The sequence below is a fragment of the Nonomuraea sp. SYSU D8015 genome, assembly GCF_008065375.1.
Classification (GTDB): domain Bacteria; phylum Actinomycetota; class Actinomycetes; order Streptosporangiales; family Streptosporangiaceae; genus Nonomuraea.
In genome coordinates this window covers 1,412,743-1,458,879 of record NZ_VJYI01000001.1, presented here as the reverse complement: position 1 = coordinate 1,458,879, position 46,137 = coordinate 1,412,743, and the positions used below count along the sequence as shown (strand labels likewise).

General features: G+C 72.3%; 36 protein-coding genes and 1 pseudogene (1 of these 37 only partly in view). 16 read left to right on the top strand and 21 right to left on the bottom strand.

What is annotated here, in order from left to right; translation table 11 throughout:
- Positions 1-608 precede the first annotated feature (608 nt).
- A complete protein-coding gene (locus ID574_RS09060; RefSeq protein ID WP_188188220.1) occupies positions 609-1,217 on the top strand; it encodes a hypothetical protein in 609 nt (202 codons plus the stop codon).
- A gap of 263 nt (positions 1,218-1,480) precedes the next feature.
- Here the strand turns inward: ID574_RS09060 and ID574_RS09055 are convergent, their stop codons facing one another.
- Entirely contained in the window at positions 1,481-2,086 is a 606-nt protein-coding gene (locus ID574_RS09055; protein ID WP_188188219.1) for an HAD family hydrolase, read from the bottom strand.
- Positions 2,087-2,118: 32 nt separating this feature from the next.
- Here ID574_RS09055 and ID574_RS09050 point away from each other — a divergent pair, with 32 nt between their 5' ends.
- Complete coding sequence (locus ID574_RS09050) at positions 2,119-3,645, top strand: glycosyltransferase family 39 protein (RefSeq protein WP_223166492.1); 1,527 nt, start codon at positions 2,119-2,121, stop codon at positions 3,643-3,645.
- A gap of 40 nt (positions 3,646-3,685) precedes the next feature.
- On the opposite strand, the gene tyrS is transcribed toward ID574_RS09050, so the two are convergent.
- A complete protein-coding gene (tyrS, locus tag ID574_RS09045; RefSeq protein WP_223166491.1) occupies positions 3,686-4,951 on the bottom strand; it encodes a tyrosine--tRNA ligase in 1,266 nt (421 codons plus the stop codon).
- A 91-nt stretch (positions 4,952-5,042) separates the two neighbouring features.
- On the opposite strand from tyrS, the gene ID574_RS09040 reads away from it, so the two are divergent.
- Positions 5,043-5,444: a PH domain-containing protein gene (locus tag ID574_RS09040; protein ID WP_188188217.1), complete on the top strand. Its 402-nt coding sequence runs from the start codon at positions 5,043-5,045 to the stop codon at positions 5,442-5,444.
- Here the strand turns inward: ID574_RS09040 and ID574_RS09035 are convergent.
- The 9 genes from ID574_RS09035 to argC all read right to left on the bottom strand — a co-directional run bounded on the left by ID574_RS09035 (position 5,384) and on the right by argC (position 14,644).
- Positions 5,384-6,127, bottom strand: coding sequence for a DNA-3-methyladenine glycosylase (locus ID574_RS09035; RefSeq protein ID WP_188188216.1), 744 nt, complete (start codon positions 6,125-6,127; stop codon positions 5,384-5,386). The genes ID574_RS09040 and ID574_RS09035 overlap by 61 nt on opposite strands.
- Complete coding sequence (gene argH / locus ID574_RS09030; protein ID WP_188188215.1) at positions 6,109-7,530, bottom strand: argininosuccinate lyase; 1,422 nt, start codon at positions 7,528-7,530, stop codon at positions 6,109-6,111. The genes ID574_RS09035 and argH overlap by 19 nt, the downstream gene beginning before the upstream one ends.
- 35 nt (positions 7,531-7,565) lie before the next feature.
- Positions 7,566-8,765, bottom strand: a complete 1,200-nt coding sequence (locus ID574_RS09025) for an argininosuccinate synthase (protein WP_188188214.1) — start codon at positions 8,763-8,765, stop codon at positions 7,566-7,568.
- 24 nt (positions 8,766-8,789) lie between these two features.
- Complete coding sequence (locus ID574_RS09020; RefSeq protein WP_188188380.1) at positions 8,790-9,284, bottom strand: arginine repressor; 495 nt, start codon at positions 9,282-9,284, stop codon at positions 8,790-8,792.
- Between the two features lie 8 nt (positions 9,285-9,292).
- Positions 9,293-10,306, bottom strand: coding sequence for an ornithine carbamoyltransferase (argF, locus tag ID574_RS09015; RefSeq protein WP_188188213.1), 1,014 nt, complete (start codon positions 10,304-10,306; stop codon positions 9,293-9,295).
- On the bottom strand, positions 10,303-11,469 hold the full coding sequence (locus tag ID574_RS09010) for an acetylornithine transaminase (protein ID WP_188188212.1): 1,167 nt from the start codon (positions 11,467-11,469) through the stop codon (positions 10,303-10,305). The genes argF and ID574_RS09010 overlap by 4 nt, the downstream gene beginning before the upstream one ends.
- Entirely contained in the window at positions 11,469-12,341 is an 873-nt protein-coding gene (gene argB, locus ID574_RS09005; RefSeq protein WP_188188211.1) for an acetylglutamate kinase, read from the bottom strand. Before argB ends, ID574_RS09010 begins: the two co-directional genes overlap by 1 nt.
- The gene (gene argJ, locus ID574_RS09000; RefSeq protein WP_188188210.1) at positions 12,338-13,489 is read right to left on the bottom strand and encodes a bifunctional glutamate N-acetyltransferase/amino-acid acetyltransferase ArgJ; all 1,152 of its coding nucleotides are present in this window, start codon (positions 13,487-13,489) and stop codon (positions 12,338-12,340) included. Before argJ ends, argB begins: the two co-directional genes overlap by 4 nt.
- Positions 13,490-13,621: 132 nt before the next feature.
- The gene (gene argC / locus ID574_RS08995) at positions 13,622-14,644 is read right to left on the bottom strand and encodes an N-acetyl-gamma-glutamyl-phosphate reductase (protein WP_188188209.1); all 1,023 of its coding nucleotides are present in this window, start codon (positions 14,642-14,644) and stop codon (positions 13,622-13,624) included.
- 138 nt (positions 14,645-14,782) lie between these two features.
- Between argC and ID574_RS08990 the strand changes: the two genes are divergently transcribed.
- A complete protein-coding gene (locus tag ID574_RS08990; protein ID WP_223166490.1) occupies positions 14,783-15,319 on the top strand; it encodes a hypothetical protein in 537 nt (178 codons plus the stop codon).
- A 67-nt stretch (positions 15,320-15,386) separates the two neighbouring features.
- On the opposite strand, the gene ID574_RS08985 is transcribed toward ID574_RS08990, so the two are convergent.
- The 6 genes from ID574_RS08985 to ID574_RS08960 form a co-directional block, all read right to left on the bottom strand.
- On the bottom strand, positions 15,387-17,426 hold the full coding sequence (locus tag ID574_RS08985; protein ID WP_188188208.1) for a bifunctional aldolase/short-chain dehydrogenase: 2,040 nt from the start codon (positions 17,424-17,426) through the stop codon (positions 15,387-15,389).
- 5 nt (positions 17,427-17,431) lie between these two features.
- Positions 17,432-18,589: an L-rhamnose isomerase gene (gene rhaI / locus ID574_RS08980; RefSeq protein ID WP_188188207.1), complete on the bottom strand. Its 1,158-nt coding sequence runs from the start codon at positions 18,587-18,589 to the stop codon at positions 17,432-17,434.
- A 10-nt stretch (positions 18,590-18,599) separates the two neighbouring features.
- Positions 18,600-18,917: an L-rhamnose mutarotase gene (locus tag ID574_RS08975; RefSeq protein WP_188188206.1), complete on the bottom strand. Its 318-nt coding sequence runs from the start codon at positions 18,915-18,917 to the stop codon at positions 18,600-18,602.
- 205 nt (positions 18,918-19,122) lie between these two features.
- Positions 19,123-21,819, bottom strand: a complete 2,697-nt coding sequence (locus ID574_RS08970; RefSeq protein ID WP_188188205.1) for an exo-rhamnogalacturonan lyase family protein — start codon at positions 21,817-21,819, stop codon at positions 19,123-19,125.
- A gap of 447 nt (positions 21,820-22,266) precedes the next feature.
- Positions 22,267-24,195 (bottom strand): beta-galactosidase, encoded by a 1,929-nt coding sequence (locus ID574_RS08965; protein WP_188188204.1) that lies wholly within the window; start codon positions 24,193-24,195, stop codon positions 22,267-22,269.
- Between the two features lie 176 nt (positions 24,196-24,371).
- On the bottom strand, positions 24,372-25,430 hold the full coding sequence (locus ID574_RS08960; protein ID WP_442939254.1) for a Gfo/Idh/MocA family protein: 1,059 nt from the start codon (positions 25,428-25,430) through the stop codon (positions 24,372-24,374).
- A 118-nt stretch (positions 25,431-25,548) separates the two neighbouring features.
- Here ID574_RS08960 and ID574_RS08955 point away from each other — a divergent pair, with 118 nt between their 5' ends.
- The 7 genes and pseudogenes from ID574_RS08955 (at position 25,549) to ID574_RS08925 (ending at position 34,117) form a co-directional block, all read left to right on the top strand.
- Positions 25,549-26,550, top strand: a complete 1,002-nt coding sequence (locus ID574_RS08955) for a LacI family DNA-binding transcriptional regulator (protein WP_188188202.1) — start codon at positions 25,549-25,551, stop codon at positions 26,548-26,550.
- Complete coding sequence (locus ID574_RS08950) at positions 26,547-27,959, top strand: rhamnulokinase (protein WP_188188201.1); 1,413 nt, start codon at positions 26,547-26,549, stop codon at positions 27,957-27,959. The genes ID574_RS08955 and ID574_RS08950 overlap by 4 nt, the downstream gene beginning before the upstream one ends.
- 308 nt (positions 27,960-28,267) lie before the next feature.
- A complete protein-coding gene (fdh, locus tag ID574_RS08945; protein WP_223166489.1) occupies positions 28,268-31,474 on the top strand; it encodes a formate dehydrogenase in 3,207 nt (1,068 codons plus the stop codon).
- Between the two features lie 3 nt (positions 31,475-31,477).
- Positions 31,478-32,278 (top strand): annotated as a pseudogene (locus ID574_RS08940) (4Fe-4S dicluster domain-containing protein); the annotation flags it as partial.
- Between the two features lie 182 nt (positions 32,279-32,460).
- Complete coding sequence (gene nrfD, locus ID574_RS08935) at positions 32,461-33,450, top strand: NrfD/PsrC family molybdoenzyme membrane anchor subunit (protein ID WP_442939250.1); 990 nt, start codon at positions 32,461-32,463, stop codon at positions 33,448-33,450.
- On the top strand, positions 33,447-33,584 hold the full coding sequence (locus tag ID574_RS08930; RefSeq protein ID WP_188188199.1) for a hypothetical protein: 138 nt from the start codon (positions 33,447-33,449) through the stop codon (positions 33,582-33,584). Before nrfD ends, ID574_RS08930 begins: the two co-directional genes overlap by 4 nt.
- The gene (locus tag ID574_RS08925) at positions 33,581-34,117 is read left to right on the top strand and encodes an NUDIX hydrolase family protein (protein ID WP_188188198.1); all 537 of its coding nucleotides are present in this window, start codon (positions 33,581-33,583) and stop codon (positions 34,115-34,117) included. Before ID574_RS08930 ends, ID574_RS08925 begins: the two co-directional genes overlap by 4 nt.
- A gap of 20 nt (positions 34,118-34,137) precedes the next feature.
- Here the strand turns inward: ID574_RS08925 and ID574_RS08920 are convergent, their stop codons facing one another.
- Positions 34,138-35,715 (bottom strand): arylsulfatase, encoded by a 1,578-nt coding sequence (locus tag ID574_RS08920; RefSeq protein ID WP_223166488.1) that lies wholly within the window; start codon positions 35,713-35,715, stop codon positions 34,138-34,140.
- A gap of 153 nt (positions 35,716-35,868) precedes the next feature.
- Entirely contained in the window at positions 35,869-36,762 is an 894-nt protein-coding gene (locus tag ID574_RS08915) for a sulfotransferase family protein (RefSeq protein ID WP_188188196.1), read from the bottom strand.
- Positions 36,763-36,878: 116 nt separating this feature from the next.
- Between ID574_RS08915 and ID574_RS08910 the strand changes: the two genes are divergently transcribed.
- The 4 genes from ID574_RS08910 to ID574_RS08895 all read left to right on the top strand — a co-directional run bounded on the left by ID574_RS08910 (position 36,879) and on the right by ID574_RS08895 (position 40,733).
- A complete protein-coding gene (locus tag ID574_RS08910; protein ID WP_188188195.1) occupies positions 36,879-38,042 on the top strand; it encodes an anhydro-N-acetylmuramic acid kinase in 1,164 nt (387 codons plus the stop codon).
- The gene (locus ID574_RS08905; protein WP_188188194.1) at positions 38,039-39,103 is read left to right on the top strand and encodes a serine hydrolase domain-containing protein; all 1,065 of its coding nucleotides are present in this window, start codon (positions 38,039-38,041) and stop codon (positions 39,101-39,103) included. Before ID574_RS08910 ends, ID574_RS08905 begins: the two co-directional genes overlap by 4 nt.
- A 34-nt stretch (positions 39,104-39,137) precedes the next feature.
- Complete coding sequence (locus tag ID574_RS08900; RefSeq protein WP_188188193.1) at positions 39,138-39,902, top strand: carbon-nitrogen hydrolase family protein; 765 nt, start codon at positions 39,138-39,140, stop codon at positions 39,900-39,902.
- A gap of 165 nt (positions 39,903-40,067) precedes the next feature.
- A complete protein-coding gene (locus ID574_RS08895) occupies positions 40,068-40,733 on the top strand; it encodes a sensor domain-containing protein (protein WP_188188192.1) in 666 nt (221 codons plus the stop codon).
- A gap of 7 nt (positions 40,734-40,740) precedes the next feature.
- Here ID574_RS08895 and ID574_RS08890 read toward each other — a convergent pair whose 3' ends face one another.
- Positions 40,741-44,475 (bottom strand): S8 family peptidase, encoded by a 3,735-nt coding sequence (locus ID574_RS08890; protein WP_188188191.1) that lies wholly within the window; start codon positions 44,473-44,475, stop codon positions 40,741-40,743.
- 177 nt (positions 44,476-44,652) lie between these two features.
- Between ID574_RS08890 and ID574_RS08885 the strand changes: the two genes are divergently transcribed.
- A complete protein-coding gene (locus tag ID574_RS08885; protein WP_188188190.1) occupies positions 44,653-45,462 on the top strand; it encodes an alpha/beta fold hydrolase in 810 nt (269 codons plus the stop codon).
- On the opposite strand, the gene ID574_RS08880 is transcribed toward ID574_RS08885, so the two are convergent.
- Positions 45,443-46,137 carry the 3' portion of an ROK family transcriptional regulator gene (locus ID574_RS08880; RefSeq protein ID WP_188188189.1) on the bottom strand. The gene runs 475 nt beyond the window's last position, so only the last 695 of its 1,170 coding nucleotides appear in the window; the start codon falls outside the window, past its right edge; the stop codon is at positions 45,443-45,445. The genes ID574_RS08885 and ID574_RS08880 overlap by 20 nt on opposite strands.

The following is a 46,137-nucleotide window of genomic DNA, read 5'->3' as shown; positions in this document are numbered from 1 at the left end:
CTCCAAACAATGCCTGTTCGGACAGACTGTCCAAGCAAAACCGTCAATCCAATGACGGGGTGTTACATGTGTGATGCACATGCACTGGCTTTTAACACACTGTTGAGTTCTCAAGAAACGGACGCGTGCATCCTGGTGCAAAATCCTGGTGTGGATCTCGCCCTGGAGGCGCTACTCTCGTCCTGGTTACCCTATCAGATTGACCGATTCTTAGTCAAATCCAGGGATTTGGCATCAGCCGGTCAAACCTGCCTAGGATGGTGCACCCCGCTTCCGGGGCAACCCTCACAACTTACCGTTTCATCCGGGGCTTGTCGAATCAACCGATTTTCCGGTGAGTCGGCGTGCCCAGGAACGACTCGGACACAAGCACGCCGAAGCGGCTCTGCCGAGTGGCTCGTCATTTCAAGGGGCTTGCCCGGGGGCCCGTCCGCCTGATCGGTGTCCGGCTCACTCCCGGGGCGAAGTGAAAGATTAGGTCGCGATCCGCGACACGTCAAATCGCCAGGCCCCAGCCGGTCGAGGTTCCCGCTGCCGGGGACTCGATCAAGGGCCGCAGCGGCCGTACCGTTATGAAGCCGACATGTATCGCGTGGAGGTGAGGCGGCTTGGGTGCGGCGGTGCTCGGGGTCAAGGATCACTGCGGGTGGGCGGTGCTGGTGGCGGTGGGCGGCACACCTGAGACACCTCGGGTGCTGCTGCGCGAACGGGTGACGCTGCTCGCCGATCCCTCGCTGCCTGACCAGCCCTATCACGCCGCGGCCGGGCTCGAGCTCCCGGAGGCGGCTGAGCTGATCGCCGCCGTGGAGCGGGCCGAGCGTACGGCCGCCCGCGACGCGCTCGGCGCGGCGGCGCGGGAACTGGGCGGGGACGGGCATGAGGTGCTCGGCGTCGCGCTCGACCTGGGCGCGGTCGGCGCCGGCCGGATGGCGCTGCCCGACGACCTGGCCACGGTGCTGAGCAAGCACCACTTCCTGCACGGTGCCGAGGGGGAGCTTTACCACGACGCGCTGATGGACGGGGCTCGGAGCGCGGGGCTCGCGGTGAGCCGGTACGACTTCAAGCAGCTGCGCGACACCTCGGCACATGTGCTCGGCCCGGGTGCGACGGGCCGGGTCGACGGGTTGCGAGCGCAGGTCGGCACGCCCTGGACGCGCGACCACAAGGACGCCGCCCTGGCCGCCTTACTCACACTCGAAGCCGCCGCCCATCGCTGATCGTGAATCGAGCTCGATCGCCGAGCAGGCGGGGCCGTTCGGGCGGCGGAGCGGCCTCCGAACGGCGAGGGCGACACCGGCGGCGATGGCGGGGGCGCGATGGTGAGAACCCCCGTCGACATTGGTGTGCGGGCGGCCGGCTCGGGACGGGCACCGGGGCGGGACTTGCGACAGCGGGAGTGAAGGCCGCGGCGAGGATGTCGGCGGAGGCGCAGGCGCAGGCGCAGGCGGAGGCGCAGGCGGTGTGGCGGAAGCGCGGGAGGTCAGCGGCCGAGCTCCATCGTCTGTGCCAGGGCGCGTACCTGCTCCGGCGACGCGAACACCTCCGCCCGCATCCCCGCCTCTCTCGCCGCCACCACATTGACCTCGTTGTCGTCGAAGAACAGGATGTCCTGCGGCGCCGCCCCCACCGCCTCCGCGCAGATCTCGTACGCCCGCCGCTCCGGCTTGGCCACCCCGATCCGGCACGAGTACGTGAGCGCCGCGAACCGCCCCAGCCAGTCCCCGTGCCGCGACTCCCACATCGGCACCAGCTCCTCGATGATGTTCGACAGCAGCCCCAGCCGATGCCCCTGGTCCGCCAGTTCGTGCACGACCGCCACCATGTCCCCGTCCACGTGGCACCAACTTTCCAGATCGGCCGCGATGAGGGCGGGCACGTCGGCGAAGCGCGTCCCGAGCCGCTCCGCCACCGCGCCCCAGTACGCGACACTGTCCTGGCCCGCGTCGTAGGGCGGCCGGCACGCCCAGTACGCCTCCCAGAACCGCTCCTCCGGCACCCCCGCCAGCTCGACGATCTGCTGCCGAGCCGCGGCACTCTGGGTACGGGCGATCACGCCATAAAGGTCAAATACGATCACGTTGGCCATACGACCGACCCTACGGCGCGTATCCTGCCCCGGTGACCACTGCCGCCACTCTCGCACCCCCCGTCCGCCCCGCCGAACGCCGCCGCACCTCGACCCCGTGGTGGATGGCGCTGCTCGCCGGGGCAGCGGCGTTCTCGGGAACGGGCGCCGCCACCTTGAACGGCGACGAGCTGGCCACCGTCAGCGCCGCCCGGCGGTCCCTGGCCGGCATGTGGGAGCTGGCGCAGCACATCGACGGCCATTTCCTGCCGTACTACCTGTTCATGCATGTCTGGGTGAAGGCGGGCATGGCGGAGTTGTGGCTGCGGCTGCCGTCGGCGCTGGCGATCGGCGTGGCGGCCTGGCTGCTGGCCGACCTGGGGCGGCGCCTGCACTCCACCCGTGCGGGCGTCATCGCGGCCGGCGTCTTCGCGATCCTTCCATCGGTGTCCTATTTCGGAGCTTTCGCCAGGTCGTACGCCTTCGCCGCCGCCGCGGTCGTCCTGTCCTTCTGGGCTCTGCACCGTGCCGTCGAGCGTCCCGGCGCCGCCGGGCGGTGGGTGCTCTATGGGGTGGCGGTCGCGCTGGTGTGCTCCACGCACCTGTTCGCGGTGCTGGTCCTGCCCGCCCACCTGGCGCTGGCCCGCCGTGGGGCGCTGCCGCGCGTGTTCGCCGCGTTGGCCGTCGGGTGCGTCCCGGCCGCCGTGCTGGGCCTGATCGGGTACGGCGAGCGGCACGCGATCAGCTGGATCCCGCAGCGGGGTCCGGAGGTGTGGCTGAAGTTCCCGAAGATGGCGGCGGGCACGACCGCGTTCGGCGTGGTGTTGTTCACGCTGGCGCTGGCCGGCGCGGTCTTGCTCTGGAGGGTGGCCGGCGCGGCGGCGGCTCGGAGCGCGGCCGCTGAGGCGGCTGCGGTCCATGAGGCGACGGATCGAAGCGCCGTCCGTGAGGCGGCGGGGAGGCCCTGGGTGTTCGCGCTGCTGGGGTGGCTGGTGTTGCCGCCGCTGCTGCTGCTCGCGGTCTCCCACCTGGTGACGCCGGTCTACGTGGACCGCTACCTGTTCGTGACGGCCCCGGCGCTGGCGCTGCTGGCGGGCCTGGCCGTGGCGGCGCTCCCCCGGTTCCACGTGGTGGCGGGGACGGCGCTCGTGGTGCTCGGGTGCGTGTTGTCCTTCCCGGACCACGTGGACATCCGGGAGGAGAACGGCCGGTTCGAGAACATCCCGTGGGCCCTGCGTGTGATCAAGGCCGAGCCGGAGGACGCGATCGTCTACGGCCAGAGCCAGCTGCGCACGGGATTCGACTACTACGCGGACTCTCTCATGCCCGTCGACGTGCTGAGGTCCGGCGACGAGCCCTCCCCCGACGGCTTCGGCCACCCCGAGCGGTCCGATGTCTCGGCGGCGTTGGAGGGGCGCGAGCGGGTCTGGGTGGTCTGGCGCGGGAGCAAGAAGTCGGGCCTGGAGGGCGACGGGATCCCGAGGGTGGGGGAGGTGGAGCGGGCCGGGTTCGAACTGAGCCTGGCCAAGCACTCCGCCGACCTGCCGGGACTGACCGTGGCGTTGTTCACCCGCAAGTGACCGGGCCCCCTCCGCCGAGCGGAGGGGCCCTGGACGGACGTCAGCCGACCTCGACGCCGCCGATCGACTTCTTGCCGCGCCGCAGCACCATGAACCGGCCGCGCAGCAGGTCGTCGGCGGTCGGCACGTACGCCTCGTCGGTGATCTTGACGTTGTTGAGGTACGCCCCGCCCTCCTTGACGGCCCGCCGGGCCGCCGACTTGGACTCCACCAGGCCGCTGTCGGCCATCAGGTCGACGAACGGCGTCCCCAGGGCGGCGACTTTGGCCTTCGGCACCTCGGCCAGGGCGGCCTCCAGGGTCGCCTCCGACAGCTCCTCCAGCGAACCCTGCCCGAACAGGGCCTTGGACGCGGCGACCACGGCGGCCAGCTCGTCGGCGCCGTGCACCATCGTCGTCAGGTCCTCGGCCAGCGTGCGCTGCGCCTCGCGGGCGAACGGGCGGTCGGCGACGGCCTTCTCCAGCTCGTCGATCTCCTCGCGCGAGCGGAACGTGAACACCTTCAGGAAGCGGATCACGTCGCGGTCGTCGGCGTTGAGCCAGTACTGGTAGAACGCGTACGGCGAGGTCAGCGCGGGGTCGAGCCACACGGCGCCGCCCGCGGTCTTGCCGAACTTGGTGCCGTCGGCCTTCGTGATCAGCTTGCCGGTCAGGGCGTGGACGTGGGCGCCCTCGACGCGCCTGATCAGGTCGACGCCGGCGGTGATGTTGCCCCACTGGTCGCTGCCGCCCAGCTGGAGCGTGCAGCCGTGCCGCCGGTAGAGCTCCAGGTAGTCGTTGGCCTGCAGGATCTGGTAGCTGAACTCGGTGTAGCTGAGCCCCTCGCCGGCCAGGCGCGCGGAGACGGATTCGCGGGCCAGCATGCGGTTGACCGGGAAGTGCTTGCCCACGTCGCGCAGGAAGTCGATGGCCGACAGCTCGGCGGTCCAGTCGAGGTTGCTGACCAGCGTGGCGGCGTTCGGCCCCGACTCGAAGGACAGGAACTTCTCCACCTGGACCCGGATGCGCTGCACCCACTCGGCCACGACGTCGGCGGTGTTGAGCGCCCGCTCGGTGCTGCGGCCGCTGGGGTCGCCGATCAGGCCGGTCGCCCCGCCCACCAGGCCGATGGGTTTGTGCCCGGCGCGCTGGAAGCGGGTGAGGATCAGCAGCGTGGCGAGGTTGCCGACGTGGAGCGAGGGAGCGGTCGGGTCGAAACCGGCATAGACGGTGATCGGACCTTTCGACAGCGCCTCACGCAGGGCGTCGATGTCGGTGGTCTGCGCGAGGACGTCGCGCCATTCGAGCTCATCGAGAATGTCGGTCACGGTGCCGGCTTTCCAGTCAATGGGACATGTGGATGGATACAGGGTGCCTGATCGCGTCGGTGGCCCGCCACTTGGAATACGCTCAGTCTCCATGTGGAGGGTCCGTCGCGAGCTGGCCGTTTTCAAGATCTTAGGGGCTCTGGCGTGTGCCGGGCTCGCCGTCTACTGGTGGATCGACGGCGACGTCCGCGGCGTGATCCTGGCCGTTCCCGCGGCCGTGCTGATCGGCGCGATGGGGCTGCGTGACGTGCTGGTCCCGGTGCGGCTGGCGGCCGACGAGAGCGGGATCACGGTAGTGCACGGGTTCGCGGGCAGGCGGCACGTGCCCTGGGAGGCGATCTGGGACATCAAGGTGGACGTGCGCACGCGGTGGGGGCTCCGCACCGAGATGCTGGAGATCGACACCGGCGACCACCTGCACATCTTCAGTCCTCACGAACTGGGCGCCTCCCCCACGGAGGTGGCCGCGGCGCTGCGACGGCGCGGCACGTGAGCGCGGTACGGCGACACGGTCGGGTCGCCGTCGATCCAGAAGCGCCAGGGGGTCTCCCTGGCCGTCGAGACGCCGGTGCGCGGCCCTGACCTGATCAGGGCCGGATCGGCCGGCAGCCCTTCGAACACGGTGACGGCGTCACGCGGACGTCCGGTCAGCCGCCGTGTGCCGTCGTCGCCGATGACCGGGGCCGGCGGCGCGCCCTCCCAGATGGCGTCGAGGCCGTTGTGCTCACGGAGCAGGCCGAGGGCCACCGCGAGCCGGGCGGGGCCGCGGGCGAGATCGCGGTCCGCGATGAGCGGGCGCGCGCCCGCGCGGCCGCCGTTGCGTCGCCGGCGCGCCTCGTCGAGACCCGCCACAACCTCACCCGCCCGCAACAGCACGGCCGAGCCGTGGCCGTCGGGCAGGCAGACGAGGTTCGCGCAGAAGTGCATGCCGTAGGTGAAGTACACGTACAGGTGTCCCGGCGGGCCGAACATGACCGCGTTGCGGGGTGTCTTGCCGCGGTAGGTGTGGGCCGCCGGGTCCTCGCCCGGGCCGCCGTACGCCTCCACCTCGGTCAGGCGCACGGCCACGGGGCCGTGCACGAGCACGCGCCCGAGCAGGTCGGGCGCCACCTCGTGCGACGGCCGCTCGAAGAAGCTCCGCCGGAGCGGGGCGGAGCTCAGCTTCCCGCCGCCCATGCCGCCTGCGCGTCGACCGCCTCGCGGAGGGCGGTGAGCTGGTCGCGGACGCGGTCGGGCGCGGTGCCGCCGTATGCCTTGCGCGCGGCCAGCGCGCCGGGCACGTTGAGCACGTCGCGCACGTCGGGCGTCAGGTGCGGCGACACCTTCGCCAGCTCGTCGTCGGTGAGCCCGCCGAGGTCCTTGTCGTGGACCTGGCACCACACCACCAGGTGGCCGACCGCCTCGTGCGCCTCGCGGAACGGCACGCCACGCCGCACCAGCAGCTCGGCCAGGTCGGTCGCCAGCGCGAACCCGTCGGGGGCCGAGGACTCCAGCCGGGCGGTGTTGACCCGCATGGTGGCGACCAGGCCGGCCATCGCGGGCAGGACCAGCAGCAGCGTGTCGACCGCGTCGAACACCGGCTCCTTGTCCTCCTGCAGGTCGCGGTTGTAGGTCAGCGGCAGGCCCTTGAGGGTCGTCAGCAGCGACATCAGGTTGCCGATGAGCCGCCCCGACTTGCCGCGGGCCAGCTCGGCCACGTCCGGGTTCTTCTTCTGCGGCATGATCGACGAGCCGGTGGAGTAGGCGTCGTCCATCTCGATCCAGCGGAACTCCTGCGAGGCCCACAGGACGATCTCCTCGCCGAGCCGCGACAGGTGCACGCCGATCATGGCCGCGTCGAACAGGAACTCGGCCGCGAAGTCGCGGTCGGAGACGGCGTCCATCGAGTTGGGCGCGGCGGCCGAGAAGCCCAGCTCCTCCGCCACGGCCTGCGGGTCGAGCGGCAGCGACGAGCCCGCCAGGGCGCCGGAGCCGAGCGGGGACACCGCGGTGCGCTTGTCCCAGTCCATCAGCCGGTCGATGTCACGGGCGAACGCGTGCACGTGCGCCAGCAGCTGGTGGCCGAACGACACCGGCTGGGCGTGCTGCAGGTGCGTCATGCCGGGCGCGGCCGTCTCGGCGTGCTGCTCGGCCTGCGCCATGAGCGCGGTCTCCAGCTCGACCAGGCGCGAGACGACCGTGCGGGCGTGATCGCGCAGGTAGAGGCGCAGGTCGGTGGCGATCTGGTCGTTGCGCGAGCGTCCGGCGCGGAGCTTGCCGCCGAGCGAGCCGAGCCGCTCCAGCAGGCCGCGCTCCAGCGCGGTGTGCACGTCCTCGTCGGCGACCGTCGGCCGGAACTCGCCCGCCTTGCACGCCTGCTCCAGGTCATCGAGCGCGCCGATCATGCGCTCGAGCTCCTCGTCGCTCAGCAGCCCCGCCCTGTGCAGCACCCGCGCGTGCGCCCTGGACGCGGCCAGGTCGTACGGCACCAGCCGCCAGTCGAAGTGCACGCTCACCGACAGCCGGGCCAGCGCGTCGGACGGGCCGCTCTCGAAGCGTCCGCCCCACAGCCGCATCGGCTTGCCATCACTCACCGTCATCTCCTCCACGTTTCCCCCGGCGACCATAGTGCAAGTCAGCCCTTCTTCGCGTCACGGGCCGCCGCGATCTTGGCGGGAAGTGAGAAGAGCTGGACGAAGCCCTTGGCCAGGGACTGGTCGAAGGTGTCGCCGGTGTCGTACGTGGCCAGCGAGAAGTCGTACAGGGACTCCTCGGAGCGGCGGCCGGTGACGGTGGCCTTGCCTGCGTGCAGGGTCATGCGGATGTCACCGGAGACGTGCTTCTGGGCCTGCAGGATGAGCGCGTCGAGGGCGTCCTTGAGCGGCGAGAACCACAGCCCGTCGTAGACCAGCTCGCTCCACCGCTGGTCGACGCCGCGCTTGAAGCGGGCCAGGTCACGCTCGACGGTGACGTTCTCCAGCTCCATGTGCGCGGTGATGAGCGCGATCGCGCCCGGCGCCTCGTACACCTCGCGGGACTTGATGCCGACGAGCCGGTCCTCGACCATGTCGATCCGGCCGACGCCCTGGGCGCCGGCGCGCTTGTTGAGCTCGTCGATCACCTCGTAGGGGGTCAGCGAACGCCCGTCGATCTTGACCGGGACGCCGGCCTCGAAGGTGATGACGACCTCGTCGGCCCCGCGCGGCTGGGACGGGTCGGCGGTGTAGGAGTAGACCTCCTCGGTGGGGCCGTTCCAGATGTCCTCCAGGAAGCCGGTCTCGACGGCGCGGCCCCAGAGGTTCTGGTCGATGGAGAACGGGTTCTTCTTCGACGTCTCGATGGGCAGGCCCTTGGCCTCGGCGTACTCGATGGCCTTGTCACGGGTCCAGGCGAAGTCGCGGGCGGGCGCGACGACCTTGAGGTCGGGCGCGAGCGCGGCCAGGCCGGCCTCGAAGCGGACCTGGTCGTTCCCCTTGCCGGTGCAGCCGTGGGAGACCACCGTGCCGCCGAACTGCTTGGCCGCCGACACCAGGTGCTTGACGATGAGCGGGCGCGACAGCGACGACACCAGCGGGTAGCGGTCCATGTAGAGGGCGTTGGCCTGCAGCGCGGGCACGCAGAAGTCGGCGGCGAACTCCTCCTTGGCGTCCACCACGACGGACTCGACCGCGCCGCAGTCCATGGCGCGCTTCTGGACGACCTCCATGTCCTCGCCGCCCTGGCCGAGGTCCACGGCGACGCAGACCACCTCGGCGTTCATCTTCTCGGCGAGGTACGGGATCGCCACGGAGGTGTCCAGGCCCCCCGAGTACGCGAGGACCACTCTCTCGGTCATTGCACTTTCTCCAATGTCGAAGTCTCAGCTGCGCCGGTCGGCGACCTTCAGCAGCGCGTCGGCGACGGCCTGCCCGCCCGTGGGGTCGCGGCTGATGACGAGGATCGTGTCGTCGCCCGCCACCGTGCCGAGGATCGACTCCCAGTCGGCGTGGTCGATGGCCGAGGCCAGGAACTGGGCGGCGCCCGGCGGGGTTCTCACGATGACCAGGTTGGCCGACGCCTCGGCCCCGACCAGCAGCTCCTCGGCGATGCGGTGCAGCCGCGCGTCCGGGGACTCGCCGGTGCCCAGCCGGGTGAGCGGGATCCGGTCGCCGCCCTCGCCGGGCAGCGCGTACACCAGCGACCCGTCCTCGGCGCGCAGCTTCAGCGCGCCGAGCTCGTCGAGGTCGCGGGAGAGCGTGGCCTGGGTGACCTCGACGCCGCTCTCGGCGAGCAGCTTGGCCAGCTCCGGCTGGGAGCGCACGGCCTGCCTCCGCAGCAGGTCGGTGATCTTCGCCTGGCGGGCCGCCTTGGTCATCGGGATGGTCACAAGGCCTCCTCCGTCGGCCTTGCGACCAGGTCGCCGTGTCCGTTGGTGCCCTCGCTCCGCGAGTGCACGTGTGTCACCAGCCAGTGCAGGAGCGCCTTCTGGGCGTGCAGCCGGTTCTCCGCCTGGTCCCACACGACGCTGCGCGGCCCCTCCAGCACCTCGTCGGTGATCTCGTAGTCGCGGTAGGCCGGCAGGCAGTGCAGCACGATCGCGTCCGGCGCGGCGTGCTCCAGCAGCTCGGCGTTGACCTGGTACGGCATGAGCGCGGCCACCCGCTGCTCCTTGCCGTCCTGGCCCATGGACACCCACGTGTCGGTGGCGATCACGTGGGCGCCCTCGGCGGCCGCGGCAGGGTCGGACATCGTGACCACCGAGCCGCCGGTCTGCGCGGCGATGGTGGCGGCCTGGTTCAGGACGACCGGGTCGGGGTGGTAGCCGGCGGGGGCGGCGATGCGGACGTGCATGCCGGCCGTGGCGCCGCCGAGCAGGTAGGAGTGGGCCATGTTGTTGGCGCCGTCGCCGAGGAAGGTCAGCGTGAGCCCGGCCGTCCGGCCCAGGTGCTCCTGGACGGTCTGCAGGTCGGCCAGGATCTGGCAGGGGTGGAACTCGTCGGTGAGCGCGTTCACGACAGGCACGCGGGAGTGCGCGGCCATCTCCTCGATGAGCTCCTGGCCGGTGGTGCGCCAGACGATGGCGGCGACCTGGCGGTCGAGCACCCGCGCGATGTCCTTGGTGGGCTCGCCGCGGCCCATCAGCACCGAGACGTTGTCGACGACCAGCGGGAGGCCGCCCAGCTCGCCGATGCCGGTGTGGAAGGAGACGCGGGTGCGGGCCGACGGCTTGTCGAACAGCACCGCGACCGACTGCGGGCCCTCGAAGGGACGGTAGCCGAAGCGGTCCTTCTTCATCGCCGCGGCGAGGTCGAGAACCTCCGCCTGCTCGGCGGGCGACAGATCGTCGTCCCTGAGGAAGTGTCTGATTTGCGCCGAGTCCGCGCCTTGCCTGGTCACTTTGCCGCCTCCGCCAGAATCGCCGGGAACGCCGTCACGAAGGCGTCCACCTCGTCAGCCGTCACCACCAGGGGCGGCGCGATGCGCACCGCGTCCGGCTGGAGGGCGTTCACCAGGAAGCCCGCCGCCGCGGCGGCCTGCTGCACCTGGGCCGAGCGCTCCTCGTTCAGCACCGCCGCCAGCCACAGGCCCCGCCCCCGCACGCCCTTCAGCAGCGGATGATCGACGGCCTCCAGCCCGGCGCGCAGCCGTGCCGAGACCGACTTCACGTGCTCCAGGTCCACGTTGGCCAGCACCGCCAGGGCGGCGGCGCACGAGACCGGGTTGCCGCCGAACGTCGAGCCGTGGTCGCCCTTCTGGAACAGCTTCCCCACGTCCCCGAAGCCGATGCACGCGCCGATGGGAAGCCCGCCGCCCAGGCCCTTGGCCAGGGTCAGGATGTCGGGGGTGACGCCGTCGGCCTGGTGGGCGAACCAGTGCCCGGTGCGGCCGATCGCGGACTGGATCTCGTCGGCGACCAGCAGCGCGCCGGTCGAGTCGCAGATCTCGCGGGCGGCCTCGAAGTAGCCGTCCGGCGGCGGGACCACGCCCGCCTCGCCCTGGGTCGGCTCCAGGAAGACCGCGATGCAGTCGCCGGTCACGGCCTCCTTGAGCGCGTCCGCGTCGCCGTACGGGACGAAGCGCACGGCGACCGGGAACGGGCCGAACTGGTCGCGGATCGACTGCTTGCCGGTCAGCGACAGGGCGCCGATGGTGCGGCCGTGGAAGCCGTTCTCGGCGGCGACGAAGTAGGAGCGGCCCTCGCGGCGGCCGTACTTGAGCGCCAGCTTGTACGCCGCCTCGTTGGCCTCGGTGCCGGAGTTGGCGAAGAAGACCCGGGCGGGGGCGTTGAGCAGCTCGATGAGCTTCTCGGCGAGCAGCACCTCAGGCTCGTGCAGGAACAGGTTGCTGGTGTGCGCGATGGTGGCGACCTGCCGCGAGACGGCCTCGACCAGGGCGGGGTGGGCGTGGCCGAGCGAGCTGGTGGCGATGCCGCCGATGAAGTCGAGGTATTCCTTGCCGTCCACGTCCCACACGCGGCTGCCCTCGCCGCGCGCCAGGGCGACCGGGGGGACGCCGTAGTTGGGCATGAAGGCCTTCTCGAACCTCTCGAAGAGCGTCATCAGGGCATCACCATCGTTCCGATTCCTTCATTGGTGAACAGCTCCAGCAGGAGGGAGTGCGGGACGCGTCCGTCGAGCACGTGGGCCTGGGGCACCCCGCCCTGCACCGCCGTCAGGCACGCCTCCATCTTGGGGACCATGCCGCTGGACAGCGTGGGCATCAGCGTCTCCAGCTCGTCGGCGGTGAGCTCGTCGATCACGTCGGTGTCGTCGGGCCAGTTGGCGTACAGGCCCTCGACGTCGGTGAGGACGATCAGCTTCTGCGCCTGGAGCGCCACGGCCAGCGCGGCGGCCGCGGTGTCGGCATTTACATTGTAGATTTCACCGTCGTCTCCCCTGGCGACGCTGGAGACCACGGGGATGCGGCCGTCGTCGATCAGGGCCTTCACGGCGCCGGCGTCGACCTTGATGATCTCGCCGACCTGGCCGATGTCCACCGGCTCGCCGTCCACGACGGCGTGCTTGCGCACCGCGGTGAACAGGTGGGCGTCCTCGCCGGACATGCCGACCGCGAACGGGCCGTGCCGGTTGACCAGGCCGACGATGTCGCGGTTGACCTGGCCGACCAGGACCATCCTGACGACCTGCATGGCCTCGGGCGTGGTGACCCGCAGGCCGGCGGTGAAGGTGGACTCGATGCCGTGCAGTTCCAGCGCGCGGCTGATCTGCGGCCCGCCGCCGTGCACGACCACCGGGCGCAGGCCGGCGTGGTGCAGGAAGACGACGTCCTCGGCGAAGCCCTCCTTGAGCGCCTCGTCGGTCATGGCGTTGCCGCCGTACTTGATGACGACGGTCGCGCCGTGGAAGCGGGTCAGCCAGGGCAGCGCCTCGATCAGGGCCGCGGCCTTGGTCTGCGCGGTGGTGAGCCTCATGTGCTGTACGCCGAGTTCTCGTGGACGTAGTCGGCCGTCAGGTCCGTGGTGTGGACGGTCGCGGTGTGCGGCCCCGCCGACAGGTCGACGGTGATCGTCACGTCCCTGGGGCGCATGTCGACCTTGGAGCGGTCGTCGCCGACCGCGCCGCCGCGGCAGATCCAGATGCCGTTGATCGCCACGTTGAGCCGGTCGGGCTCGAAGACGGCGTCGGTGGTGCCGACCGCGGCCAGGACGCGGCCCCAGTTGGGGTCCTCGCCGTGGATCGCGCACTTGAGCAGGTTGGACCGGGCGACCGAGCGGCCGACCTTGACCGCGTCGTCCTCGGACGCGGCGCCGACGACCTCGATGGCGATGGCCTTGGTGGCGCCCTCGGCGTCCACCAGGAGCTGCCTGGCCAGGTCGGCGCAGACCTCGATGACCTTCCGCTCGAACTCCGCCGGGTCCGGCTTGACCCCGGAGGCCCCGCTGGCCAGCAGAAGCACGGTGTCGTTGGTGGACATGCAGCCGTCGGTGTCGAGCCGGTCGAACGTCCTGGCCGTCGCCTTGCGGAGGACCGCGTCGAGCTCCTCGCTGCTCACGTCGGCGTCCGTGGTGATCACGCAGAGCATGGTGGCCAGGGCCGGGGCGAGCATGCCGGCGCCCTTGGCCATCCCGCCCACCATGTAGCCGTCGCCGCGCCGGAAGGAGATCTTGGAGACGGTGTCGGTGGTGCGGATGGCGTCGGCCGCGGCCAGGCCGCCGTCGCGGGAGAGCTGGCCGGCGGCGGTCTCGACGCCGGACAGCAGCTCGTCCATCGGCAGCCGCTCGCCGATCAGGCCGGTCGAGCAGACCGCGACCTCGCCCGCCGAGTCCTCGAGGACGTCGGCGACCTTCTCGGCGGTGGCGTGGGTGTCCTGGAAACCCTCGGGGCCGGTGCAGGCGTTGGCGCCGCCGGAGTTGAGCACCACGGCTCGCAGCCGGCCGCCCGCCAGGACCTGCTGCGACCACAGCACCGGGGCGGCCTTGACGCGGTTGGCGGTGAAGACGCCGGCGGCGGCGCGGCTGGGCCCGTCGTTGACGACGAGGGCCAGGTCGCGGGCGCCGCCGGATTTGATCCCGGCGGCGACGCCCGCGGCTCTGAAACCAAGTGGCGCTGTCACGCTCACGCGACCTCCTTCGTCGGTCGCGTGAGCAAGCTGCTGTATCTGATTGTTCGCTCGCTACGCTCGCTCACGCGGCCTCCTTCGTGGACTCCCAGAGCGTGGGGTTCACGTCGTGGGGTGGATGGGGTGTCGATGTCACGGGGCGACTCCCGTCAGCGGGAGGCCGAGCTCTTCGGGCAGGCCGAGGGCGAGGTTGACGCTCTGGATCGCGCCTCCGGCCGTGCCCTTGGTGAGGTTGTCGATGGCGATGACGGCGACCACGCGGCCGGCGCGCTCGTCGAGCGTCACCTGCAGGGCGGCGGTGTTGGCGCCGTAGGTCATGGCGGTGGCCGGCCAGACCCCCTCGGGGAGGAGGGTGACGAACGGCTCGTCCTTCAGCGCGACCTCGTACGCCGCCCGGAGCGACTCCTTGGTGACGCCGGGCGCGGCCGGGGCGGTGCAGGTGGCGAGGATGCCGCGGCTCATGGGGGCCAGCGTCGGCGTGAACGACACGCGCACCGGGGCGCCCGCGACGGCCGACAGGCCCTGCTCCATCTCGGGGGTGTGCCGGTGGACGCCGCCCACGCCGTACGCGCTGACCGAGCCCATGACCTCGCTGCCGAGCAGGTTGGGCTTGAGCGCCCTGCCGGCGCCGCTGGTGCCGCTGGCGGCCACCACGACCACGTCGGGGCCGGCCAGGCCCGCGGCGAAGGCGGGCGTCAGGGCCAGCAGGACGGAGGTCGGGTAGCAGCCGGGGACCGCGATGCGGGTGGCCGTCTTGAGCACCTCGCGCTGGCCGGGCAGCTCGGGCAGCCCGTACGGCCAGGTGCCGGCGTGCTCGCCGCCGTAGAACTCCTGCCAGGCGGCCGGGTCGGCGAGCCGGTGGTCGGCGCCGCAGTCGACCACCACGGTCTCCTCGCCGAGCTGGGCGGCGACGGCGGCCGAGTGGCCGTGCGGCAGGGCCAGGAAGACGACGTCGTGGCCGGCGAGCGCGTCGGCCGTGGTGTCCTCGATGATCCGGTCGGCCAGCTGCGGCAGGTGGGGCTGGTGGGCGCCGAGGCGGCTGCCCGCGCTCGAGGCCGCGGTGAGCGTGCCGATCTCGAACTCGGGGTGGCCGAGCAGGAGTCGCAGGAGCTCCCCGCCCGCGTAGCCGCTGGCTCCGGCGATCGCTGCCCTCATCTGGCCCTCCTGCATATTCATGCATCATCTCTCATGACCTTGCTTGTGAAGATGATGCACTCCATAGGATAGATATGCAAGCCGGGTGTTCCAGTGACCTCCAGGTGAACCCCAAGCGGCGTACACCAAGATGGACATATGAGCGATTTCTTGCCCGATGTGCAGTTCGTCACACCTGTAGGGAGGGGCCCGGGGCGCATGGGGCGCGTCGTGCTCGTGGTGCTCTGGCTGGGCGTGTGCGTGCTGCCGATGGTGTTCGCGGTCGAGGACCTCGATCTCGCGACCGGGCGGATCGGGACGCCGGGGACGTTGCGGGTGGTCTCGTGCGAGTCGCTGGGGCAGGGTCGCTACGACTGCGACGGGGTCTTCACGCCGGACTCCGGCGGCGCTCCCGTGACGGTGGACGCCTCGCCGGACTCCGAGGCGGGGGACGTGACGCGGGCGCAGCTCACGCCGGAGGGCGATCGCGCGGCCCCGGCGGGGACCAGGGGCGTTCTGGCCGCGCTGGCGCTGCCGGCGCTGGGCGTCGGCGGGCTGGGGTTCCTGCCCTACGTGATCATGTATTGGGCGGGCGCGTCGCGCAGGGCCCGACGGGCCGCCGTGATCGGAGGTGCCCTGGTCACGACGGCCGGCTTCATGGGAATGCTGGTCGGGATGGTGGCGGCCTACTCATAGCTCCGTTCTCCGCACGTGCCGCTCCGGCGACGGCGGGTCACGGAGCAGCGGTCGTGCGGAGAACGGCCTAGCGGAGGAAGGCCGCGGCCACGCCCGCGTCCACCGGGACGTGCAGGCCGGTGGTGTGGGTGAGGTCGTCACCGGTCAGGGCGAAGACCGCGGCGGCCACGTGCTCGGGCAGCACCTCGCGCTTGAGCAGGGTGCGCTGCGCGTAGAACTCGCCGAGCCTCTCCTCCTCGACCCCGTAGACCGCGGCGCGGTTGGCGCCCCAGCCGGAGGCGAAGATGCCGGAGCCTCGTACCACGCCGTCGGGGTTGATGCCGTTGACGCGGATGCCGTGGGCGCCCAGCTCGGCCGCCAGCAGGCGGACCTGGTGGGCCTGGTCGGCCTTGGCCGCGCCGTAGGCGACGTTGTTCGGGCCGGCGAAGACGGCGTTCTTGGAGGAGATGTAGACGATGTCGCCGCCCATGTTCTGGTCGATCATCACGCGGGCGGTCTCCCGCGAGACCAGGAACGAGCCGCGCGCCATGACGTCGTGCTGGAGATCCCAGTCGGCGAGGGTGGTCTCCAGCAGCGCCCGCGACAGCGACAGGCCGGCGTTGTTGACGACCAGGTCCACGCCGCCGAAGGCCAGCACGGCGGCCCGTACGGCGGCGGCGACCTGCTCCTCCGAGGTGACGTCCACGCCGACGGCCACGGCCGCGTCGGAGACGCGGTAGGCGTTCGCGCCGATCTCGGCCGCGACCTTCTCGGCCGCGCCGAGGTCGCGGTCGGCGATCACCACGCAGGCGCCCTCGGCGGCCAGGCGGCGGGCGGTGGCCGCCCCGATGCCCGAGCCGCCGCCGGTGATCAGCGCGACGCGCGTGGCCAGCGGCTTGGGCTTGGGCATGCGGCGGAGCTTGGCCTCCTCCAGCTCCCAGTACTCGATGCGGAACTTCTCCGACTCGGGGATGGGCGCGTACGTGGAGACGGACTCGGCGCCGCGCATCACGTTGATGGCGTTGACGTAGAACTCGCCGGCCACGCGCGCGGTCTGCTTGTCCTTGCCGAAGGAGAACATGCCGACACCCGGCACCAGCACGATCGCCGGGTCCGCGCCGCGCATCGGCGGCGAGTCGGGGGTGGCGTGCCGGTTGTAGTAGGCGGTGTACTCCTCGCGGTAGGCGGCGTGCAGCTCGCGCAGCCGCTCGACCGCCTGCTCCAGCGGCGCGTCCGGCGGCAGGTCCAGCACCAGCGGCGCCACCTTGGTCCGCAGGAAGTGGTCGGGGCAGGACGTGCCCAGCGTGGCCAGCCTCGGGTGCTCGGAGCGGGAGACGAAGTCCAGCACCTCGGGGGTGTCGGTGTAGTGGCCGACCGTGCGCACGTCGGTGGAGGCCAGCCCGCGGATGACGGGGAACAGCGCGGCCGCGCGCTCGTGGCGCTCGGCCTCGGGCGGCGTCTGGTAGATCACCGAGCCGAACGGGTCAGGGCGGCCATGCTCGGCCAGGTACGCCTCCGCGGTGCGGATGATCTCCAGTGAGCGGGACTCGCACTCCTCGGACGTGGCGCCCCAGGCGGTGATGCCGTGGCCGCCGAGGATGCAGCCGATCGCCTGCGGGTTGGCGTCCTTGATCGCGGCGATGTCGAGGCCGAGCTGGAATCCGGGGCGCCGCCACGGCACCCACACCACCCGGTCGCCGAAGACGCGCCGGGTCAGCTCCTCGCCGTCGGCGGCGGTGGCGATCGCGATGCCCGCGTCGGGGTGCAGGTGGTCGACGTGGCCCGCCTCGACGAGGCCGTGCATGGCCGTGTCGATCGACGGCGCGGCCCCGCCCTTGCCGTGCAGGCAGTAGTCGAACGCGGCGACCATCTCGTCCTCGCGCTCGACGCCCGGGTAGACGCCCTTGAGCGCCCGCAGCCGGTCCAGGCGGAGCACGGCCAGCCCGGACTCCTTCAGCGTGCCCAGGTCGCCACCGGAGCCCTTGACCCAGAGCAGCTCGACGTCCTCGCCGGTCACCGGGTCGGGCGCGGTGCCCTTGGCGGAGGTGTTGCCGCCGGCGAAGTTGGTGTTGCGCGGGTCGGCTCCCAGGCGGTGCGAGCGTTCCAGCAGTTGGTTGATGACATCCATGGTTTTCAGGCCCCCCAGCCGGCCTGCTGGCCGCCGACGCGCTCGGCGGCGATCTTCTCGAAATATCCGGACTTGGCGTAGGCGGTCATCGGGTCGGGCGCCAGGCCCATCTCCTCCCGCAGCTCGGCGAGCAGCGGCCGCACGTCGGTGTTGTAGGCGTCCATGAAGACGGCGTTCGCCCCGAGCACGTCGCCCTCGGCCTGCGCTGCCGCCAGCGCCTCACGGTCGACCAGGAGGGCCTTGGCGGTGGCCTCCTGGACGTTCATGACCGAGCGGATCTGGCCCGGGATCTTGGGCTCGATGTTGTGGCACTGGTCGAGCATGAAGGCCACATTCGCCGCGGGGTCGAACCCGCCGCCGCGTACCACCTCGAACATGATCCGGAACAGCTGGAACGGGTCCGCCGCCCCCACCATGAGATCGTCGTCGGCGTAGAAGCGCGAGTTGAAGTCGAACCCGCCGAGCTTGCCCTCACGCAGCAGGAACGCCACGATGAACTCGATGTTGGTGCCCGGCGCGTGGTGGCCGGTGTCCACGACGACCTGCGCCTTGGGGCCGAGCTTGACGCAGTGGGCGTACGCGGTGCCCCAGTCGGGCACGTCGGTGGCGTAGAAGGCGGGCTCGAACAGCTTGTACTCCAGCAGGAACCGCTGCCCCTCGCCGAGGCGCTCGTACACCTCGGCCAGCGACTCGGCCAGCCGGTCCTGGCGGGCCCTGATGTCGTCCTGGCCCGGGTAGTTGATGCCGTCGGAGAACCACAGCTTCAGCGTGTCGGAGCCGGTGGCGTCCATGATGTCCACGCACTCGAGCAGGTGGTCGGCGGCCTTGCGGCGCACCCGCGCGGACGGGTTGGTGACGCTGCCCAGCTTGTAGTCGTCGTCCTGGAAGACGTTGGAGTTGATCGCCCCGATGCCGACGCCCAGGTCGCGGGCGTGCCGGGCCAGGTCGGCGTAGTCGTCCACCTTGTCCCACGGGATGTGCAGGGCGACCGTGGGCGCCACGCCCGTGTAGGCGTGCACCTGGGCGGCGTCGGCGAGCTTCTCGTACGGGTCGCGCGGCACGCCCTGCTGGGCGAACACCTTGAACCGGGTGCCGCTGTTGCCGTAGGCCCAGGACGGCGTCTCGATGTGCTGTGCGCGTAGCGCGGCCTTGATATCAGTCATGACTCCCCGATCAATCCAGGTGGAACACTTCGGTCAGCGGTGCCATGCCCTCGTCGGGCCGGCCGTCGAGATCCTCGAAGAACGGCGCCATCTCGGCCTGCCAGCGGGCGTTGACCTCGGTCTCGGCCATGGCCTTCCTGGCGGCCTCGAAGTCCTCGGTCTCCAGGTAGCCCACGAGCAGGCCGTCGTCCCTGAGGAAGAGCGAGTAGTTGTGCCAGCCGGTGCGCGACAGCGCCTCTCGCATCTCCGGCCAGACGTCCCGGTGGCGTTCGCGGTACTCCGCCAGCCGCTCTGGGCGGACTTTCAGCAGGAAGCAGACGCGTTGCACTGGCACTCCCTTCAAAACGTTTTAATCCGTCGTGCAGGAAACTATGATTCCTGGTGCTCGCTGTCAATGCGCCGCCGACTTCCTGCCGCGATGCGGACCGCGCGTCGAGGATGACACGTTTTAATCACCGCCCCGCTGTCCGGGCGCCGCCGTGGGTGAGCCGCGCGCCGCCCGCCGCGGGGGGCAGGGGGCGGCGCGCGGGGGTTCATGGGGCGAGCTTGTCGCCCGCCAGGGCCAGGTTCTGGATGGCGGCCAGGCCGTACAGGGCGGTGGTGTTGGTGGAGACCCAGGCCGCCTCGTCGGTCGGGTTGAGCGTGGTGGTGACCTTCTCGGACTTCCACGGCAGGTTCGGGGCGTACCCGTCGCCGGTCGCGAACTCCCTCCAGGCCCGGGCGGCGAGGTCGTCGCGCTTGAGCCGGACCGCCGCGTACGCCGTCAGCCGGGAGTGCCCCTGCCGGAGGATCAGGTTGCCGAAGTGGGCGCCGGTCTCGGCGGCCTGCTCGGCCCTGGTGGCGTTGAACAGCCGGCAGTACTGCAGCCACGCCTTCTCGAAGTCCGGCATGTCCACCAGGTCGATCAGCTCGGCGCAGATCTCGACCTGCCCGAACATGGCCGACAGGTGGGACACCGACACCTTCTTCTCGGCCGGGGCGAACTCGCCGGTGTTGATGTTGTAGAGGCCCTCGCCCGTGACGAAGCCGTTGGGCATCGCGGCGATGGTCCGCATCGTGGCCTTGAGCTTCTTCTCGGCGATCGGGTCGCCGCCGCGCTCCCACTCGGTGAGCCAGGCGGCGGCCAGGCCGCTCCAGTCGGTGCCCAGCCCGATGGCCAGGGCCTCCGGGTTCGGCTCGTACGGCGCCGTGCGGATCTTGCGGAGCGGGTCGAGCGCCATGAACGTCTTGTCGGAGCCGACCAGCGCCCGCATCAGGTCGCCGGTGCGCTCGTCGGCGGTCAGGAAGTAGAAGATGCGCCGGTAGACGGCGGTCGAGATGCGCTGCTGCTTGGCGCTGCACCCCCAGTGCTGGACGTTGTGCCGGGTGCCGAGCCCGGCCCACGGGCCCAGGTGGTAGACGTCCACCTCGCCGGTGTGGCGGGTCATGGCCTCGGCGAAGCGGAAGACGTCGGCCCGGCCCGAGCGCAGGTAGGCGTACCAGAGCCACAGGTCCGGCGAGAGCTCGGAGTTGTCCCAGGCGTAGCCGCCGACGTCGTAGCGCCACACGTGCCGGTCCTCGTCGAACGTGTGCATGATGTCGCCGTAGTCCCAGAACCCGTACCAGTGACGCTGCTCGACCTGCTTCCTGTAGTAGTCGAAGAGGAAGTCGAGCCGGTCCTCGATCGTCTTCTTCTCCGGCGTGGAGCGGTCGACCGGGCTGAACAGGCCGCCGAACACCTTGGCGGCGGCCAGGTGCGCGGGCGGGGCGACGATCAGCGGCGGCGTGCGCACGGCGTCGGCCATCGCCCCGAGCCTGGCCGCGTCGGGGGTGGCGGCCAGGGCCCAGAACGTCAGCTCGGTCGTCCGCGCGATGCCGAGCGGCGTGCCGAAGCCGGGCTCGTAGTCCTCGTAGGTGATGTTGAGGCCCTCGAGCTGCTCCGGGTAGGTGTCCTGGCCGAGCCCGTCGTGATAGAAGCGGGTGTCCATCGGGCCGGCCTCGGGCGACCACATCCAGACCGTGACCTCGGCCTCCTCGGAGGCGGCGCCGCGGATGTCGAGCTGGGTGGGGTGGCGCTGCCAGAAGTCGCGCATGCCGAAGGCGAGGCCGCCGCCCACGCCGCCCACGTAGCCGAATCCCGAGGCCCGCCTGCCCTGGTCGACGGGGACCCAGCCGTAGCCCTTCTTGGTGCGCTTCTTCAGCGTGAAGCCCTCGGAGGACAGCTGGGAGAGGGTGTAGTCGCCCCAGTCGGGGATGAGGTGGATCCGGCTGCTCACGCGGGTGTCCCAGGTGGCGATGTCCGGCAGCCGCTGCCCGGCGACCTGCGCCTTGCGCACGGCCGCGCCCGGGTCGCGGCGCAGGCCCGTGATGCCCTTGACGGCCTCGGCGAGCATGCCGTGCCCGTCGCCGACGAACCGGATGTGCCGGTTGTACGCCTCGTCGCGCATCGGGACGCGGAAGCGCACGCCGAGGCCGGCGATGAAGTCGTGCTGGCCGTCGCGGTCGAACACGAACGTGTGCGTCATGCGCACGCTCTCCGCGCCGGCGTAGAAGTAGAGGCGGATCGTGAAGGGCAGCCAGGACTTGCCCTTCTTGGAGGTGTGGCGGCCCTCGATCCTGACCACCGCGCGGACCGGGCCGGCCTGCTCGACCTCGACCTTGGCGATGTCGCTGAGGTAGGGGTCCACCTCCGTGGTGCGGTCGTCGCCGTCGTCGATCTTGCCCTGCCGGAGGCTGACGAGCTGGCCCTTGCGGGCGATCTCGGTCTCGCCACGCCAGATCTGGGAGATCAGCTCGGTGCCGTCCTTGCGTACGCGCACGTGGATCACGCCCGTGTCCACGTCGACGTACTGCTTCTTGTCGTCGACCGTGACCGGCTTGGCAGGGGCGGCGGCGGTGCCGGGGCGCAGCGTGTACGTCTCCGTTCTCGGCACGTCCGGCGTGGTGGCGTGGGCCGTCCACTTGAGCGTGCCGTCCGGCCAGTACGCCAGCGGCCACGTCTGCACGGGCACGGCGGTGCCGTCGGCGGCGGCCAGGGCGAACTGCTGCTCCTTGGGCACCGCGCCCTTGGGCCAGGGGACGCCCCAGGTGGTGCCGGGGGCCTCGGCGGGCTTGCCCTCCAGCCAGTTCAGGGTGACGTCGGGGATGGCCAGGGCCGCCAGGGCGGGCGAGTCCAGCATCGAGGCCAGCGGCACGGCCGCGCCGGCGACGGCCATGCCCTTCAGTGCGTCTCTTCTGGAGATCTCGGACATCGAGGGTGCACCTCCGTAGGGGAAGGGGGTGATCGATGGGATGGCACGCCTCTCGGGGAAGCGCTTTCCCAACGGACATGACAAGCTCAGCCGATTCGGCGCCGCTGCCGCGTCCCGGCCGACACCGGGCCGGGGGCGGCGTCGGGGTCGGACCGGAGACCGGGGCCTGGGCCGGGGCCGGGGCCGGGGCCTGGGCTGGGCACCACCGCTCGGTCGTCAGGACGCCGCGGCCGGGGCGGGTCACCATGGGCCCGCCCCCAGACGCCGCCGGCCGCACCGGGCGACGCAGCCCGACCGGCGGGTGGCCGCGGATGGCGGCGGCCGCCGTTCGCGACGTCGCAGGGCGCACTGGCGGGCGACATGAACCGGGGCAGGGCCGATCGCTGGACCGTCGCCGCAGGTGCCTGGGTGCGGCCACTGCGGGGGCGGCGTCATCGGGGGCGGGCGTCAGGCGGGGGTGACCACGACGTCGCCGGCGGGCACGGTCAGCCGGTGGCCGCCGCGAGTCGTCACGACGGCGTCCGCCTGCGTGTGGTTGATGGCGAACAGGAACGAGCGGCCGCCGGGGTGGGAGCGGCGCACCACCTCCACGCCCGGGTCCGCCGTGGCGGCGGGCTCGACGGCGGCCTCGGCGCAGACCGCGGACAGCACCTGGGCCAGCGCCTCGTCGTCCAGCCGGGTGGTCAGGTAGTGCGCGGCGCCGTCGCCCCACTCGTTGCGGGTCCAGGCCGGCTCGCCGGTGGCGTACGAGTCGAGGACCTTCGCCCCGGCGGCGTGGGCGAGCTCGCTCCACACCGTCCCCGTCCCCCCCGACTCCAGCCGGATCGGCCCGTCCAGGGGGAAGAACTCCTCGACGGTCACCCCGAGCAGGTCCCGCCAGGCGCCCGGGTAGCCGTCCAGCCGCACCCGGTCGTGCTCGTCGACGATCCCGCTGTACGGCCCGACGAGCGCCACCCCGCCGCGCCGGACGAAGCTCTCGAGGTTGGCCGCGCCCGCCTCGCTCACCAGGTAGAGCGCGGGCACCAGGACCAGGCGGTAGCCGGTCAGGTCGCCTTCGGGGTGGGCCAGGTCGCAGGTGACGCCGGCCCGCCACAGTGCGGCGTGCCAGCGCTTGGTCTCCTCGGCCGGGTCCAGGTCGGCGGTGGGCTGGGCGGGGTGGTCCTGCGCCCACACACTGGAGTGGTCGAGCAGGATCGCCACGTCGGCCTTGACCGTGCTGCCCGCCACGTCGGAGAGCCCGGCCAGCTCGGCGCCGAGCGCGGCGACCTCGCGGAAGATCTTGGTGTTGGTGCCCGCGTGGGGCAGCATCGCCGAGTGCCACTTCTCGGCGCCGGCGCGGGAGGCCCGCCACTGGAAGAACATGATCCCGTCCGCGCCCCTGGCCAGGTGCTGCAGGGAGTTGCGGCGCAGCTCGCCGGGTTTCTTGGCGAGGTTGCGCGGCTGCCAGTTGACGGCGCTGGTGGAGTGCTCCATCAGCAGCCAGGGCCGGCCGCCGTTCAGCGAACGGGCGTAGTCGGCTGCGAAGGCCAGGTCGATGTGCGGCTCGGCGCGGGCGCCGACCAGGTAGTGGTCGGTGGAGACCACGTCGACCTCGGCGGCGAAGGCCCAGCAGTCCATGTCCCAGTGCGCGCCCGCCATGAGGTTGGTGGTGGCGGGCACGTCCGGGGTGATCGACCTGAGCAGGTCGCGTTCGGCGACGTACAGCTCGACGAGCGCGTCGGAGCTGAACCTGCGGAAGTCGAGCTGCTGACCGGGGTTGGGGAAGCTCGGGGTGGCGCGCGGCGGCAGGATCTGGGCCCAGTCGCCGTAGCGCTGGGACCAGAACGCGGTGCCCCACGCGTCGTTGAGCTCGTCGAGGGAGGCGTAGCGGGCGCGCAGCCAGGCGCGGAACGCCGCCGCCGAGGTGTCGCAGTAGCAGCGGGCGTTGTGGCATCCGTACTCGTTGTGCACGTGCCACATCGCCAGCGCCGGGTGGCTCGCGTAGCGGGTGGCGACCTTCTCGGCGATGCGCAGCGCCTTCTCGCGGTAGATAGGCGAGCTGGGGCAGAAGGCCTGCCTGCTGCCGTGGTAGAGCCGCCGCCCGTCGGCGTCCACGGGCAGCGCCTCGGGGTAGGCGTCGGAGAACCACGGCGGCGGCGAGGCGGTCGGGGTGGCCAGGTTGGCCTGGATGCCGTTCGCGGCCAGCAGGTCCATGACGCGGTCGAACCAGTCGAAGTCGAACACCCCCTCGACGGGCTCCAGCATGGACCAGGAGAAGATCCCGACGCTGACCCGGTTGACGCCGGCCTCGCGCATCAGCGCGACGTCCTGCTCCCACGTCTCCTCGGGCCACTGCTCGGGATTCCAGTCCCCGCCGTAGGCGATGACATCCGGCATGAGCCTGCCTTTCGAATAACCGTTAGCGCTCACAGCTTGTTATGCCAGCGTTTACGGGGGATTAAAACGTTCCTCGCCACGGGCGCACAAGACCTCCCCCGTGTCCGTATGACCGTTTCCGCTGGCCAAGTGGCAAGAAATCGTCCCTCGGCCGCGCGGCCGGGGTCACCATGCCGTCATGGGGTGGCTGTGTCGTCGAAGAAGGTTTCAATGCCACCGTTCAATCGGTGATAGAAGGGGTTCTCCGGGGTGATCTCGGCGCGCCGCACCGGGCGGCCGGTGAGGGCCGAGGCGTACAGGCCGGTCACGAACTCCATCGCCCGCCGCCCGTCCGCGCCGCTGGCCGGCGGCCGCTCGCCGCGCTCGTAGGCGTCGAGGAGCAGGCCGAGCTGGGTGGCGTGGCTGCTGGGGAGGTCCTCGGGCGGGTCCCAGAGGGGCGAGGTGGAGCTCCAGTGCTCGTTGCGGTAGCCGTACAGGTGGCGCAGCTCCACCGTGGCGTCGGCGAAGTCGAAGCGCAGATAGCTCTCCTCGCGCGGCGACAGCACGCTGGTGACGACGGACGCCATCGCGCCGCTGTCGAACCTGACCATGGCCATCGACACGTCCTCGGTCTCGATCGGCCGGTCCAGCCGCGCCGCCATGGCCCGGATCTCGCTCCAGTCGCCGAACACCGAGAGCATGAGGTCCATCTGGTGCACGCCGTGCAGCACGGTGGTGCCGCCGCCCTCGGTGGCCCACTTGCCGCGGTACGGGACCGCGTAGTAGGCGTCGCCGCGGTGCCAGGTCGTCTGGCAGAGCCCCACCAGCGGCCTGCCCAGGCGGTCGCCCAAGGCCCGGAGGTGCTCGGCGCCCGAGCCGAAGCGCTGCTGGTAGACGACCGTCATGTACGGCCCGCCGGCGCCCTCCTCGGCCGCGATCCTGTCGTACTCGGCGAGGGACAGGGTGGCCGGCTTCTCGCACCACACCCACGCCCCGGCGCGCAACGCGGCGATGGCCTGCTCGACGTGCAGATGCGGCGGGGTGCAGATCAGGACCAGGTCCGGGCGCTCGGCGGCCAGCATCTCGCCCAGCTCGGTGTACGCGGCCGGCACCCCGTGCTCGGCGGCGAACGACTTCGCCCTGACCTGGTCGACGTCCACCACCGCGACCAGCTCGGCGCGGTCGCGGTGGTCCCGCACGGCGGGCACGTGGCTGTGGACGGCGATGGCGCCGGCCCCTACGATGGCAACCCGGATCACGAGCCCTCCGCTAATAGAACGTTTTACTACCGCCGCGCGACGTTAAAGCGCGGTCCAGACCGGTGTCAACGCACTGACTGGCATCCCCTGCGTTTGTACGTTTTAATTGGGCTCCATGGCCATGGTCAGCATCAAGGACGTCGCCGCGCACGCCGGCGTCTCCCCAGGCACGGTCTCCAACGTACTGAACCGGCCCGGCAAAGTCGCCCCCGCGACCCGGGAGCGCGTGGAGGCGGCCATCAGCGAGCTGGGCTTCGTCAGGCACGGCTCGGCCTCGACGCTGCGCGCCGGGCACAGCAGGACGATCGGCCTGAGCGTGATCGACATCGGCAACCCGTTCTTCACCGAGGTCGCGGCCGGGGTCGAGGACGTCGCCAGCGAGCTGGGCTACGCCGTCATCCTGGGCAACTCGGCGGGCTCGCCCGACAAGGAGGACCGCAACCTGCGGGTGCTGTCCGAGCACCGGGTGCGCGGCGTGCTGATCACCCCGTCGGGCGAGGACCCGGCCCGGCTCGACCGGCTGCGCGAGCACGGCATCAGCGTGGTGCTCGTCGACCACCCGGCGCACCGGCCCGACCAGTGCGCGGTCGCGGTGGACGACGTGGCGGGCGGCCGGGCCGCGGTCGCGCACCTGTTGGCGAAGGGCGCCCGCAGCGTCGCGTACGTCACCGGCCCGCTGACGATCAGGCAGTGCATGGAGCGCCGCGAGGGCGCCAAGGCGGCGATGCTGGCCGCCGGGCTCGACCCCGGGGAGCTGCGGGTGGTGGAGGCCACGACGATGACCGCCCGCGCGGGCGAGAAGGCCGCCGCCGAGCTCACCGCCGGCCCCCTGCCCGAGGCCGTCTTCTGCGCCAACGACCTGCTCGCGCTCGGCGTGCTGCGCGCACTGCTGCGCGCGGGCGTGCGGGTGCCCGAGGACGTGGCGCTGATGGGCTACGACGACATCGACTTCGCCGCCGCCTCGACGGTGTCGCTGAGCTCGATGCGCCAGCCCACCTACCAGCTCGGCCGCATCGCCACCGAGCTGCTGCTGGACGAGTGCGACAATCCGGAGACGCACGCCCATCAGCACATCATGTTCCAGCCGGAGCTGGTCGCGAGGGAGTCGACGCAATGAGCCGCCGTTTCGCCGCCGTGGACCTGGGCGCCTCCAGCGGCCGGGTGATGCTGGCCGACCTGTCGGACGGGCTGGAGCTGACCGAGGCCCACCGCTTCCCCAACGGCCCGGTCCGCGTGGCGGGCCGCCTCTACTGGGACATCCTGGGCCTCTACCGCGAGATCCTGACGGGCCTGCGGGCCGCCGGGCCGGTCTCGTCGATCGGCGTGGACTCGTGGGCGGTCGACTACGGGCTGCTGGACGAGTCCGGCGCGCTGCTGGGCAACCCGGTGCACTACCGCGACGACCGCACGCGGGGCGTGGCCGAGCGGGTGGCCGAGGAGGTCGGCGCGGAGGCGCTGTACGACGTGTCCGGGCTGCAGGTGCTGCCGTTCAACACGATCTACCAGCTGCTGGCCGACCGGCTCGACCAGGCCGCCACGATGCTGCTGATCCCCGACCTGATCGGCTACTGGCTGACCGGCGAGGTGGGCGCGGAGGTCACCAACGCCTCGACCACGGGTCTGCTGGACGTGCGGACCAGGGCGTGGGCGTCCCCCCTGATCGAGCGGCTGGGCCTGCCGTCCGCGCTGTTCCCGCCGCTGCGGCAGCCCGGCGAGGCGGTGGGCGGGCTGCGGCGCGACGTGGCCGCCGAGATCGGCTGGTCGGCGCCGGTGCGGGCGGTGGGCTCGCACGACACCGCCTCGGCCGTGGCGGCGGTGCCCGCCACCGGCCCGGCGTTCGCGTACGTCTCGTGCGGCACGTGGTCGCTGGCCGGGGTGGAGCTGCCGGGTCCGGTGCTGACGCCGGAGAGCCGCGCCGCGAACTTCACCAACGAGGCCGGCATCGACGGCACCGTCCGCTACCTGCGCAACGTCATGGGCCTGTGGCTGCTGCAGGAGTGCCTGCGCAACTGGCCCGGCTCCGACCTGGGCGATCTGCTGAAGGCGGCGGCCGGCGAGCGGCCGTTCGCCGCCGTGGTCAACCCGGACGAGCCGGTGTTCCTGCCGCCGGGCGACATGCCGGCCAGGATCGCGGCCGAGTGCCGCCGCACCGGGCAGCGGCCGCCCGCCACGCCGGCCGGATACGTGCGGTGCGTGCTGGAGAGCCTGGCGCTCGGGCACCGGCGGGCCGTGCGGCAGGCCATGGAGCTGTCCGGGCGCGACGTCGAGGTCGTCCACCTGGTGGGCGGCGGGTCCCGCAACGAGCTGCTGTGCCAGCTGACCGCGGACGCCTGTGGGCTGCCGGTGGTGGCCGGGCCGGCGGAGGCGACCACGTTCGGCAACGTGCTGGTGCAGGCCCGCGCGGCCGGGCTGGTGTCCGATCTGGCGGAGATGCGCTCGCTGGTCGCCGCGGCCGAGCCGCTGCGCCGCTACGAGCCCTCCGGCGAGGCCGCCGCCTGGGACGAGGCCGCCGCCCGCGTCTTCTGACCCCCCTCTGACCTGGGTTTTCCGTCTGCCTGCCGAGGGCAGGAGTCGGACCAGGGGCATGGCGCCGGGGGGAACGATGCCGACCACGAAGCAGCAGCCGCGACCGCCGTCGCGGCGTCCGCACAGACCGACACCGCAGGCGTCGCCGCGCGCCCGCGAGGCCCGGTCTTCGCATGATCGGCCCCGTGCCGCCGCCCGCCGGCCGCCGGGCGTGGGCGCGAGGCCGGCGAGCGAACGGCGGCCCGCGGACGGGCTGGGGACTGCGCGCCGCATGAGCGGCGTGCGGCCGGCGGCGGGGGGCTGAAGCCGTGGATCTCCGGTGGCCGCTGCTGCGGCAGCTGGGCGGCAAGGACCTGTCCGGGCGCGGGGAGGCGGTGAAATCCGCTCGGACGGCGGCACTGCGCGCGCGGACGGCCACGGCGGACCGCGTCGTCAAGTCGGTGTGCCCGTACTGCGCGGTGGGCTGCGCCCAGAACGTGTACGTCAGGGATGAGAAGGTCGTCCAGATCGAGGGCGACCCCGACTCTCCCGTCAGCAGGGGGCGGCTGTGCCCGAAGGGCGCGGCCACCCTCCAGCTCACCACCTCCCCGGGCCGGCGGCGCAAGGCGCTCTACCGGCCGCCCTGCGCGGCGGACTGGCAGGAGATCGACCTGGCCACCGCCATGGACATGATCGCCGACCGCATCATCGCGACCAGGCGCGAGACCTGGGAGTGGGAGCGGGACGGCAGGCGCACCGCCCGCACGATGGGCATCGCCAGCCTGGGCGGGGCCACGCTGGACAACGAGGAGAACTACCTCATCAAGAAGCTGCTGACGGCGCTGGGCGTGGTGCAGATCGAAAACCAGGCCCGGGTCTGCCACAGCTCGACCGTGGTGGGGCTCGGCGCGTCGTTCGGGCGTGGCGGTGCGACCACGTTCATGCAGGACCTGCAGCACTCGGACTGCGTGATCATCCAGGGCTCCAACTTCGCCGAGGCGCACCCGGTGGGCTTCCAGTGGGTGATGGAGGCCAAGGCGCGCGGCTCGGTGATCATCCACGTGGATCCGCGCTTCACCCGCACCAGCGCGCTCGCCGACCTGCACGTGCCCATCCGGGCCGGCTCCGACGTGGCCTTCCTCGGCGGGATCATCAACCACGTGCTGGACAACGAGCTGTACTTCCGCGAGTACGTCGTCAACTACACCAACGCGGCCACCGTCCTGCGCGAGGACTACCGCGACGCCGAGGACCTCGACGGCCTGTTCTCCGGCTTCGACCCCGGCACCCGCAGCTACGACCACACCACCTGGCAGTACGAGGGCATGGAGACGATCGCCGCGGCCGGCGCCGGGGACGAGGGCTTCGAGCGGCGGGCCGGGCGCCCGGAGATGCACGGCGCCACGGGCGCGCCGCTGGACGGCACCCCGGAGCGCGACGAGACGCTGCGCCACCCCCGCTGCGTGCTCCAGGTCCTGCGCCGCCACTTCGCCCGCTACACCCCGGAGATGGTGGAGCGGGTGTGCGGGGTGCCGCGCCGGCTGTTCGAGGAGGTGTGCCGGCACCTGACGGACAACTCCGGTCCCGACCGCACGTCGGAGTTCGTGTACGCGGTCGGCTGGACGCAGCACACCGACGGCTCGCAGTTCATCAGGGCCGCGAGCATCCTCCAGCTGCTCCTGGGCAACATCGGCCGCCCGGGCGGCGGCATCCAGGCGCTGCGCGGGCACGCCAGCATCCAGGGCTCCAGCGACATCCCGACGCTGTTCAACCTGCTGCCCGGCTACATCCCGATGCCGCACGCCCACGAGCACGAGCGCCTGCGCGACTTTCTGCGAGCCGACTCGCCGCCCAAGGGTTTCTGGGCCAACATGCCCGCCTACCTGATCAGCCTGCTCAAGGCGTGGTGGGGCGAGGCCGCCCGTCCCGACGACGACTTCGCCTTCGGCTACCTGCCCAGGCTGACGGGGTCGCACAGCACGTACGACACGGTGCTGGCGCAGCTCGACGGCACCTGCAAGGGCTATCTGCTGCTCGGCGAGAACCCGGCCGTCGGCTCGGCGAACGCCAGGATGCAGCGCCTCGGCATGGCCAACCTCGACTGGCTGGTGGTGCGCGACCTCAACCTGATCGAGAGCGCCACCTGGTGGAAGGACGGCCCGGAGATCGAGACCGGCGAGCTGACCCCCGAGCGCATCCGCACGGAGGTCTTCTTCCTGCCCGCCGCCGCGCACACCGAGAAGAGCGGCAGTTTCACCAACACCAACCGGCTGCTCCAGTGGCACCACGCCGCCGTCGAGCCCGAGGGGGACGCCCGCAGCGACCTGTGGTTCATGTACCACCTGGGCCGGATCATCAGGGAGAAGCTGGCCGGCTCGCGGGATCCGATGGACGCGCCCGTGCTCGACCTCACCTGGGACTACCCGGTCGAGGGCCCGCTCGCCGAGCCGGACGCGGAGGCGGTGCAGGCCGAGATCAACGGCTGGGACGAGCGCGGGCGGCCGCTGTCCGGCTACACCGAGCTCAAGGGCGACGGCTCCACCGCGTGCGGCTGCTGGATCTACTGCGGCGTGCGGGCCGACGGCGTCAACCAGGCCGCCCGCCGCAAGCCGGCCGCCGAGCAGGACTGGATCGCCGCCGAGTGGGCGTGGGCGTGGCCGGCCAACCGGCGCATCCTCTACAACCGGGCCTCGGCTCGGCCGGATGGCAGCCCGTGGAGCGAGCGCAAGAAGCTCGTCTGGTGGGACGGGAACCGGTGGACCGGCTACGACGTGCCTGATTTCGAGGCGGACAAGAGCCCGGACCACCGGCCGCCGCCGGAGGCGCGGGGCGTGGCGGCGCTGTCGGGGATCGACCCGTTCATCATGCAGGCCGACGGCAAGGGGTGGCTGTTCGCGCCCGCCGGGGTGGTGGACGGGCCACTGCCCGCGCACTACGAGCCGCAGGACTCGCCGGTGGCCAATCCGCTGTACGGGCACCAGCGCAACCCGGCCCGCAAGATCTACCCGCACGAGGACAACCGCTATCACCCGAGCGGGGACGATCCGGGCGCGTCGGTCTTCCCGTACGTGGTCACGACGTACCGGCTGACCGAGCACTTCACGGCCGGCGGCATGAGCCGGCACACGCCGTACCTGGCCGAGCTGCAGCCGGAGATGTTCTGCGAGGTGTCGCCCCAGCTGGCCGCCGAGCGGGGGCTGGTGCACGGCGACTGGGCCACGATCATCACCGCCCGGGGCGCCATCGAGGCGAGGGTGCTCGTCACCGACCGGATCGCGCCGCTGCGCCTGGACGGGCGGACGCTGCACCAGATCGGGCTGCCCTTCCACTTCGGGCCCAACGGCCTGGCCAGGGGCGATGCGGCCAACGAGCTGTCGTCGATCTCGCTGGACCCGAACTCGCACATCCAGGAGGTCAAGGCGCTGTCGGCCGACATCCGGCCGGGGCGGCGGCCGCGGGGCGCGGCGCTGCTCGAGCTCGTCCTGTCCTATCGGCAGCAGGCCGGCGTGACCGGCGACACCGGAACGGAGGCGTGAGCCATGGCGATCGGCACCGGGAGGGTGGGGTTCTTCACCGACACGAGCATCTGCATCGGCTGCAAGGCGTGCGAAGTGGCGTGCAAGGAGTGGAACGCCCTCGCCGCGGACGGCCTGTCCTTCACCGGCATGTCGTACGACAACACCCTGGGGCTGGGGGCGGACACCTGGCGGCACGTGGCGTTCGTCGAGCAGCGCCGCCCGCTCGGCCGCCAGGAGCCGGGACTCGGGGACCAGGACTTCCGCTGGCTGATGGCCTCCGACGTGTGCAAGCACTGCACGCACGCCGCCTGCCTGGACGTGTGCCCGACGGGGTCGCTGTTCCGCACCGAGTACGGGACGGTGGTGGTGCAGGACGACGTGTGCAACGGGTGCGGCTACTGCGTGCCCGCCTGCCCGTTCGGGGTGATCGGCAAGCGGGAGCGCGACGGCGCCGGTCCCGGTGGCGGCACGGCGGCCAAGTGCACGATGTGCTACGACCGGCTCGGGGCCGGGCAGGAGCCGGCCTGCGCCAAGACCTGCCCGACCGACTCCATCCAGTTCGGCGACCTGGACGAGCTGCGTGAGCGGGCCGAGCGGCGGCTGGAGCAGGTGCGCAGGGCCGGCGTCACCTCGGCCCGCCTGTACGGTCACGATCCCGGCGACGGTGTGGGCGGGGCGGGCGCGTTCTTCCTGCTGCTCGACGAGCCCGAGGTCTACGGCCTGCCGCCGGACCCCGTGGTGACCACCAGGGACCTGCCTTCGATGTGGCGCCACGCGGGCGTCGCGGCCCTGGCCCTGCTCGCCGGCGCGGCCCTGGCCTTCTGGACCTCACCCCGCCCTTCCCCTCCCCCAGCCGCCCTGCTCCCGACTCAAAGGACCTCGGCCGGCCTGCTCCTCCCCGAAATCCCTCCCGTCCGGAGGGCGGCCCGCGCGGCCGTGGCGGCGTTGCGGGGACGGCGGGCGACGGGGTGGTCGGTCGTGAGCCCCTGGAGGAGGCGGTCGTCGTGAGTCAGACCGATGTGCGCTTGGACGGATCCGCGGAGCTGCGGACCGAGCGGGAGGCGACGCCGGGCTCGGCCGGTCCCAGGCACGCACGCCCTGCCGTGCCCGAGGCGAACGCCCGCTCCTACTACGGACGCCCGGTGCTGAACGAGCCGACGTGGAAGGCGCCCGACATCGCCGGCTACCTGTTCCTCGGCGGCCTGGCCGGCGCCTCCTCCACGCTGGCGGCCGCGGCCGAGCTGACCGGCAGGCCCCGCCTGGCCAGGGCGGCCAAGGTGGGCGCCCTGTGCGCGCTGGGCGGTTCCCTGTACTCGCTGATCCACGACCTGGGCAGGCCGGAGCGGTTCGTCAACATGCTGCGGGTGTTCAAGGTGACCTCGCCGATGAGCGTCGGCACGTGGATCCTGACCGCGTACGGCCCGCAGGCCGGCTGCGCGGCGGCCACCGACGTGACCGGGCGCCTCCCCGGGCTGGGACGGGCGGCCACCCTCGGGGCCGGACTGGCGGGGTCCGCGGTGGCCACGTACACCGCCGCGCTGATCAGCGACACCGCCGTTCCCGCCTGGCACGACGGATACCGCGAGATGCCGTTCCTGTTCGCCGGATCGGCGCTGGCCGCGGCGGGCGGGCTCGGCATGCTGGCCGCGCCGGCCGGCGAGGCCGGGCCGGCCCGGCGGGCGGCGCTGCTGGGCGCGGCCGCCGAGTGCGCGGCCGCCACCCGGATGGAGCGCAGGCTGGGCCCGCTGGCCGAGCCGCTCAAACGCAGCAGGCTGCTGCGCGTCGGCGAGGCGCTGTCGCTCGCGGGAGCGCTGGCCGGGATCGTGGCCGGCCGGCGCAGCAGGATCGCGGCCGCCGCGGCGGGGGCGGCCCTGCTGGCGGGGTCGGCGTGCACCCGGTTCGGGATCTTCCGGGCCGGGATGGAGTCGGCCCGTGACCCGAAGTTCACCGTGCAGCCGCAGCGCAGGCGGCTGGCGAGGAAGGACCTCACATGAACCGGAAGATCATCGAATACCTGCCGTTCCTGGGCATGGTGCTGGCCATCTGCACGGCGTCGTGGCTGGCGGGCCGGGCTCTTCCCGACCCGGCCCCAGCACACCGGCGGCGAGGCCGTACGATCAGCCAATGACCGAAAAGACCGAAACGACGCCTGCCTGGCTGGCACCGGAAGAGCTGGAGTCCATCCGCGGCCGGATGCCGATCCTCTACATCGACGCCGTGCCCGTGCGCGTGGACGAAACCGGCGTGGTCACCCGCGTCGGCCTGCTGCTGCGCATCGCGTCGGACGGGACGGTCAGCCGGGCGCTCGTCTCGGGACGCGTGCTCCACCACGAGCGGATCCGCGACGCGCTGATGCGTCACCTGGAGAAGGATCTCGGCCCCGTGGCGCTCCCCCAGATCCCCGTGTCACCGCAGCCGTTCACCGTCGCCGAGTACTTCCCCACGGCCGGCGTCACCCCTTACCACGATCCGCGTCAGCACGCCGTGTCGCTGGCGTACATCGTGCCGGTCGCGGGCGACTGCCGACCCCGGCAGGACGCTCTGGACCTGGTGTGGTTCACGCCCGAGGAGGCGGCCTCGCCGATGGTCCAGGAGGAGATGGTCGGCGGCCAGGGCGTGCTGCTGAAGCAGGCCCTGGCCCACGTCGGCTGCCTGCCCTGACGGCCGCGGGAGAACCGAGGTCAGGGGACGGCGTCGGCGCTGAGCGGGGTCCCCCGATGTGTCTTGCGGAAGAGCTGGGATCGGCCCCTGGCCTCGAAGTCGGCGCGGGCCACGACGCGGCCCCGGCTTCGCGCCGCGGGCAGCGGGAACCCGACCGAGATCGCCATCCCCGGGTCCACCCGCGCCACCGTGTGCGCGCGGGCCCGGCGCGGCCCGTCGAGTCCCAGCCTGACCTCGTTCCACGGCACGGTGGACCCGTTCTGCAGCGTCACGACGATCTGACCGTCGGTGATCTCGGTCTTCAGCCCGTACGGGATGCGCGGGTCGTCCCCGATCGACGCGTCGAGCGTGGCCAGCAGTTCCGCGGCCAGGTCGGGCCGGTCCGCGGCGAGGTCGAGCTGCTCCCCGGGGTCGGTGGAGAGGTCGTACAGCTCGACGCGGCCCTCGGGCCCGGCCCCCGCGATGTTGGGGGCGAACCTGATCGCCTTCCACCGGCCGCGCCGGATCGCCTGCGCCTTGTCCGGCCGGTTCCACACCAGATGATCGTGTTTGGGTGCGCCGTCGCCGGTGAGCAGGCCGCGGAAGGAGTGTCCGTCGAGGTTCGCCGGGACGGGCACGCCGGCCAGGTCCGCGAGCGTCGGCAGGACGTCCCAGCCCGCCACCGGCTGCTTCACCACGCGCGGCCGCAACGCCGGTGACCAGGCGATCAGCGGCACGCGGATGCCGCCCTCGTACACGTCGCGTTTGTCGGCGCGGAGGGGCCCGTTGGAGTCGAACAGCTCCGGCGTCACGCCCTTCTCCCGGTGCGGGCCGTTGTCGCTGGTGAACAGCACCAGCGTGCGCTCGGCGACCCCGGCCTCGCGCAGCGTGCGCAGCAGCGCGGCGACGTCGTTGTCGAGCCTGTCCACCTGCGCGGCGTGGCGGCGGTTCGGGCCGCTCCACGGCATGTCCTCGTAGCGGCCCTCGTCGCCGGCGATGACGCTCGGCGAGTGCGGCAGGGTGGTGGGGAAGTAGAGCAGGAACGGGTCCTCGCCGCTCTCCTTGATGAACTCGATGGCCCGCTTGCGGAACAGGTGCGGCGCGTACGACTTGCCGTCCAGCTGCACCTTGGAGCCGTTGTGCCACAGGTACTTGGGGAAATACTGGTGGGCGTGGCGGTGCCCGATGTAGCCGAAGAACTCGTCGAAGCCGCGCATGTTCGGATGCGAGGCATGGCCGGCCAGTTCGGGCCCGAAGCCCCACTTGCCGATGCAGGCCGTCCGGTAGCCGGACAGCTGCAGCAGCTCGGCGAAGGTCACGTCGGCATCGGTCAGCGCGAACTGCGGCCCGCCCTCGGGGTTCTCGCGGACCGTGCCGTGCCCGGCGTGCAGCCCGGTGAGCAGAGCGCAACGGGAGGGGGCGCAGAGCGGCGCCCCCGAGTACGCGGTCGTGAACCGCACGCCCTCCTCCGCCATCCGGTCGAGGTTCGGCGTGCGGATCAGACGCTGGCCGTTGCTGCCTATCTCACCCCACCCCAGGTCGTCGGCCAGGATGACGACGATGTTGGGCCGTGACGGCAGGCCGCTGTCGGCGGCGGCCGGCTGCGCGGCGGACGGCATGGCGAGACTGGCGAAGGTTCCGGCAAGTAAAGCACGGCGCGAGGGCCCGTTGATCACGAAGGGCAACATATCGGAGCCGGGGGCGAATCGCGGGCAAATGGCAGGCGAACTCTGTCACAGACTCACAACCATCACCCTGAGGACCGGTCCTGTTCAGGACATGTACTCCCACTTACGGCAGATGTCGTGCAGCTCCTCGGGCACCTCGTCGGGCTTCGGCAGCGGCCGGCCGGCGACGACGGTGCCGGTGCGGATCTTGTCGCGCCAGTCGCCGATGCCCTTCACGAAGCCGCCGTGGTCCTTGTTCCCGTAGTTGAGCATCCCCGGCTCCCACTCGACGCCGAGGAACAGGCACAGCCGGCGCAGCTCGCCCTCCGGGTCGGCGACCAGGGCCTCGTACCGCATGGTCAGCCCCTCCAGGTGGGTGCGGGCCTCCTCCAGGTACGTCATGTAGTTGAGCGTGCGCGGCACGGCCTCTTCCATGGGCCGCTTCACCGGGTCGGCCTCGTGCCACGACTGCACGATCGACATCGGGTGGCGCAGCAGGAAGATGAAGCGCGCGTCCGGCCAGCAGGTGGCCAGGCGCTTCCAGACGAACACGTTGCTCGGTGTCTTCTCGCACAGGATCGGCTTGCCGCTGCGGGTCAGCTCCCGGTGCAGCATGCGGTCCCAGACGATGTGCTCGATGTCGCAGTGGGTGTGGCCGAGCGCCTGCATGGCCTGCCGTACGGGATCGGTGCCCAGGGCGACGGTGATCCGCCGGAAGTGCGTCTCGATCGGCGAGTGCACCTGGGAGTGGCTGTTGAGCATGACGCGCAGCAGCGTGGAGCCCGACCGCACGGACGACAGCAGGAAAACGGGCTCGCGCAGCAGCCGGTCGTGCTCCGGGTCGACGGGCGGCCGCACCGTGTCGCCGGGGAGTCTCTGCAGCTCCAGCGGCACCTTGGGCGGCGGTGGCGGCTTGGGCGGCTCCTTCCGCAGCCGTCGCGTCAACGTGTATCCGGTCAGGCCCTCGAGCGTCGCGTTGGCCCGGTACTTCCAGCTCATGGGCCTACAAGGTAGAGACAGCCAGTGAACCCCAGGTGAATCCGGGCTGTGAAAGATGTTGCGAGCTGGACCGGTAGGGTCGGCACTCTCGACCCGCGCAACCGAGGAAAGTGACAATGAGGGCTCTCGGCATGATCTCCGGCACGTCCCACGACGGGATCGACGTGGCCATCGTCGACTTCTCGTTCGCCGAGGGCGTGCTGGAGGGGCGGGTCGGATACACGGCGAGCACGCCGTACCCCGCAGAGCTGCGGGCCAGGCTGATCGCGGCGCTGCCGCCGGCGGAGACGACACTGGCCGAGGTGTGCGTGCTGGACACGCTCATCGGGCAGAGCTTCGCGGCGGCCGCGGTGGCGGCGATCGCGCGGGGCGGTCCGGTCGATCTGATCGTCTCGCACGGGCAGACGGTGTTCCACTGGGTGGAGGACGCGCACGCGCGCGGCACGCTGCAGATCGGGCAGCCCGCGTGGATCGCCGAGAGGACCGGCGTCCCGGTGCTGTCGGACGTGCGCGTCAGGGACATCACGGCGGGCGGGCACGGCGCGCCCCTGGTGTCGGTGCTGGACGGGCTGCTGCTGGGCGGGTGCGAGGGCGGGGCCGCCGCGCTCAACCTGGGCGGCATCGCCAACATGACCGTGGTGCGCGGGGGCGAGGTGTCCGCCTACGACATCGGGCCCGCGAACGCGCTGATCGACGCCGTGGTGAGGAGCCGCGGGCTGAACGAGCGGGGGTTCGACGAGGACGGCGCGATCGCGGCGTCGGGACGCGTTGACGAGCGGCTGCTCGAGGTGCTGCTCGACGAGCCGTACTACCGGCTGCCCGCGCCGAAGAGCACCGGCAAGGAGCTGTTCCACCTCGGCTACGTGGAGGCGGCCCTGGCGAAGGCGGGCTCGCAGGTGGATGACGCGGACCTGGTGGCGACGCTGACCGAGCTGACCGTCCGCACGGTCGCCGGCGACGTGCGGACCGCCGGGGTGGGCGTGCTGGTCGTCTCGGGGGGCGGGTGCCGCAATCCGGTCGTCATGCGCGGGCTGCGGGCGGCGCTGCCCGGCGTGGAGGTGGCGCCCTCCGACGCGTACGGCGCGCCCGCCGACGACAAGGAGGCGATCGCGTTCGCCCTGATCGGCTGGCTGACCGCGCACGGCCTCCCGGGCACCGTGCCGGGAGGGACCGGCGCGGGCGCGCCGCGCATCCTGGGCACGCTCACCCCGGGCGCCGGCCCGCTCGTCCTGCCCGCCCCGCTCGCCGAGCCGCCGCGCTCGCTGGTGCTGACCCGATGAGGCCGCAGGCGGAGACCCGGGCAGAGGCGCCCGCGGGCTTGATCATGGCCGTCCGCACGCCCTCGTTCGAGCTGACCGAGTGCACCGGGCACCGGACGGTGCGCTGGGAGGGCGGCGAGCGCGTGGGCGAGGCGCCCATGACGCTGGACACCTACCACGACCTCGCCTCGGTCACGAAGGTCGTGGCGACCACGACGGCGCTCATCCGCCTGGTGTCGGACCGGCTCGTGGACCTGGACGCGCCGCTGAGCGCGTACCTGCCGTACTCCTACGAGGCGATCACCGTGCGGGACCTGCTGCTGCACCGGGGCGGGTTGTGGGAGTGGTGGCCGCTCTACATCCAGCCGCGGCTGCCGCCGCCGCGCTACCGGCCGGGCCGCGCACGCCGCTACTCCGACCTCGGTTTCGTGCTGCTCGGCCAGATCGTCGCGGCCGCGACCGGGCTGAGGCTGGACCGGGCGGTGGCCGAGCTGGTCACCCGGCCGCTCGGCCTCACCCGTACCACATATGCCCGCCCCACCGGCGCCGAGGTCGCCATGAGCGCCCTGGACGACCGGATCGAGATGACCATGCTCGACACCGGACGGCCGTACCCGGTGCCGTACCGCAGCACCGACTTCGCCGGATGGCGGCGCGGGCCCGTGCAGGGGCAGGTGGCCGACGGCAACGCCCACCACGCCTTCGACGGGGTGTCCGGGCACGCGGGCCTGTTCTCGACGGTGCCGGACCTGCTCAAATACTGCCGGGCGATGTCCCGGTACGAGGAGTACGACCGGCTGTGGCGGCCCGAGGTCGCCCGCGAGTTCTTCGCCGCCGGGCCGGACCCAGGGCAGGCGCTGGGCTTCCGCCGCTACGCCCTCGACCTGGACGGTGAGAAGGTCACCGTGCTCGGCCACCCCGGCTTCGTGGGCTGCGCGATCGGCTTCGTGCCCGGCCGCGACGTCGCCCTGACCCTGGCGAGCAACCGCCTCCTGGTCGGCGACGAGAGCGCCCCGACCCCGGCAGACGACCTCTGGCAGGACGTGCTGGAGGCCACCACGCGACGGTCGAGGGCCGCATGAACGCCGCTTGACCTGTCGGTCCACGATGGAGGATGTGAAGATCCTCCTGGCTCAGCCCCCGCACTGGTCCCCCGACGGCCACGCCAACTTCGACGCCATCGAGCGGCTCGTCACCGGCCGGACCGGCGACGTGATCCTCCTGCCCGAGCTGGCCGGCGCAAGCCTGCCGCGCTCCGACTACCTCCGCCGGGTGCGCGACCTGGCCACGGGCGCCGGGATGGCGGTCGTCGGCGGGTCGCACTACGACGGCCCCGTCAATGGTGCTGCCGACGGTGCTGTCATTGGTGCCGTCAACAGGGGCGCGGTGTTCGACGCGGGCGGCACGCTGCTGACCGAGTACGCCAAGGCCCACCCCTACGGCCTGGAGCTGCGCTCCGGCATCGTCCCAGGACTGCCGGGCGAGGGCTTCGAACTGCACGGCCGCCGCCTGCACGTGCTGCTCTGCGCGGACCTGTGGTATTCCGCGAGCCTGGCGGGGCGCGACGGCCTGGACGCGGTGCTCGTGCCCGCCTTCTCCGTGACGCGCTGGGACGGCCCCGCCCCGGCGCGCGAGCTGTGGCAGCACATGACCGTGGCCCGGGCGTACGAGTTCATGACGTACGTGGCCGTGAGCGACTGGCACCACGACACCACCTACCACGGCCACCCGTGCGCGGGCGTCACGGGCCTGGCCAACCCCTGCCCGGAGACACGCGCGGGCTTCTTCACCGCCACCGACGACCCCGTCTCCGTCCACGATCTGGACTTCGACCGGCTGGACGCCTTCCGCCGGGACCGCGCCGACCGCGGCTTCCGGTGAGGGAGTGCCGTCGCCTGGAGGAGGAGCGACGGGGGAAGGCGGCGGCATGGGGCGACCGAGCCCGCCTCGTGGAGCGAGGCCATGAGCAGGGTAGGGAGCGCCCTACCTTCCATAGGGCCGCGAGCAGGATCGATCGGCGAGTGGCCGGCTCGTAGCGTTTCCGGCATGAGAACCCTCCAGCGCCTCCTCACCGACACCCGCTACGTCCTGCTCGGCCTGCCGATGGCCGTCATGTCCTTCTCCATCGTCGTCGTCGGCGTCTCCGCCGGCCTGGGCGCCGCCGTCGCGTTCGTCGGCCTGCCGGTCCTGGCGGCGACCGCCGCTCTGACCAGGAATCTCGCCGACGTCGAACGCGTCGCGCTGCCCGGCGTGCTCGGTCACCCCGTCGCCCGCCCCCGCTACGCGCCCGCCCCGGCCGGCGCCGGCTGGTTCCGCCGCCTGATGAATCCGATCCTCAACGGCCAGGCCTGGCTGGACCTGCTGCACGGGATCGTCGCGTTCCCGTTCGCCCTGCTCTCCTTCGTGCTCACCACGGTGTGGTGGGCGGGCGCCGTCGCCGGCCTGACCTTCCCCCTCTACGGGTGGATCATCGCCCGCATCCCCGGCGTCGAGCTGGGCTGGCCCGAGTGGCTCGGCCTCCCCGACAACGACCTGGCCTTCGTCGTCGTCAACACCGCCGCAGGCCTGGCGTTCGCCCTGACCCTGGTCCCGGTCGTCCGCCTGGCGGCCCTGCTCAAGGCCGGCGTCGCCCAGGCCATGCTCACCCGGGCCGCCGACCCCGAGCCCGCCCCGTCGATCTACGCCGAGACCGCCTGGCTGGTGAACAGGTAGCCCGCGGTCAGCGCACGGCGTAGGCGCGGATCACCTCCTGCGACAGCGTGTCGCCGTCGACGTCGGAGGCCCTGAGCCGCAGGGAGACGAAGCCGGACCTCGCCCGGTCGAGGGTCGTCTCGTAGGCCCGCTCGCCCCTCTCACGGAGGCGGGCGGGCTTCCACGTGGCGCCGTCGTCGTACGACACCTCCAGGGAGACGTCCCGGACGGCGCGCTGCTCGGCGCCTTCCTGGTGGTACAGCCTCAGGCCCAGGGTGCGGGACCCGGCCCGGTTCCTCAGGTCCACCTTCGCGTCGAACGCGGCCAGCAGCAGCGGGATCACCGTGGCGGACTCGGTGCGCTCGGAGGAGAACGTCCAGACGGCCCGGGTGCGGGTGGACATCCTGGCCCATTCGGCCTCGTTGGCGACGTCGTACTCGATCCGGTACTCCGACCGCTCCGGAGGCAGCGTCCCCGTCCCCGAGGGCAGGTGGTTCGTCTGCCACAGCAGCGTGTCGCCCCGGTAGAGCCGGAAGGCGGTCTTCAGCCCGCGCTCGAAGGGGCTGGTGTAGGCCTCGCCGTAGTTGCCGCCGGCGTCCACGAAGCCCTGCATCGAGATCCGCAGCCGGTCGCCCTCCCTGCGCAGCGGGTTGCGCGGGTTGACGCCGGGCAGCAGCGGCTGCTCGAACATCGTGCGGCCGACCCGCTCCCCCGCCCGGTAGGCCCTGAACTCGGGCGAGGACAGCGAGAGGCGGGGCGTGTCCGGGTGCGGCCACATGTTGTTGTAGGCCCGCTCGGGGCTGATGGCCGAGGTGTTCCACCGCACCTCCGGGTCGGGGGTGACGTAGTCCACGCGGGTGCGCGGCACGGCGGCCATGGGGTGGTTCGTGGAGATCGAGACGGTGTCCCACGGCTCGAAGGCGAAGCGGGCCTCGTTCACGGTGACGTCGCCCGCGAGCTGGCTGTGGTAGCCGGTCTCGATCCTGGCCAGCGACCGGGAGCGGATCACGTACCTGAGCGAGTCGCGTACCCGGCCCCGCTCGCGCAGGTAGAGGTCGTACACGTACGGGCTGGCGGCCTCGCCCTCGGCCAGGACCGGCACCGGCAGGCGGCGCAGCCGCTCCACCAGCTTCAGCCCCTCCTCGTGGGTGAGCCGCACGGTCGGGACGGCGAGCTTGACCCGGTTGCCGCCGGTGGTGACGTCGGCGCCGGGCCGGTCGCTGTAGACGGCCACCATCGCGGCTCCGGCGGCCGCGGCCGCGTTCGACTGGGCGGAGACCGGCACGCCGTCGGTGCGGCGGATGACGGCCAGCTTGCCGCGCAGGTCGCGGGCCTTGATCTCCTCGGCGCCGCCCCGGCCGGCGTCCACGGCCATGAGCAGCCGGGTGCCGTCCAGGCGAGGGTACTCGCCGGAGAAGTCGCTGAACTGGACGGGGTCGACGTACTGGGGGTCCAGCGCCAGGCCCGGGATGCGGAGGGCGATCTCGGGGGCCTTCAGCCGCCAGCGGGTGGCGACGACGAACGCGCCCTTGGTGACCTTCCTGGTGGGCTGGACGAACAGCCGCTCCTCGATCTGCGCGCCGGGCGAGATCGTGGTGCCGCCGCGGAGTGCGGCGCCCTGCCCGCCCGAGCGGTACCACATGAGCGCGGCCGCGGCGCCGGTGTTCCGCTTGGTCCTGTGGTCGGGGGTCTCGATCTCGACCTCGACGGCCTTGCGGGCGTCCAGCACGACCTCGGTGTTCTCGGTGATCTCCATTTCGGGGTCGCCGAGGAGGCTCTCGTTGAGCGGCTTGCCTGCGGCGGTGCTGTCCTGGGTGGCGGGCATGGTGAAGACGTGGCCGAGCACGGAGTAGATGCCGGGCTTGACGAGCAGGCAGGTGCCGGAGCCGTACTTCTGCTCGGTGCACGGCCGGGACGGGTCGCCGGGGAGCACGCGGCCGACGAGGGTGCCCTCGTCGAGGTTGAGCACGGTGAAGCCGCCGCGGGCGGTGCGGCCGTCCCTGGCGATGCCGCGGACCCGCAGCTCGACGCGCTTCTCCTCGACGGTGCCGGTCAGCAGGGTCCGCACGGGGGCGCCGCCCGCGACGGCGGCCGTCAGCTCCTGGCGCAGCCGGCCCGGCGTGGCGGCCTCGAGCGTGACCTCGGCCTGGGCGGTCCCGGACGCGGGCACGGTGAGCTTGGCGGGCTCGACGGTGAACGCGCCGCCGGCCGTCAGGTCGAGCTGGGCAGGGGCCTGGCCGTGGTTGCGGTACGTCACGGTGACGCTCTTGCGCTCACCCGGCTGGATCCGGCCGAAGTGGGCCGAGCCGAGCGAGGCCGTGACCGAGCCCTTGAGCGCGGCGGCCACGTTCACGCGGCCCGCGCCCTGCGCGTCGACCGGGATGTCCCGGCCCGGCTCGGCGGTGGCCATGAGCAGGGCTTTCAGCTCGCCACCGGTCAGGCCGGGGCGGGCCTGGCGCAGCAGCGCGGCCGCGCCGGCGACGTGCGGGGTGGCCATGGAGGTGCCGGACATCGCGACGTGGCCGCCGCCTGTCCGCGCGGCGGTGATCTCCACGCCGGGCGCGGTGACGTCGGGCTTGACGCTCTCGTCGGCGGCGATCGGGCCGCGGCTGGAGAACCCCGCCAGCCGCTCGTCCCTGTCGACGGCGCCGACGGTCAGCGCCTCGGGGGCGTCGCCGGGGGTGCCCACGCACCGGTCGCAACCGTCGTTGCCGGCCGCCACGACGAACAGCGTGCCGTACTGCTCGGTCAGCCGCGACACCGCGTCGGTGAGCGGGCCGCCCGTCCCGGAGGCGCTGAGGCTCAGGTTGACGACGTCGGCGTGCTTGTCGCCGGCCGCCCATTCCATGGCGTCGATGATCCAGGACGCCTGGCCGTGACCGTCGGCGGCCAGCACGCGGCCGTCGAGCAGCTTCGCCCCCGGGGCGACGCCCTTGGCGCCCGCCACGGTGCTCGCGACGTGGGTGCCGTGGCCGTGGGGGTCGCCCGGGGCGGGCTCGGCGACGAAGTCGCGCCGGTCGGCGACCCGGCCGGCGAGGTCGGGGTGTGCGGCGTCCACGCCGGTGTCGAGCACGGCCACGGTCGTGCCCGTGCCGTCGTACCCGGCGGCCCATGCCTCGGGAGCGCCTATCCGCGGCACGCTGTGCTCCAGCACCGGCTTGATCCTGCGGTCGAGCCAGATCTTCGACACGCCCGCCAGCGGCCCGGCGGCGCGGGCCCGCGGGGAGGCCAGCTTCGCCAGCTCGGCGCCGAGCTGGGGAGCGTCCGCCGCGGCCACGGTCACGCCGGCGCCGCCGATGCTCTCGAGCGTGCGGACCTTCCGCACGGCCGGGATGGCGGCCTTGGCCGTGGCGCCCGCGTAGGTGAGGATCAGCGGGATGGTGGCGCCGTAGCCCTGCTCGGCCAGCTCCGTCACGTTGAACAGGGCGGTGTCGAGCCGCTCGGGCACCAGGGCGGCCACGTCGCCGGGGATGACGGTCACCTCGCCCTCCGCCTCCAGCACCTGGAACGTCGGCACGGATCCGCCGGCCCGCGGCGCCGGCGTGACCGTCACGGCGCTGTGCTCGCCGTCCACGGCCCGTACCCGCACCCGGTCACCGGTGATCAGCGTGATCTCGTCACCGGCCGCGGCGCCCGTGAGCGTCACGGGCGGCCAGAGACCGGCCGCCGCCGACGCGTACGCGCCCGGGACCGCGAGCAGCGCGGCGGCCATGGCCAGGGCGCCGGCCATCGCCGCCGCCCGCCGCCCTAATCCACGCGGCATGGGAGGACCTCCCGAGAATCGGCAAGCACGAATACCGAATTCCTAGTCATCCGGATCTGCCGTGTCCATGAGGTCGGTGTGGCCAGATCCCGACTTGTCGTGAACCCGCCACGGCCGCTTGGCCGGTCGGGGCAGGCGGTCTAGAGTTGCCGGTCTGCGTCTCCCGGAAAGGAGATCATGGACACCGGACGACTCACCGTGCCCGGCGCGGAGCTCTACTACGAGGTCCGCGGCTCAGGGCCGGTCCTGCTGACGATCCTCGGCGGCGGGAGCGACGCGGGGATGGCCGGGCCGCTGGCCGAGGCGCTCCCCGGTCGCCACACGGTCGTCACCTACGACCGGCGCGGCTTCACCCGCAGCCCGCTGGCCGGGCCGCCGTCCGAGCAGCGCGTCGAGGAGCACGCCGGCGACGCGCTGCGCCTGCTCGACGCGCTCGGCGCCGAGCAGGCGGACGTGTTCGCCACCCACTCGGGCGCCCTGATCGCCCTGGACCTGCTGGCCCGCCACCCCGGCCGGGTCCGGCGCCTGGTGGCGCACGAGCCGCCCGCGTTCGAGCTGCTCCCCGACGCGGCCCGGTGGCGGGCGCTGGTGGAGGAGACGGTGGAGATCTGCGAGCGCGCGGGCCTCGGCCCGGCGGCGCGGAGGCTCGGCGAGGAAACCGGCGTGATGCCGCCGGCGGGGCCGACCCCCGGCCTGCCCGCCTGGTTGCGCGACATGCTGACCAGGATGACCGCCAATCTGGAGACGAGCTTCCGCTACGAACAGCGTTCGTTCTGCCGCTACGTACCGGCAGTCCCGCCCTCCGCCCCGCTCGTGCTGGCGTGCGGCGTGGAGACCCAGGGGCTGATGCGCGCCTGCACGCAAGCCGTGGCGGGCCGTCTGGGGGTCGGGGTCGTGGAGCTGCCCGGCGACTACGTGGGCTACCTGCGTCTTCCGGCCGAGTTCGGCACGGCGCTGCACGCCCTGCTCAGCCGCCGAGAAGGGTAGTCCTCAGCCGGGGCGCGTACGTGGCGTGGAAGACCAGCGAGGCCGCGCCGATCGCGGCGGCGTCGGCCGCGATCGGCGAGGTCTCCACCCGCACCGCGTGCAGCCGCCGGGCCAGCGCCCGGTCCGTCACGGCCTGCGCGATCACCTCCCGGTAGATCTCCCCCACCTCTCTGAGCGCGGGCCCGCCGAGCACCAGCAGGTCGATGTCCAGCATGTTCACCACGCTCACGGCGGCGTCGGCGAGCCGCCGCGCCACCCGTTCGATCACCTCGCGCGCGGCGGGCTCGCCCCGGGCGGCCGCCGCGCACGCCGCGGCATGCGGGACGCCCAGCGCCGCCTCGATGGCGCTCGGGCAGCAGAGCGCCTCCACGCATCCGCGGTTGCCGCAGTAGCACTCGGGCCCGTCCGGCTCGACGGTGATGTGCCCGAACTCGGCCGCGTTCATCGACCGCCCCCGGTAGACCTGGTTGTCCAGGAAGATCCCGCCCCCGATCCCGGTCCCGAGATACAGGTAGGCGAAGCTGGGCGTGGTCCGCGCGGTCCCGGCCCACCGCTCACCGATCGCCGCGGCGGTGGCGTCGTTGTCCACGGTCACGGGGAACCGCGTGTGCTCGCACAGCAGCCGCTTGATCGGCACCTGGTCCCAGGCGGGCAGCCGCGGCGGTGACACCATCA

Excerpts from the sequence above, each read along its gene's own strand:
- ID574_RS08885 (WP_188188190.1), top strand. The coding sequence starts at position 44,653 with ATGGACACCGGACGACTCACCGTGCCCGGCGCGGAGCTCTACTACGAG.
- ID574_RS08955 (WP_188188202.1), top strand. The coding sequence starts at position 25,549 with ATGGCCATGGTCAGCATCAAGGACGTCGCCGCGCACGCCGGCGTCTCC.
- ID574_RS08915 (WP_188188196.1), bottom strand. The coding sequence starts at position 36,762 with ATGAGCTGGAAGTACCGGGCCAACGCGACGCTCGAGGGCCTGACCGGA.
- ID574_RS08890 (WP_188188191.1), bottom strand. The coding sequence starts at position 44,475 with ATGCCGCGTGGATTAGGGCGGCGGGCGGCGGCGATGGCCGGCGCCCTG.
- ID574_RS08970 (WP_188188205.1), bottom strand. The coding sequence starts at position 21,819 with ATGTCCGAGATCTCCAGAAGAGACGCACTGAAGGGCATGGCCGTCGCC.
- ID574_RS08905 (WP_188188194.1), top strand. The coding sequence starts at position 38,039 with ATGAGGCCGCAGGCGGAGACCCGGGCAGAGGCGCCCGCGGGCTTGATC.
- ID574_RS08950 (WP_188188201.1), top strand. The coding sequence starts at position 26,547 with ATGAGCCGCCGTTTCGCCGCCGTGGACCTGGGCGCCTCCAGCGGCCGG.
- ID574_RS08985 (WP_188188208.1), bottom strand. The coding sequence starts at position 17,426 with ATGGATGTCATCAACCAACTGCTGGAACGCTCGCACCGCCTGGGAGCC.
- ID574_RS08930 (WP_188188199.1), top strand. The coding sequence starts at position 33,447 with ATGAACCGGAAGATCATCGAATACCTGCCGTTCCTGGGCATGGTGCTG.
- argH (WP_188188215.1), bottom strand. The coding sequence starts at position 7,530 with ATGACGGTGAGTGATGGCAAGCCGATGCGGCTGTGGGGCGGACGCTTC.
- argC (WP_188188209.1), bottom strand. The coding sequence starts at position 14,644 with ATGAGGGCAGCGATCGCCGGAGCCAGCGGCTACGCGGGCGGGGAGCTC.
- ID574_RS09010 (WP_188188212.1), bottom strand. The coding sequence starts at position 11,469 with ATGACGCTCTTCGAGAGGTTCGAGAAGGCCTTCATGCCCAACTACGGC.
- ID574_RS09055 (WP_188188219.1), bottom strand. The coding sequence starts at position 2,086 with ATGGCCAACGTGATCGTATTTGACCTTTATGGCGTGATCGCCCGTACC.
- ID574_RS09040 (WP_188188217.1), top strand. The coding sequence starts at position 5,043 with ATGTGGAGGGTCCGTCGCGAGCTGGCCGTTTTCAAGATCTTAGGGGCT.
- rhaI (WP_188188207.1), bottom strand. The coding sequence starts at position 18,589 with ATGACTGATATCAAGGCCGCGCTACGCGCACAGCACATCGAGACGCCG.
- argB (WP_188188211.1), bottom strand. The coding sequence starts at position 12,341 with ATGAGGCTCACCACCGCGCAGACCAAGGCCGCGGCCCTGATCGAGGCG.
- ID574_RS08910 (WP_188188195.1), top strand. The coding sequence starts at position 36,879 with ATGAGGGCTCTCGGCATGATCTCCGGCACGTCCCACGACGGGATCGAC.
- ID574_RS08920 (WP_223166488.1), bottom strand. The coding sequence starts at position 35,715 with ATGCCGTCCGCCGCGCAGCCGGCCGCCGCCGACAGCGGCCTGCCGTCA.
- ID574_RS08895 (WP_188188192.1), top strand. The coding sequence starts at position 40,068 with ATGAGAACCCTCCAGCGCCTCCTCACCGACACCCGCTACGTCCTGCTC.
- ID574_RS09035 (WP_188188216.1), bottom strand. The coding sequence starts at position 6,127 with ATGGGCGGCGGGAAGCTGAGCTCCGCCCCGCTCCGGCGGAGCTTCTTC.
- ID574_RS08965 (WP_188188204.1), bottom strand. The coding sequence starts at position 24,195 with ATGCCGGATGTCATCGCCTACGGCGGGGACTGGAATCCCGAGCAGTGG.
- ID574_RS08925 (WP_188188198.1), top strand. The coding sequence starts at position 33,581 with ATGACCGAAAAGACCGAAACGACGCCTGCCTGGCTGGCACCGGAAGAG.
- ID574_RS09020 (WP_188188380.1), bottom strand. The coding sequence starts at position 9,284 with ATGACCAAGGCGGCCCGCCAGGCGAAGATCACCGACCTGCTGCGGAGG.
- ID574_RS09025 (WP_188188214.1), bottom strand. The coding sequence starts at position 8,765 with ATGACCGAGAGAGTGGTCCTCGCGTACTCGGGGGGCCTGGACACCTCC.
- ID574_RS08990 (WP_223166490.1), top strand. The coding sequence starts at position 14,783 with ATGAGCGATTTCTTGCCCGATGTGCAGTTCGTCACACCTGTAGGGAGG.